At 58.8% G+C, this 56,427-nt stretch carries 52 protein-coding genes and 5 pseudogenes (2 of these 57 only partly in view); 22 read left to right on the plus strand and 35 right to left on the minus strand.

Annotation, left to right across the window (positions count from 1 at the left end):
* Positions 1 to 469 carry the 5' portion of a PTS sugar transporter subunit IIA gene (locus A3AY_RS0109110; RefSeq protein ID WP_018325368.1) on the minus strand. 35 nt of this gene lie to the left of the window's left edge, so only the first 469 of its 504 coding nucleotides appear in the window; it begins with the start codon at positions 467 to 469; its stop codon lies beyond the left edge, outside the window.
* Between the two features lie 475 nt (positions 470 to 944).
* Between A3AY_RS0109110 and A3AY_RS0109115 the strand changes: the two genes are divergently transcribed.
* From A3AY_RS0109115 to A3AY_RS0109125, 3 genes are all read left to right on the plus strand, one after another.
* Positions 945 to 1,358, plus strand: a complete 414-nt coding sequence (locus tag A3AY_RS0109115) for a DUF5602 domain-containing protein (protein ID WP_018325369.1) — start codon at positions 945 to 947, stop codon at positions 1,356 to 1,358.
* A complete protein-coding gene (locus A3AY_RS0109120; protein ID WP_026203260.1) occupies positions 1,355 to 1,882 on the plus strand; it encodes a plastocyanin/azurin family copper-binding protein in 528 nt (175 codons plus the stop codon). Before A3AY_RS0109115 ends, A3AY_RS0109120 begins: the two co-directional genes overlap by 4 nt.
* A gap of 89 nt (positions 1,883 to 1,971) precedes the next feature.
* On the plus strand, positions 1,972 to 2,757 hold the full coding sequence (locus A3AY_RS0109125) for a two-component system sensor histidine kinase NtrB (RefSeq protein WP_245275893.1): 786 nt from the start codon (positions 1,972 to 1,974) through the stop codon (positions 2,755 to 2,757).
* Here the strand turns inward: A3AY_RS0109125 and A3AY_RS0109130 are convergent.
* Entirely contained in the window at positions 2,754 to 3,605 is an 852-nt protein-coding gene (locus A3AY_RS0109130) for a LysR family transcriptional regulator (RefSeq protein WP_018325372.1), read from the minus strand. The two genes, A3AY_RS0109125 and A3AY_RS0109130, sit on opposite strands and share 4 nt — an antisense overlap.
* Positions 3,606 to 3,813: 208 nt before the next feature.
* Positions 3,814 to 4,185 carry a DUF488 domain-containing protein gene (locus A3AY_RS0109135; protein ID WP_018325373.1) on the minus strand — a complete coding sequence of 124 codons (372 nt, stop codon included), beginning with the start codon at positions 4,183 to 4,185 and terminating at the stop codon, positions 3,814 to 3,816.
* 135 nt (positions 4,186 to 4,320) lie between these two features.
* Here A3AY_RS0109135 and fsa point away from each other — a divergent pair, with 135 nt between their 5' ends.
* Together fsa and A3AY_RS0109145 are read left to right on the plus strand one after the other, a co-directional pair.
* Positions 4,321 to 4,977 carry a fructose-6-phosphate aldolase gene (gene fsa, locus A3AY_RS0109140; RefSeq protein ID WP_018325374.1) on the plus strand — a complete coding sequence of 219 codons (657 nt, stop codon included), beginning with the start codon at positions 4,321 to 4,323 and terminating at the stop codon, positions 4,975 to 4,977.
* Positions 4,978 to 5,154: 177 nt separating this feature from the next.
* Entirely contained in the window at positions 5,155 to 6,699 is a 1,545-nt protein-coding gene (locus A3AY_RS0109145) for an FAD-dependent oxidoreductase (protein ID WP_018325375.1), read from the plus strand.
* Between the two features lie 338 nt (positions 6,700 to 7,037).
* Here A3AY_RS0109145 and A3AY_RS0109150 read toward each other — a convergent pair.
* The 3 genes and pseudogenes from A3AY_RS0109150 to A3AY_RS0109170 form a co-directional block, all read right to left on the minus strand.
* Positions 7,038 to 7,754 (minus strand): annotated as a pseudogene (locus A3AY_RS0109150) (SPW repeat domain-containing protein); the annotation flags it as partial.
* Between the two features lie 987 nt (positions 7,755 to 8,741).
* Positions 8,742 to 9,215: an AtaL-like protein gene (locus A3AY_RS0109165; protein ID WP_018325379.1), complete on the minus strand. Its 474-nt coding sequence runs from the start codon at positions 9,213 to 9,215 to the stop codon at positions 8,742 to 8,744.
* 22 nt (positions 9,216 to 9,237) lie between these two features.
* A complete protein-coding gene (locus tag A3AY_RS0109170; RefSeq protein WP_018325380.1) occupies positions 9,238 to 10,098 on the minus strand; it encodes an SDR family oxidoreductase in 861 nt (286 codons plus the stop codon).
* A 110-nt stretch (positions 10,099 to 10,208) separates the two neighbouring features.
* Between A3AY_RS0109170 and A3AY_RS0109175 the strand changes: the two genes are divergently transcribed.
* Both A3AY_RS0109175 and A3AY_RS37620 read left to right on the plus strand, forming a co-directional pair.
* Positions 10,209 to 11,099, plus strand: a complete 891-nt coding sequence (locus A3AY_RS0109175) for a LysR family transcriptional regulator (RefSeq protein WP_018325381.1) — start codon at positions 10,209 to 10,211, stop codon at positions 11,097 to 11,099.
* A 135-nt stretch (positions 11,100 to 11,234) separates the two neighbouring features.
* A pseudogene (locus A3AY_RS37620) lies at positions 11,235 to 11,440 on the plus strand (DDE-type integrase/transposase/recombinase); the annotation flags it as partial.
* Between the two features lie 21 nt (positions 11,441 to 11,461).
* On the opposite strand, the gene A3AY_RS39655 reads toward A3AY_RS37620, so the two are convergent.
* The 3 genes from A3AY_RS39655 to A3AY_RS0109200 form a co-directional block, all read right to left on the minus strand.
* Positions 11,462 to 11,992, minus strand: a complete 531-nt coding sequence (locus A3AY_RS39655) for a hypothetical protein (protein WP_018325382.1) — start codon at positions 11,990 to 11,992, stop codon at positions 11,462 to 11,464.
* 1,311 nt (positions 11,993 to 13,303) lie between these two features.
* Entirely contained in the window at positions 13,304 to 13,504 is a 201-nt protein-coding gene (locus A3AY_RS0109195; protein WP_018325385.1) for a hypothetical protein, read from the minus strand.
* A gap of 771 nt (positions 13,505 to 14,275) precedes the next feature.
* On the minus strand, positions 14,276 to 14,713 hold the full coding sequence (locus tag A3AY_RS0109200; RefSeq protein WP_018325386.1) for a CHRD domain-containing protein: 438 nt from the start codon (positions 14,711 to 14,713) through the stop codon (positions 14,276 to 14,278).
* A 1,540-nt stretch (positions 14,714 to 16,253) separates the two neighbouring features.
* On the opposite strand from A3AY_RS0109200, the gene A3AY_RS0109210 reads away from it, so the two are divergent.
* From A3AY_RS0109210 to A3AY_RS39055, 3 genes are all read left to right on the plus strand, one after another.
* The gene (locus A3AY_RS0109210) at positions 16,254 to 16,445 is read left to right on the plus strand and encodes a hypothetical protein (RefSeq protein ID WP_018325388.1); all 192 of its coding nucleotides are present in this window, start codon (positions 16,254 to 16,256) and stop codon (positions 16,443 to 16,445) included.
* Positions 16,446 to 17,439: 994 nt separating this feature from the next.
* Positions 17,440 to 18,858, plus strand: a complete 1,419-nt coding sequence (locus tag A3AY_RS0109215; protein WP_420830249.1) for a DUF1254 domain-containing protein — start codon at positions 17,440 to 17,442, stop codon at positions 18,856 to 18,858.
* Between the two features lie 262 nt (positions 18,859 to 19,120).
* Positions 19,121 to 19,279 (plus strand): hypothetical protein, encoded by a 159-nt coding sequence (locus tag A3AY_RS39055; protein ID WP_018325390.1) that lies wholly within the window; start codon positions 19,121 to 19,123, stop codon positions 19,277 to 19,279.
* Positions 19,280 to 19,854: 575 nt separating this feature from the next.
* Here the strand turns inward: A3AY_RS39055 and A3AY_RS0109230 are convergent.
* The 5 genes from A3AY_RS0109230 to A3AY_RS0109260 all read right to left on the minus strand — a co-directional run bounded on the left by A3AY_RS0109230 (position 19,855) and on the right by A3AY_RS0109260 (position 24,645).
* Positions 19,855 to 20,718 carry a Hint domain-containing protein gene (locus A3AY_RS0109230; protein WP_234913072.1) on the minus strand — a complete coding sequence of 288 codons (864 nt, stop codon included), beginning with the start codon at positions 20,716 to 20,718 and terminating at the stop codon, positions 19,855 to 19,857.
* A 471-nt stretch (positions 20,719 to 21,189) separates the two neighbouring features.
* Positions 21,190 to 21,381, minus strand: coding sequence for a hypothetical protein (locus tag A3AY_RS0109240; protein ID WP_018325394.1), 192 nt, complete (start codon positions 21,379 to 21,381; stop codon positions 21,190 to 21,192).
* Positions 21,382 to 21,638: 257 nt separating this feature from the next.
* Positions 21,639 to 22,115 carry an NUDIX hydrolase gene (locus A3AY_RS34875; RefSeq protein ID WP_040668411.1) on the minus strand — a complete coding sequence of 159 codons (477 nt, stop codon included), beginning with the start codon at positions 22,113 to 22,115 and terminating at the stop codon, positions 21,639 to 21,641.
* 576 nt (positions 22,116 to 22,691) lie between these two features.
* The gene (locus A3AY_RS0109255) at positions 22,692 to 23,117 is read right to left on the minus strand and encodes a DUF7674 family protein (RefSeq protein ID WP_018325397.1); all 426 of its coding nucleotides are present in this window, start codon (positions 23,115 to 23,117) and stop codon (positions 22,692 to 22,694) included.
* A gap of 229 nt (positions 23,118 to 23,346) precedes the next feature.
* The gene (locus tag A3AY_RS0109260; protein WP_026203261.1) at positions 23,347 to 24,645 is read right to left on the minus strand and encodes a mechanosensitive ion channel family protein; all 1,299 of its coding nucleotides are present in this window, start codon (positions 24,643 to 24,645) and stop codon (positions 23,347 to 23,349) included.
* Here A3AY_RS0109260 and A3AY_RS39060 point away from each other — a divergent pair.
* Positions 24,635 to 25,036: a hypothetical protein gene (locus A3AY_RS39060; protein WP_018325399.1), complete on the plus strand. Its 402-nt coding sequence runs from the start codon at positions 24,635 to 24,637 to the stop codon at positions 25,034 to 25,036. The genes A3AY_RS0109260 and A3AY_RS39060 overlap by 11 nt on opposite strands.
* A 322-nt stretch (positions 25,037 to 25,358) precedes the next feature.
* Here the strand turns inward: A3AY_RS39060 and A3AY_RS34885 are convergent, their stop codons facing one another.
* The 3 genes from A3AY_RS34885 to A3AY_RS0109280 form a co-directional block, all read right to left on the minus strand.
* Positions 25,359 to 25,652 (minus strand): hypothetical protein, encoded by a 294-nt coding sequence (locus tag A3AY_RS34885; protein ID WP_018325400.1) that lies wholly within the window; start codon positions 25,650 to 25,652, stop codon positions 25,359 to 25,361.
* Between the two features lie 340 nt (positions 25,653 to 25,992).
* Positions 25,993 to 26,772 (minus strand): pyrroline-5-carboxylate reductase, encoded by a 780-nt coding sequence (locus tag A3AY_RS0109275; protein ID WP_018325401.1) that lies wholly within the window; start codon positions 26,770 to 26,772, stop codon positions 25,993 to 25,995.
* A 2-nt stretch (positions 26,773 to 26,774) separates the two neighbouring features.
* Positions 26,775 to 27,494, minus strand: a complete 720-nt coding sequence (locus tag A3AY_RS0109280) for a GntR family transcriptional regulator (protein WP_026203262.1) — start codon at positions 27,492 to 27,494, stop codon at positions 26,775 to 26,777.
* Positions 27,495 to 27,692: 198 nt separating this feature from the next.
* Between A3AY_RS0109280 and A3AY_RS0109285 the strand changes: the two genes are divergently transcribed.
* From A3AY_RS0109285 to A3AY_RS39065, 8 genes and pseudogenes are all read left to right on the plus strand, one after another.
* Positions 27,693 to 28,523, plus strand: a complete 831-nt coding sequence (locus A3AY_RS0109285; RefSeq protein WP_018325403.1) for a substrate-binding periplasmic protein — start codon at positions 27,693 to 27,695, stop codon at positions 28,521 to 28,523.
* 70 nt (positions 28,524 to 28,593) lie between these two features.
* Positions 28,594 to 29,364: an amino acid ABC transporter ATP-binding protein gene (locus A3AY_RS0109290; protein ID WP_018325404.1), complete on the plus strand. Its 771-nt coding sequence runs from the start codon at positions 28,594 to 28,596 to the stop codon at positions 29,362 to 29,364.
* Positions 29,365 to 29,374: 10 nt separating this feature from the next.
* Positions 29,375 to 29,992 (plus strand): annotated as a pseudogene (locus A3AY_RS34890) (amino acid ABC transporter permease).
* A gap of 36 nt (positions 29,993 to 30,028) precedes the next feature.
* A complete protein-coding gene (gene dapA, locus A3AY_RS0109300; protein WP_018325406.1) occupies positions 30,029 to 30,907 on the plus strand; it encodes a 4-hydroxy-tetrahydrodipicolinate synthase in 879 nt (292 codons plus the stop codon).
* 60 nt (positions 30,908 to 30,967) lie between these two features.
* Entirely contained in the window at positions 30,968 to 32,200 is a 1,233-nt protein-coding gene (locus tag A3AY_RS0109305) for an NAD(P)/FAD-dependent oxidoreductase (RefSeq protein ID WP_018325407.1), read from the plus strand.
* 22 nt (positions 32,201 to 32,222) lie between these two features.
* Positions 32,223 to 33,740, plus strand: a complete 1,518-nt coding sequence (locus A3AY_RS34895) for an aldehyde dehydrogenase family protein (protein WP_018325408.1) — start codon at positions 32,223 to 32,225, stop codon at positions 33,738 to 33,740.
* Positions 33,686 to 34,657 carry a proline racemase family protein gene (locus tag A3AY_RS0109315; protein ID WP_018325409.1) on the plus strand — a complete coding sequence of 324 codons (972 nt, stop codon included), beginning with the start codon at positions 33,686 to 33,688 and terminating at the stop codon, positions 34,655 to 34,657. Before A3AY_RS34895 ends, A3AY_RS0109315 begins: the two co-directional genes overlap by 55 nt.
* A gap of 167 nt (positions 34,658 to 34,824) precedes the next feature.
* Entirely contained in the window at positions 34,825 to 34,980 is a 156-nt protein-coding gene (locus tag A3AY_RS39065) for an SDR family NAD(P)-dependent oxidoreductase (RefSeq protein WP_112864677.1), read from the plus strand.
* A gap of 406 nt (positions 34,981 to 35,386) precedes the next feature.
* Here the strand turns inward: A3AY_RS39065 and iolB are convergent, their stop codons facing one another.
* The 10 genes from iolB to A3AY_RS0109375 form a co-directional block, all read right to left on the minus strand.
* A complete protein-coding gene (iolB, locus tag A3AY_RS0109330) occupies positions 35,387 to 36,196 on the minus strand; it encodes a 5-deoxy-glucuronate isomerase (RefSeq protein WP_018325411.1) in 810 nt (269 codons plus the stop codon).
* A gap of 26 nt (positions 36,197 to 36,222) precedes the next feature.
* A complete protein-coding gene (gene iolD / locus A3AY_RS0109335; protein ID WP_018325412.1) occupies positions 36,223 to 38,061 on the minus strand; it encodes a 3D-(3,5/4)-trihydroxycyclohexane-1,2-dione acylhydrolase (decyclizing) in 1,839 nt (612 codons plus the stop codon).
* Positions 38,058 to 39,980, minus strand: a complete 1,923-nt coding sequence (locus tag A3AY_RS0109340) for a bifunctional 5-dehydro-2-deoxygluconokinase/5-dehydro-2-deoxyphosphogluconate aldolase (RefSeq protein ID WP_018325413.1) — start codon at positions 39,978 to 39,980, stop codon at positions 38,058 to 38,060. Before A3AY_RS0109340 ends, iolD begins: the two co-directional genes overlap by 4 nt.
* A gap of 21 nt (positions 39,981 to 40,001) precedes the next feature.
* The gene (locus A3AY_RS0109345; protein WP_026203264.1) at positions 40,002 to 40,931 is read right to left on the minus strand and encodes a TIM barrel protein; all 930 of its coding nucleotides are present in this window, start codon (positions 40,929 to 40,931) and stop codon (positions 40,002 to 40,004) included.
* Positions 40,932 to 40,987: 56 nt separating this feature from the next.
* The gene (locus tag A3AY_RS0109350; protein ID WP_018325415.1) at positions 40,988 to 41,929 is read right to left on the minus strand and encodes a sugar phosphate isomerase/epimerase family protein; all 942 of its coding nucleotides are present in this window, start codon (positions 41,927 to 41,929) and stop codon (positions 40,988 to 40,990) included.
* Positions 41,930 to 42,009: 80 nt separating this feature from the next.
* Positions 42,010 to 43,182 carry a Gfo/Idh/MocA family protein gene (locus A3AY_RS0109355; protein ID WP_026203265.1) on the minus strand — a complete coding sequence of 391 codons (1,173 nt, stop codon included), beginning with the start codon at positions 43,180 to 43,182 and terminating at the stop codon, positions 42,010 to 42,012.
* A 159-nt stretch (positions 43,183 to 43,341) separates the two neighbouring features.
* On the minus strand, positions 43,342 to 44,244 hold the full coding sequence (locus tag A3AY_RS0109360; protein WP_018325417.1) for a sugar phosphate isomerase/epimerase family protein: 903 nt from the start codon (positions 44,242 to 44,244) through the stop codon (positions 43,342 to 43,344).
* A 27-nt stretch (positions 44,245 to 44,271) separates the two neighbouring features.
* Positions 44,272 to 45,093 carry an ATP-binding cassette domain-containing protein gene (locus tag A3AY_RS0109365; protein WP_018325418.1) on the minus strand — a complete coding sequence of 274 codons (822 nt, stop codon included), beginning with the start codon at positions 45,091 to 45,093 and terminating at the stop codon, positions 44,272 to 44,274.
* Between the two features lie 9 nt (positions 45,094 to 45,102).
* Entirely contained in the window at positions 45,103 to 46,107 is a 1,005-nt protein-coding gene (locus tag A3AY_RS0109370; RefSeq protein ID WP_245275894.1) for an ABC transporter permease, read from the minus strand.
* A 136-nt stretch (positions 46,108 to 46,243) separates the two neighbouring features.
* Positions 46,244 to 47,218 (minus strand): sugar ABC transporter substrate-binding protein, encoded by a 975-nt coding sequence (locus A3AY_RS0109375; protein WP_018325420.1) that lies wholly within the window; start codon positions 47,216 to 47,218, stop codon positions 46,244 to 46,246.
* A 154-nt stretch (positions 47,219 to 47,372) separates the two neighbouring features.
* On the opposite strand from A3AY_RS0109375, the gene A3AY_RS0109380 reads away from it, so the two are divergent.
* The 3 genes and pseudogenes from A3AY_RS0109380 to A3AY_RS40415 all read left to right on the plus strand — a co-directional run bounded on the left by A3AY_RS0109380 (position 47,373) and on the right by A3AY_RS40415 (position 49,588).
* Positions 47,373 to 48,413: a LacI family DNA-binding transcriptional regulator gene (locus A3AY_RS0109380; protein WP_018325421.1), complete on the plus strand. Its 1,041-nt coding sequence runs from the start codon at positions 47,373 to 47,375 to the stop codon at positions 48,411 to 48,413.
* 47 nt (positions 48,414 to 48,460) lie between these two features.
* Positions 48,461 to 48,786, plus strand: a pseudogene (locus tag A3AY_RS37650) (DUF1348 family protein); the annotation flags it as partial.
* Positions 48,752 to 49,588 (plus strand): GNAT family N-acetyltransferase, encoded by an 837-nt coding sequence (locus tag A3AY_RS40415; protein ID WP_234913073.1) that lies wholly within the window; start codon positions 48,752 to 48,754, stop codon positions 49,586 to 49,588. The pseudogene A3AY_RS37650 and the gene A3AY_RS40415, both read left to right, overlap by 35 nt.
* Before the next feature lie 485 nt (positions 49,589 to 50,073).
* Here A3AY_RS40415 and A3AY_RS0109390 read toward each other — a convergent pair whose 3' ends face one another.
* The 8 genes and pseudogenes from A3AY_RS0109390 to A3AY_RS0109425 form a co-directional block, all read right to left on the minus strand.
* Positions 50,074 to 50,802 (minus strand): SDR family oxidoreductase, encoded by a 729-nt coding sequence (locus A3AY_RS0109390; protein ID WP_018325423.1) that lies wholly within the window; start codon positions 50,800 to 50,802, stop codon positions 50,074 to 50,076.
* 22 nt (positions 50,803 to 50,824) lie between these two features.
* On the minus strand, positions 50,825 to 51,553 hold the full coding sequence (locus A3AY_RS0109395; RefSeq protein ID WP_018325424.1) for an SDR family oxidoreductase: 729 nt from the start codon (positions 51,551 to 51,553) through the stop codon (positions 50,825 to 50,827).
* Positions 51,554 to 51,577: 24 nt separating this feature from the next.
* Positions 51,578 to 52,648 (minus strand): ABC transporter ATP-binding protein, encoded by a 1,071-nt coding sequence (locus tag A3AY_RS0109400; protein ID WP_018325425.1) that lies wholly within the window; start codon positions 52,646 to 52,648, stop codon positions 51,578 to 51,580.
* 66 nt (positions 52,649 to 52,714) lie between these two features.
* A pseudogene (locus tag A3AY_RS34905) lies at positions 52,715 to 53,484 on the minus strand (SDR family NAD(P)-dependent oxidoreductase).
* Position 53,485: 1 nt separating this feature from the next.
* Positions 53,486 to 54,526 carry an NAD(P)-dependent alcohol dehydrogenase gene (locus A3AY_RS0109410; RefSeq protein WP_018325427.1) on the minus strand — a complete coding sequence of 347 codons (1,041 nt, stop codon included), beginning with the start codon at positions 54,524 to 54,526 and terminating at the stop codon, positions 53,486 to 53,488.
* 4 nt (positions 54,527 to 54,530) lie between these two features.
* Positions 54,531 to 54,734 (minus strand): DUF2160 family membrane protein, encoded by a 204-nt coding sequence (locus A3AY_RS0109415; RefSeq protein ID WP_018325428.1) that lies wholly within the window; start codon positions 54,732 to 54,734, stop codon positions 54,531 to 54,533.
* 3 nt (positions 54,735 to 54,737) lie between these two features.
* Entirely contained in the window at positions 54,738 to 55,571 is an 834-nt protein-coding gene (locus tag A3AY_RS0109420; protein ID WP_018325429.1) for a carbohydrate ABC transporter permease, read from the minus strand.
* Positions 55,568 to 56,427: the 3' portion of a carbohydrate ABC transporter permease gene (locus tag A3AY_RS0109425; RefSeq protein ID WP_018325430.1), read on the minus strand. The gene runs 19 nt beyond the window's last position; only the last 860 of its 879 coding nucleotides appear in the window; its start codon lies off the right edge, out of view — the gene reads right to left on this strand; the stop codon is at positions 55,568 to 55,570. The genes A3AY_RS0109420 and A3AY_RS0109425 overlap by 4 nt, the downstream gene beginning before the upstream one ends.

Below are 56,427 nucleotides of genomic sequence, written 5' to 3' on the forward strand. Positions count from 1 at the left end.
GTGATGGGAACGCGTGCATCGCTCTCGGGTCACTGTCGAGGATTGCCATCACCTCGTCAGCGGACCGTGCCAGTCGAAGCCCCTCCCGAATCCGAGGTGTCGCAACCAGCCGGCACAGTTGGGCGAGCGCGGGCAGGAAGGAGACCGCGGCAGAGCGGGGCCACAGCAGGGTGAACACCAGGTCGACGGGATCGCCGTCAGCGCTGTCGAAATCTATGGGAGGGGCCAATTGTGTGAACGACGCAAATGGAACGGAGATGGAGTGGAACGCCGCATGCGGGACGGCGATGCCACGACCAATGCCCGTCGAGCCGAGACTCTCACGCTTCCACAGCCCTCGAAGCACCACCTGAACATCAAAGCCGGATCTGCGCGCAATTTTCGCAGCGATCTTGGACAGTGCCGAGTGCTTTCCCTTTGTCGCAAGGTCAAGGGTAATATCTTCTTCTGATAGGTTCCTGATAATCATTGTAGTCGCCTCTAAGCCGAGCGCGCGCGAGTGCGAACAAAGTGCGCTTGGCACTCCGTCTGCAACGGTGTCGCATTGAATTGAGATGCTGGCAGACCCGGACGCGATGCGAACGGAACTCGCGTCCGGGCTAGAGGCCTGCTTTGAGGCGCCGTCGTTCTCGTGAGTGAACGAAAATATTCATAATAGCTGAAACATGGGGAGAGAATTTTTGAAATCAAGCTTGCAGTCACTAAACGGGGATCGGGCTTGGATTCGCAAGATCTCGTGTTGCACTCCTTGGTGACAAGCAGCGGCGATGAAACCGAGACCTTTAAGAAAATGCAGAAAAACTGCACTGAAATCCCAGTTTATTTCGTTGGACTAATATTATCCCCTCGTTCTTGAATAGCTGTACGCGATTGGTCGTGCGAGCAGCACATTGGCTGCCGGTATCTGCGGCGATCGCGAGTTTGAACGAAAAAGAGATCCTCCGATGAAAAAGTTTGTCCTCGCACCTGTCCTGACACTGGCCAGCTCGTTTTGTGCTATCGCGGCAGATGAAGTCGCAAAAGCTCCGCCGGCCGCCCCCTTTCAGCAGGTTAGCAGGCTGGTGAAGTTGCCCGACTTCCTGCCGGGCATCGGCCAACTCTTCGTCGATCCCGCGACACTGCCGGCGGGTCCATTCCTCGCATATGGTCGCGACGGAAGGCTTGTCAGCACGATCTATATGCTGCCAACCAAGGATCTCAACCCCGACAAGTCATTCGATAACCTTGCAGCGCCGGACGGGAACGTCGACCATGTCGACGTCTACTACAATGCCGGCCATCCAGGCGTGGAAGAGCCGCATGTCCATGTGGTGCTGTGGCATGTCGCAGCGGCCAGCGAAGCGAGCGTCGCCAAATGACGGTCGCGCGGCGTGACGTGCTGAGCTTGGGCGGTGGCCTCGTCGCCGCCGTTTCCCTCTCCCGACGAGATGTGCGGGCGGAAGAGGTGGTGGAGATTAGGATGAAGGGGCGCGCCGATGGCTCGCAAGTCTGGTTTGATCCGATCGGTGTTCTAATCAAGCCGGGTCAGATGGTGCGCTGGATCAACTATAACCCAGGCAATTCGCATACGACGACGGCCTATCATCCAGCAAACTTCGGAAAGCCGCTCCGGATTCCTGAAGCAGCAAAATCCTGGGATTCAGACTACCTCCTGCCGGAGGAGAGCTTTTCGAATACCTTCACCGAGCAAGGGGTGTATGACTATTTGTGCATTCCGCATGAGCACGCCGGAATGGTCGGTCGCATCATCGTCGGAGAACCAGAACCACATGGCGGCTGGATGGAGCTGGTCGCTGCAAGCCGTGGAGTGCCGGATGAGGCCCTCAAGGCTTTCCCAATGGTCGAAGAGATCATGGCGAAGCGGATAGTCCGTCGCGTTTAGCAGACAGTTTTGGCGGCGTCGAGATGAAGGCAATACGGACGGGAACGGAGATCTCCTGACGCCGTCGGTGAACCAGAAGGGTGACAGACGTGGCGTTTCCGAAGGAGATTTTGCTGCAATCGCAGGGAGAGCGTAGCGGTCGCACACATGTATACCAACAGCGCGAACGCGCAATGCATCGGCTTGCGTCCTTGGGCGAGATGACCGGTGGTATTGCGCATGATTTCAGAAACCTCCTGGCGGTCATCGAATCCGGCCTGAGGCTGGCCGAACGAAAAGCTGACCAGCCGGAGAGCGTGCGCACCTATCTCTCGGCGGCGCGGCAAGGCGTCGATCGGGGCGTCGAACTGGCATCCCAGTTGCTCGACTTTGCAAATCATAAGGAACTCGTCGTCCAGACACACGACTTGAATGAGCTCGTCAAATCTTCCGAGCCGTTCCTCAGATATGGTGCGGGACCAAACATCCGTGTCAGGCTTGAGCTTGGTTCCGATGTCCCGAGCTGTCAAATCGATCCATCCTTGTTCGACGCCGCCGTTCTTAATCTTGTCTTTAACGCTAGGGATGCCATGCCAAGTGGTGGGGAGATTTGGATCGCAACGGATCGGCCTGAGACAGATTCTATGCCCGGACAACTCGCGCCGTCCTATGCCCGCCTTCGGGTCAAAGACCAGGGCTGCGGCATGGCGCCGGAAATTTTGGAAAAGGTGCTGGACCCTTTCTTCACCACGAAGGGCGAAAACGGAACTGGAATGGGATTAGCGCAGGTGCACGCGTTTATGCAAATGGTCGGGGGCCATCTGCGCATTGCCAGTGAGCGAGAAATTGGGACAACCGTTGATCTCCTGTTTCCATCGACCGAAGTCGTTGATTAGACCTCGGCGTTTCCTTCAGAGACCGCGCGTAACCCCGCGAGGGCGGGGCCCACGACGCTCTGATCGCCGTTTGCAGACCTCACCGCGTAAACCGGATATGAGTATTGCGGCATTTCGGGTACGAGGTGGAGCTGCCCCGCGGCGATGTGCGGCTCGACCGCACTCATCCTGAAATAGCCGGAGCCTCCGCTCGCAAGAACATAGCTCAGCCCCAGGGGACCGAGATCGAACGAGAGGTCCGGTGTAACATCCGGGAAATTCATGTCGTGGTGCAACTCGAAATCCGGCCCCCAATCCATATAGACGTAGTTGGTCTCCTCCAGGGCGCGCGCTTCAGGATCGGTTGTCACAAGCACCAGCTTTTCTTCCATCAGCAGGTCTATTTTCAGGCCGGGTCGATGCTGGGGCGCATACATGATCGCTACATCAACCATTCCGGAGGCGACCTGATTAATCAAATCCTGGGGCACATCGACATGTACACGAAGCGCGATATCGGGAAGGAAGCGACGTATCCATCTAACCCAAGTCAGGAGAAGAGGTTGTGCCAGGGTGACTTCGCTGCCAACCGTCAGCACCGCGCGACGGCCTACGGGCACCGCGACCTGTTGGCGAGTGCGCTGCCACAATTGGACGAAGGTCGGCGCATGGCGCAGGAACTGCTCACCGGCCGGAGTGAGGGCTGCTCCGCCTTTATTCCGAATGAACAGCGACCGGCCAAGCAGCTGTTCGAGGTTGCGAATTCGCGCGCTGACAGTCGTCTGGGCAACGTTCAAGCGTTCAGCGGCGCGAATAAAACTTCCCGTTGAAACTATTTCCAAGAAGGTGCGGGCGAGCTCAATGTCCATCGAAATATAGCATAAAAGTTGCGCTTAAATGTCAATCAAAATCGTTTGTTGAATAGTGAACCACGCGGTAAGCTTTAATGAATTCCGCGAACAACACGCGCGGGTGCTGCGCGTCGCCAGTTGACCAGAAGCTCGCCCTCAGCTCGTTCTTACAGCTGGCAGGAACCGGGGGTGCCGCCGAGGAGGGCCGGCCTAGTTGCAGGACGTTTTATCGATGCGCAAGCAAGATCTCTCTGAGAACAATCGCATCGTTGTGCGCCTCGTCGTGAGCCGCGTAAACAAGTGTCACCCGCCCTTTGAGGGCCAGGTCGCGCAATCGTTCAAATTCTTCGCGATGCTCCTTGATCTCCGCGGAATATCGCCGCCGAAATTCCGCCCAACGCTCTGGGTCGTGCCCAAACCATTTCCGCAACTCAGTGCTTGGTGCCAGGTCCTTCGCCCAATAGTCAATTGCCGCGTCGGCCTTCTTGACACCGCGCGGCCACAGTCGATCAACCAACACCCGTTTGCCGTCGTCAGCCGTAGGGTTTTCATATGCGCGCTTCAGTTTCACGTTGTCCGCGGAGATTTTGTCGCTCATCGACGTCGCTCCTCTGCTGCCATACTTCAAAAACATAGGGCGCCCGGTCACACCTGCGACATCCAAGTCGTCTCGAGCAAACCAGCGTGAGGGAGCGCGCCGCCCTCACTTGAAACGATTTCTGGGAGAAAGACGATGAAGTTCTTTGTGGACACAGCCGACATTGCCGAAATTCGCGAGCTTGCTGCCGCGGGCGCTCTCGACGGAGTGACCACCAACCCTTCGTTGATTGCAAAGACGGGCCGACCAATCCGCGAGGTGATCAGGGAAATTTGCGAGGCGATCGATGGTCCCGTCTCCGCAGAGGTCACCGCGACCGACTTCGACGGCATGCTTGTCGAGGGCGATCGATTGGCCAGCATTGCAGAGAATGTTGCGGTCAAGGTACCATCCACCTGGGACGGCTTCAGGGCTTGTCGGGCACTCAGTGAGCGCGGGCTGAAGGTCAACGTCACCCTCTGCTTTTCAGCCAACCAAGCATTGCTCGCGGCCAAGGCCGGTGCGGCCTATATCTCACCATTCGTCGGCAGGCTGGATGACCTTGGCCTGGATGGTATGGAAGTCGTTCGAGAAATTCGAGCGATCTATAACAACGATACATCCTTCATCACGCAGATCCTCGCGTCCTCAATTCGAACGCCTCTGCATGTCAAGCAGGCCGCGTTGGCAGGGGCGGATATTGCGACCGTACCACCGGGAGTGCTCAGGAATCTTGCCAAACACCCGCTCACCGAGAAGGGGTTGACGTCTTTCCTTGCCGACTGGGGTAGGACGGGGCAAACGATTCTTTAGACCGCCTGATAATTGGATGACGCAGCAGCAAAATTGCACAGAACAAGTGATTAAATTCGTTTGCTTAACACTCGCAACGGCAACAAACTGCCGGGTGATATCAAAGGCGCGGCGACCCGAATACAGTCGCCTCTACCCGCAGAGGCGGATGCCGTCTCGATAGCCAAGGAGAAGAAAATGGCTCCTGAACACACAGACACAATTGGGCCGGATCTGACGCGAGGTATCGGAATCGCCGATCTTCCCGACGGCAATAAGCTGGTCGGCCATTGCGGCGATGCGCGGGTGCTGCTTGTACGCCGCGGGGTGGAGATATTCGCCGTTGACGCACACTGCACGCACTACAACGGGCCGCTCGTCGACGGTCTGGTGACCGGCGACACTGTCCGCTGTCCGTGGCATCACGCATGTTTCGACTTGAGGACAGGTGAGGCTCTGCGCGCGCCCGCATTCAGGCCACTGGCATGCTGGTCGGTAGAGCAGCGCGACGGAAAGATCTTCGTGGTCGGAAAGCGTAAGCGTGCAGAACCTTCACCTTCATCAAGGAAGGGTTTGGTCGAAGCTATGCCCGAGAAGGTCGTCATCGTCGGTGGCGGTGCGGCCGGCTTTGCCGCGGCGGAGAGACTGCGACGAGAACAATATCCCGGCAGTATTGTCATGCTCAGCGACGATGAAGCGCCCCCAGTTGATCGGCCCAACCTTTCAAAGGACTACCTTTCCGGCAAGGCGCCGGAGGACTGGGTCCCGCTGCGGCGGGAGAGCTACTATTCAAAAAACCAGATTGACCTGCGTCTCGGTGCGCAAGCGATTCGCATCGATCCGCGCGCCCAAGAGATCGCCCTCGCTGACGGAGGCTCGATCCCCTACGACAGGCTGCTGCTGGCAACCGGTGCAGAGCCGGTTCGCCCGAACATTCCAGGTGCCGATCAGCCGCATGTCCATACGCTGCGCTCGCTTGCCGACTGCCGGGCCATAATTGACCAAGCCACGACTGCCCGCCGCGTTGTCGTGCTTGGCGCCAGTTTTATCGGCCTCGAAGTTGCCGCGGCGCTGCGATCCCGCGGTATCGAAGTCCACGTCGTCGCACCCGACAAGCAACCACTGGGGCGGATTCTGGGTCCGCAAATGGGCGACTTCATCCGGACTCTTCACGAGGAGAACGGAGTCGTTTTTCACCTCGGGGAGATCGCGAGCAGCATTGATGGCAACGACGTGAAACTTCGCAGCGGTGGTATGCTAGCCGCAGATTTCGTTGTCGCCGGCATCGGCGTACGGGCCCGGACCATGCTCGCCGAAACCGCGGGGCTGACAACTGACCGCGGCGTGCTCGTGAATGGTTTCTTAGAAACCAGCGCGCCTGGAATCTTCGCCGCCGGTGACATTGCGCGGTGGCCTAATCCCCATAGCGGAGACAACATTCGCGTCGAACATTGGGTGGTCGCCGAGAGGCAGGGGCAAACTGCGGCACTCAATATGCTCGGCCATAGCGAAAAGTTCGCAGCCGTGCCGTTCTTCTGGAGCCAGCACTACGACGTCAGGATCAATTATGTCGGCCATGCCGAACGATGGGACGAGATCACGGTGGAAGGCGACATCGCCGCCAGGGACTGTCAGCTGCGCTTCAAGTACGGCGGACGTGTAGTGGCTGCCGCTTCGATTTCCCGCGACATCGAAAACCTGATGATCGAGGTGGCAATGGAGCATGACATGGCGGCTAGCTGACGAAGCAGGCAGCAACATGGCTCGCAATGTCGGGTAGAGAAACGGACCTGAGCTTATGTCAACTTGCCCGAACACGGCGTCGGAGTGCATACGGTTGCACCCCACGGTTTCAAGGGATCGGTTCCGGCAGAGGGTGAAATGAACCTATGCCTCCGCAACTCCGTGCTCGGCGCAAGATCTTTCAGCCAACGCGCGGCCAAACCCGATCAACCAGCACCCGCGTGCCGCCGGCGGCTGTCGGGCGCTTTGCCCGTTTTCAGCCTTTGCGGTTTCGCTGCATATTTTTCACTCATCGATCGCGCTCTCACACCATCCGGTCTGCAAAACCACTCCATTGTTCAAACGATCGCACGATCCCAGCCGCCATAGTGTTCCTGGCTGCGTTTGCCGCGCGGTAGGCTCAGCCCGATCAAGACGAGACCAGCGGCAACATAGCCTGCGGTTCCGGCGCCATTTGCGCCCTCGAGCAGGAACGGCGACAACGCGATCCAGGCACCGAACGCAACGTTCAGCAAGCGAACGGAGCGGGCGACTTCGGCCATCGCTGTGACGGCGACCAGGATCACGATACAACCGGAGATATGGTCACTGAAATAGAGCGGAGTCTCTGTACCGAGAACGAGCGGAGTGACCATCAGAACGCCGCCGAGCGCCGCGCTGGCGACCAACGTCCATGGAAAATTGACTCCGCCGGTGACGAACTCGCGCAGGATTTCGGCAACAGGGCGATCGAGATCGGTTGTGGGCGTCTGGTTCTCCGAGAGCGCCGGGCCACCGCACCAGAAGGTCCGCCAGAACGGTTCTCCCGCCTTCGTGGCGCGATATAGAAACTGGCAACTCGCGAGTACCTCGTCGATCGAAAAGGGAACCATCACAATCGTGACGGCGGTCTGCACGATGCAGAGCGTGCAAAGCGCTCCTATCATCGGCGGTTGGATGATGATGAAACTGACGCTGACGACGCCGAGCGGGATGATCAACAGGCCAAAAAGCAACACCATCCATGGCATGGTGCGCCAGCGCCGGCGATCACCGATCGCGCCTGCCAAAAAGAAGTGAAAAAAATATCGGCACCGACAGAGCGAATTTCAAGGCTTCCAAAACTTACCGTACCTTACCTTGGGGTTCTCTGACGCTCGTGAAAGCAAGCCAATTTCGACGCCGGGATGCTGGCCGCGCTTTTCCTGGGCGCCCTTGAAAACTGAGAGGCTCATGGTCGGAGAAAGGCGATTCCGAAAGCGCTTTCTCCTGGGATTGCTAGGCCTCGAGAAGGAAAAGCTGGCGGCGGCGATTGCGGCAGAAGCGAACTTGATACCTGCTGCCGCTACCAACCGAGTAGACAGGTTGAGTGGTTTTCGGTCGGTCGACTGGGTCGCGGGCGCTGTTCTCGTACTCGCGACCCTCGTCGTCGGAGATTGGCCAAAGCCTGAGGCAAGGTAAGTCTGGTCCCGATTGCGCGCTGTCCATCTCGGACCGCGCTCCACTTCGATGGGCGCTCGCCGGCTCTCTCCACAGCTACTGTGGGGCCGATCGACGTGTCACTCCGCGCCTTGATGGTGTTCCGCGGCTTCGACATGCACGCCACCCTTCGTCGCGAGGTAGATTCCACTCCGCCTATGGCGGAGCGAAGCAGGCGGAAGCCTGAACGCGCTTTCCCGTTGCGCAGAAGTGAAGGCCGGGGCCATCGCCAGGTACGCCCGCATCCGGTAGTAGGGTGACGCACGGCCTTCGCGGACCGTTCAACGGCTGGAACGTGTTGTCGTAAAGCCTGTTCGCGCTGGCCTTAAATGCTGGACGTTTTCGTCCGCTTTTTAAAGGTTCGATCGCTGTCGTCACTTTCGGCAAAGGGGCGAACAGCTCCGAATAACCCCGGCTTATGGCCTAGCTGACGATTTGGCGGCCGGTCGGCCCGGTGGCGCCGAGGACCAGGATCTTTGGCGCGTCGGAGATGTGTCAGTGATGGTGGTGGTCATGATTTTCAGTCCTCTCGAAAGGCAGGGCGCCTCTCAAGAGGCCGCCCGGCTGGGTTTGGGTCGTGGTGATCAGAGCCTGCCCTCTGCGAGCAGTTCGCGGGTCCGTTTCAGCGTCGACAGCAGGGCCGATTTGTAGCCCTTGTCGCTGTCGAACCGGGTCTGCTCCGCCTGTTCTTCGGGCCCGTTTGGCTCTTTGCCGCGCAGGCCGAGGTAGCAGTAGAATTTCAGCTGCAGTCCGCCGGCTTCGTCCTCGAATAGCTCGTTGATGATGGCGCCCTCGCGGGGACCGGTTGCTTGGAAGAAGGTGAGCTTGCTCTGCGGCTCAAGGGAGACGATTTCACTGATATCAGCACCGGCGATGGTGACTTCGCGCACAAAGTGGGTTGCGCTTTCCTCCACGACATCGCAGCGCGTGCAGAGGCCGGGTGGAAGAAACAGGCGCGCGTCGCGCGCTTTCAGCTCCAGGCCCTTCCAGGCCTGATCCCGGGTGAGCTTCGTTTCGCCTTCCGGATTCACTGAGACGGTAGCTGTCGAATAGATCATGACGATGTTCCTTGCGCGTGGCTCAGGCAGAGGCTGAGGCGAAGTTGCGATAGGAGCGGAGCGGACGGTCCAGAAGCGCAGTCAGGCGCTCGACATCGCCGGCCTCAGGCAGCATGCCCTCGGTGAGGAACCGTTCGCCCATCATGCGCATGTCGTAAGCCATCCAAGGAGGCATGAACTGCTTGAGGTTCCGCTCAAAGGCTGCCGTATCACCGCCGCCATAGTTGATCTGGCGGGCAAGAACGTCCGACCAGATGGCGGCGATAGCCGTTCCGGTGAGGGTGTCGGGGCCGACAAGGTTGATGCGGGTGATCGGGAGCGCGTGTGCAGCCTGTTCGCGGCGCAGCAGCTCAAGGGCAGCGATCTCGGCGATATCGCGCACGTCGATCATGGCGAGGCCGTTGTTGCCGATCGGCATCGGGTAGACACCGTAGCCGGTGATGGCTTCCTTGACCATCAGATCGTTCTGGATGAAGTAGGCGGGGCGCAGGATAGTCGCGTGCATGCCCATCTGCTCGATCATCCGCTCGACGCCGAACTTGCCGGCAAAGTGCGGGACGTTGACGTAGATGTCGGAGTGAATGACCGACAGGTAGACGATGCGTTCGATACCGGCGGCGCGGGCAACATTGAGCGCGATCAGAGCTTGGGTGAATTCGTCGGATACGACGGCGTTCAGCAGGAATAGCGTCGAGACGCCGTCGAAGGCTGTACGGAGGGAGTCGACATCGAGAAAGTCACCTTTTACGACGGCAACGCCTGCCGGGAAATCGGCCTTGGAAGGATCGCGAACAAGAGCGCGGACATCTGCGCCGCGGTTGACGAGGTGCTGAATAACCTGGCCGCCGATATTGCCTGTGGCACCGGTAACGAGAATGGTCATGGGAGTATCTCCTGGTTGTTTAGTTTCGCTTGACACCCGGAATATGGATGGTTCATTGATGGCCCGATAGATCGTCAATCTGGACACACCGTCCCATAGGTGGAACACTCATGGACCTCCTCGCTCTTGCCGATTTCAACCTTGTTGCGCGCCATGGTGGCTTCGGCAAAGCTTCAAGGGCAACCGGTCGACCGAAAGCGACCTTGTCCCGGAGAGTCGCGGAGTTGGAGGCTGCTCTCGACCTGCGGCTTTTCGAACGGGGCGCGCGGAACTTAAAGCTCACCGAAGAGGGAAGAGCGCTCTATGAGCGAACGGGCACTTTGCTCGCCGAACTGGACGAGACGGCTTCCGCGATAGCCTCCGGTGGACAGATCCCCAAAGGAAGATTGCGTATCAGTGCGCCTCTGCTTTTTTCACATACAGCGATGGGCAGAATTGCTGCGGAATTTGCGCTCAGGTATCCGCAGGTGAGGCTGGAAGTCTCGACGGAGGACCGGCCCGTGGACATGATTGAGGAGGGCTACGATCTGGTGATCAGGGTCAATCCGGATCCTGACGAAAGTCTGGTTGGACGTGCATTCCTCCGTGACCGCCTTGTTGTTGTGGCAAGTCCTGAACTTGCGCGTGAACCCGGTGACAGCGCCGCTCCCGGCGTAGTGCGTGATGCGAGTGATCGCCAGACCTGGCAAGTTAGGACATCAGCTGGCCGAAAGGCGATTGCAATCGAGCCAGTCCTCACCCTGTCGACGCTCATCATGGTCCGGGATGCCGTGCGAGCCGGCGTCGGGGCAGCACGTCTGCCCATCTCCTTAGTGGCACACGACCTGGCGGATGGGACACTGGTGAACTGGGGAGACATCGACGGCCCCGAGATCGCGCTGTGGACACTCTACCCATCACGCCGGCTGCTCAGCGCTCGCGTGTCGGCGTTTCTGGATTTTCTAAGACAGGCCTTTCCAAATGGGACGCCAGATGAACTGGCGGCTTATATCGGCAGGTGAAAAATCAGAAACCGCTCTGCCCACGCTTTGGCAGAGTGACCCGTTATCCAGCAGCGGTCGATCGCGTAAAGGCCCAAGGGACGTCTCCGCACGCCAACTCAACACGACGCTGGAACGCACTGGCGCACAGTGTGCGGCTTCGAGGTCGATCATAGCACGATAAACCGCTCGGGCTGAGCTATGCGCCGATGAGCGAGAAGCGCCTTCGCCAGTTTCGCCGGGCGCATTGCGGATCGATACCGATTAACGAGACCTATTTTAAGATCCGCGGCAAATGGCGCTGTCTGTACCGAGCCATCGACAAGCATGGCGATCCGGTGGATTTCCTGCTGACGGCGAAGCTCGCCCGCGACAAGCGGACTTCAGCTTCTGGTGAGGCCCCGGCGAATGGAGGGCGATCGAAACGCTCCATCGCACGCCGCCAAATTTTGCTCAAGCGCAGTCCGCGCCCAAGAAGCCCACAGATCCGTTGGGGGTAACCATATCCACCCGCTTGCTACGTCGCCAACGACCTCCGCCTTTCCAGCCGCGGCGCATGCGGCAGTCAGCAAACATATGTATGCGGCCCTTTTCTCATGATCCCGTTCGGTCTGCATACGTCGCAGCAGCTCCGGTGCATCCCAGCCGACAAGAGCCATTAACCCGGCGAGGCTGCCGGATTCGACAACATGCTCATACAACCAGTCGAATTTCTTGCCTCGCAAGATCTGGACTTTCCCAAAGGTCTCCTCAGGCATGAGGACGCCCAGGAAGGCACTGGGGAACGCTTCCACGATCGCGACATCGCCAAAGACAGCGCTCGCGAACGAAGGTGCCGATGTCAAATGCTTGATCTGCTCCGCGGTTTCGAGCGCAGCTCGCTTCAATTGTAAGCCGGTGCCGAAATGGCTCAAACCTGGCTTGCATCGCTTTGGCCCAACAATTTTTGATTGTTAGCAAGTGCTCATTGAGGAATGATATCGACCGCCTGATTTATGGCTGTTCGGCAGGCGCTGGAAGGATTCGGCCTCTTCCGATTGGAAGGGGCCACTTTCTCGCGGTGCGGCGCTTGATGTCCTTTTTCAAGTTGCCCCACATACAGGAGGTTGGCGTGTCGAGTTCGCTATTCGTGAAACCTGTTTACGTCCGCGATAACCACGTCTTCGAGGAAATCCGCGGCTTAGACGATGCCATTGCTTTCCTTGAATCCTGGTCTGACGAAAAGCAGGATTTAGCTTATGACGTCGTCCTAACGGCATTGTATTCAGCCGCACGCGGGGAGCTCCCGATTAGGACCGTAGAGGTTGATTTTCACCGCCTCATAAAGCGCGCTGGAATGATCGCTGAGGCTGAGGAGGTCTCGGCTCTGATCGCGGCTGTTCGTTCGAACTGCCGCGGGCTTAGTATCGAACGTCGGCGAACCGCGGTGTTCTTGCAGTCGGATTCAGGACTGCCCTTCCTCCGGCCGCACTGCGGCTCCATGGCACAAGGCTCATGCCCATGTGTCATGTCAGTCGCGCAGATGCCGGCAATCCTCCTACAGCGTGCGTACGGCCACGTCGGCGTCGCCATCCTGATGTTGAACTCAACCTCCGCGGAAGATGGAGCGGGTTCATCGGGTAATGATACTTTGAGCGCGCGAAGCAGCTCTCCTCGCCACCGCCCATGGACCAGCGGACGAATGGAACACAATTAGATTGGCGGCTGCAGATGGCGTGCAGGACAGTCATGGCGGTCGGGTTTGACAAAAGCGCTCCTTTACGCCCTTGTCGTTCGGGATGTCGAAGAACCACGGATTTTCGCGGCGCGGACGAGGACTGACGCAGTGGTTGTCGCTGCTGTCGTTCGAGCGATGGTAGCCTTGATCCCGACGTCGGTCTGGTTCGCCGCGAGACTCGTCGCGATCACGACGACGTTGGCTTTGTCGAGAAGGGCTTTATCCCGCCACATCGTTCGAAATCCAGCCGCCGAGCATTCACCAGTAGCGTCCAAAGCGAGAACGATTCGGGCATGTCTGTGAATTTCCCTCAGGCACTCGGGCTTATTCCGGGTGCTGGAAACGATTGTATCTGCCGGCCTAACCGCCACAGCGGAGGCGAGGGATCTTCCTACGAGCCAGGAGTATAGCGATAATCGGTGCCTTCCAGGTTGCGCTGCTTAAATATCACCCAAACGTGCACACCGGCTGTAAAGGAGGTATGGGATCGCAGGTGAGTACGATCTGGTTAGTCGATCAGATTGCGCAGTAAACAGGCCAGTTCGCGTTCATCGGTCATCCCGCCAATAAATGCACACCCGAGAACCCGAGCGAGCTCCTCTCCCTGAATGCTATCAGCTCTGATCTCTCGGCGCGCACATTCCTTGCAAAGCACGCGCTTCATCATCGCGGTCGACGCGTCGCTTATCACGTCGTCATACAGCGACATGGCTAGCCCTTTCTTGAGCCAGCCGATGGTTGCGCACCAAGGAAGTCAATTCGCATTCATCGGTCAAACCTCCAAGGAATGCCTGCAGGATCACGCTCGCAAGCTCCCCTCCCTGATCGCTGTCTGGCTTGATTTCTCGGCGCGAACATTCGTTGGAATACACACGTCTCATCATTGAGAGCGAGACGCTGCCGAAAACCTTTTTCCGTGGGAACATGGCTCCTCCCCATCGGGGCGATTGCGTTCCCAACGTCGGTTGCCCCGTAGATGGCCGGCGAGCGTTTATAGTGCGCTTTCCGCAATAGGAGGCAAGAGATTTTTTGTGCTCTCAGGACGGTTCAAAGGGTATGTGAGAAAGGGTTTTAAAATTGGTGGGAAGTTCAAGAGGAAGGTTCGGCGTGCAATTGCACTCTGCTTTTGACACGGAGAAGTCCCTCTCAGATCGCCGGATCGGTCGCACAAGGAGAACGACCTGTGAGCACACCTGTAAATCCCGGCCCGGATGATCCGGGCTCTTTCCGCCCATGCCGCCGATCGAAGTCCCTGACCCGCCCGTCTACGAGCCTGACCGACCCTTGGAGAAACCCGCTCCGGATCGCCTTCCCGACGAAGAGCCATTGCCGAATCCGGATGAAAATCCCGCCGCAGCGGCTCGGACCCTCCTTTCAGTCCTAGCCGACCCGTCGAAGCCGCAGCATCGGCGGACGATGAAACGCGATGACGCGACCGCCGCCATTCAACGGCGATCGCTGATGCGTAGCAGGGAAGATTCTATTGCGCCTTCATCACCTGGCCGCGGATTTCCCCATCGGGGTTGGCGGCAGTATGCAAGTTCAGATACCAGCGACCTTCGGTCAGGTCTTTAGCTTGGGCGTCGTCCAGAGTGGCGGAACCCTTCGCCAGTGCCGACATGTCGATCGGCACGACCGGTGGTGCGTTCACCCCAACCGCGGCCGGTCCGTGGAAATGGGCCGCGGTGACGTCGCCGCTCAATCCGGTATGCTCGACGGTCCAGGAGAGATTTTTACTTGCAGAATCGTAGGTGATGTCCGCTGTGCCGGTGGCACTGGTCTGCACCGGCGGCACCTCCGTGCTCCCCTTGAGGTCGGCCTTGAACTTCATCTCCTCGGCAAACCCGGGTGCTCCCACTGCGAGAAACCCCACAAGGGCGAGGGCACCGATCCCGACTTTAAAAGCGCTCGATCGCATCTTCCATTCCTCCCGTTCTTTTGCCGCTGGTCCATTTGCTAAATTGTGCTCCGCCAGCAGGAGCCGTGAGACAGAGCGCGCCGTAACCGACGCGTCACACGTCCGCGTCAGTAACTCGCCGACCGCACGAAAGTTCCGAAAATGGTTGTCTAGGTCCTTTTATGCAACCAGATAATCAACTCTTGGTTGTATTCGTACTAGTTACGCGAATTGTCAACGCTGGAGGTCACTTGCCGTGCCGATTGATGACAGGGACTATGTCGCTGCGTGGAGGAGCGGTGGTAGCCGCGCAGTGCAAGCGCTCTTGGAGTCTCGTTGCCCAACTGCAGAGGCGCGGGTTCGTGAACTGGAACTCTTGGAACGCCTCGGCAATTGGGACGTTCAGTGGCAGCGAAGCGCAACCTCTCGCAGACTGGCCGGGGGCGAAATCAAATCCTATCTAAGCGATCGGCAAACGACTATTTGCGGTGATGGCGTGCGCAACGCGTCTGGGACCCGCGGGTAAAGCCGGCGACACGATTGTCTGAGTTCCGATCCGCACGCGGAGTCGGCTTTGTCGCCCCGCTCGCCGGCGGAAGTCCGTTTGGCGGCCTGTCAGCGTCTCAGAACCGTCGGAACTAACCTCCTTTGCACCGCCGGCCGCCCCCCATGTTCTCTCCGACTTCTCCCAAGCGAGCAAACGCAATAACATCTCCGAGTGACCATCGACGCTGCGACCGCTCCGGTGACCAGAGTGTGGTCCACCACCCAGCTGTGTCGAATCTGTCGCCTGCCGCGTCTATCGGCGCGGTCGCCTTACCGTCGCCCGACGTCGCCATGGCGGCTTGCCGGGCGTCTTGGGGGTGCACATTCAGGGGAGGCAGGATGCTCGAATTGCTATGCGCTGCGATCTTCACCGGCTGAACGGTCCAGAGGGACGGCGCGTGATATTCGCGAAGCCGTGGGGCTTCGGCTCCGGCAAGATGGAGAAATCCTCCGAGGCTTCGACAAAAGAGTGTCAGCAACAAAATTCTCACCAGGGGCTCGGCACATATCGCTTGATGTACGATCTGCGCCAAATCAGCGACGCAAGTGCCGTGAGGTGACTGCGACAGTGCCTTGTCTGGCGACCATATCGCCGCCGGCTGACTAGTGTCGCAACGAGCCGCCGGAGCGGACCGTGGCGCCCCCACATTCACACAACGCTGCTCGTAGGTATACTGCGAGACCCGGGCGGCATACGAGGAACGCCCGGGCCTCGGGTCGCCACGTATCCGGGTGTGGCGGCTGCAGAAGCGAGAATTGGCAGCTTGAGGATGGAGCCAACCCCCTAACCCGACCAAAGGAAAGGCGTTTCTTTGGCGGCCACCCGTATTTTATCGCATTCACACTTAGTCGCAAGATAGTACAATTGATGAGTGCGGCCGGATCGCGTCTATCAACGGCGTATCCGATAGCCGACTTATGACCGGGCTTTGCCTTGCGCGTCCCCCTTGAGGGGTGGAAAGTTGAAGGCCATCCTCTAGCTTCTCTGAAACCGTTCTGAACTGCGGGAGGAACCATGGGCTACGACATTCAAGACTTGGAGCCCGACGAGGTGCGTTGGCTTAGACGGCTTAATGCGGGGGAAACAGAAGAAATGCCACCGGCCATGGCAGTGCGCCTCACAGAGCTCGGCTTGGCGAGAGCAACGCTCGAAGGCATAGCCATTACCGAGGATGGCGTGCGCCTTCTTGGGTCGGCCGAAGAGTGAGGCGGCCTTCATCAGCATCACGCTCAAGAGCTGGTGTTTTTAGAGGTAACAGCCGTCTCGGATTTTTCATCGATTGTGATCTGCTGCCATCGGAACCAACGCGTATTTTGGAGTTGGTCGCATGTCGATCGTGTTCGCTGGGGAAATGACGTAAGCCTTTGGGCCCGCTGTTTCGGAAACAGTGGGCCCGTGTTGTTTGAGAGCAGCAGGCGCTACGGATCTAACTTCGTCCAGATCAGGGACCATTCGTCCTTGTCGCCAGAGTTGTGGGTATAACGTCCGTGGCCTGCATCATCGCTAGATCCCGTATTCGTCAAAATCCACACGGGTGGAACTCCGCCCGGCAGCTCCAGTTTCATGAGTGCATCCTGCATCTCGTCAAGCGTCGTGACCGTTGAATGTCCTGCCGGCCGGGCGATCGTAGCGTCCAGACGTACTGCGTCACCCGATACCGTGACCTTGGCTCCGCGGCGCAGTCGCCTGTTCCGGCGGTGGCTTGAGCGCCTTAAGCGTTTCCCACCTGTCCCATCAAGCGGCGGTGAATTCATGGACCAGGGCATCTTGCTGCTCAGAGCGACAGCCAGAATAGCCGATCGAAAGGCGTTTCGAACGGGGTGTTTCCATGAAACGAAGAACATGGAACGACGCGTTTGTTCCAAGGGTCGGTAGGAACAGACGCGTCTTAGCCCCGCCACCCATGCCCCCTTGGGTGGCGGGGCTGGAGGTGCGGCATCGCTGGTGCCGTCCTCCTTGGACGCATTGTGCGCCAAGCTGTGTGTCTTGAATATCAATCCAAAAGTGCAACCGCTGTAACTCAAAGGGAGTATGAAACTGGGCCGGTCGAAGCGTCGGCGGGCTTCTTGACTGCGTTGATGTCCACGAACGCTCCGATCGTGTATGCTGACTGCGCCTACAACTAAATTTTATCAGCGACAATCAGGGGAGCAGGTCCATGAAGCGCATGATTTTGTCGACCTTTGCTGGCGTCGGCCTTATGGCTTTAACTTCAGTCCTTACGGCGCAGGCGCAAACCACACTTACGCCAGACGAGGCACATGCCATTGGCGTTGATGCCTATGTCTATTTTTATCCGCTGGTATCGATGGAAATATCGCGCCAGACGTTCACGAATATTGCGCCGGGCAAGGAACTGGGCAAGGGTCCTATGAACACCTTTACCAATGTGCCCGAATATCCGCCAGCCGACTTCAAGGGCGTGGTGCGGTCGAACTTTGATACTCTGTATTCGAGCGGATGGCTCGACCTGACGAAAGAGCCACTCGTGGTCTCGGTGCCCGATACCGATGGCCGCTACTATCTGCTGCCGATGCTGGATATGTGGACCGACGTCTTTGCGTCGCCAGGCTGGCGAACCACGGGCACCAAGGAGGGTCACTTTTTGATCGCTCCGCTGGGCTGGCGTCCCGATCTGGGCGACAAGTTTGTCGAGGAGTTCAAACTGCCCGAAGGGACGCAGCGCATTGACGCCCCAACTCCTTACGTCTGGGTGATCGGTCGCACTAAGACCGATGGACCGCCCGACTACGCCGCGGTGCATAAAATCCAGGCAGGCTACAAGATCACCCCGCTGAGCGAATGGGGTAAAGAACCCAAGCCTGTCGAAGTCAAGATTGATCCAAGTGTGGATATGAAGACGCCGCCCAAGACCCAAGTCGACACCATGCCAGCAAACACATATTTTGCGCTGGCTGCTGACTTGATGAAGGTCAATCCTCCGCACATCACAGACGAGCCGATGCTGGCACAGCTGAAGAAAATCGGCATTGAAGTCGGCAAGAGCTTCGACATGAGCAAGGTCGATCCGGTCATTGCCAAGGCGCTAGAGAGCGCCCCCACCGATGCCCAGAAGCTGATGGCCTGGAAATTGGCTACTCTAGCGCGCGTCGCCAATGGCTGGTCCATGAACACCGATACAATGGGTGTCTACGGAAACTACTACCTCAAGCGAGCGATCGTCGCACAACAGGGCCTGGGAGCAAACTTAGTAGAGGACGCGATCTACCCCCTCAATCTCGCCGACAGCGAGGGCAAACCGCTCGATGGTACTTCCAAATACACCATGAGGTTCGACAAGAGCAGCTTGCCGGCGGTGAATGCGTTCTGGTCGATTACGCTCTACGACGAAGCCGGTTTCCAAGTCGGCAACGTTCTGGAACGCTTTGCCGTCAGTTCATGGATGCCGTTCGTCTACAATGGCGACGGTTCGCTTGATCTCTATTTCCAAAATGAGAGCCCGGGCAAGGATAAGGAGGCGAACTGGCTACCCGCGCCCAAGGGTCCGTTCAACCTGACGATGCGGCTCTATTCGCCGAAGTCGGACGCCCTCACTGGAAGGTGGAACCCTCCTGCGGTGACCAAGGTCCATGCGCTCCCTGGTGTAGTCGGACAGTGAGGTGAGGGCTGGCAGCGTCTGACCGAGATGTCGCCAGCCGCTTATCAACGATACAAGGCCATCGCTGGTCGTGCGACCTTCGTCGACGCAGTCGTCGAGGCGTTCAGGGCGCCATTTAGGATCAGCGGGATCGCGGTCTTTCTCCGTGCAAGCGTCGGGATCCGCGCCGCGAAAATCAGCGGTTCTTCGATATCCCGAACGACAAGGGCGTGAAGGAGCGCTTCTGGTTTAACCTCAACACGTGACAACGCGAGGATTCCGCATGAACCAGAATGTTCTACTCACGATCGCAGCCAGCGTTGGCGTGGTGGTCGGCGCCCGAGGCACTTGGTTTGCGACGTCAACAGCATCCAAAGAAGTCGAAGTCTTCTCCAAGGAGGTGAAGACCCGCACGGTGGTGGAAATCGTCCAATTAAGGTGAGATGTTAATGCGGGCCGGGTTCCCTGGTGCGCATCCTCGTTACGAATCTAACTTCGTCCAGGTCAGGGACCATTCGTTCTCGCCGCCAGCATTGTGGGTATAACATCCGTTGCCGGCATCATCGCTAGATCCCGTATTCGTCAAAATCCACACGGGTGGAACTCCGCCCGGCAGCTCCAGTTTCATGAGCTCATCCTGCATCTCGTCGAGCGTCGTGACCCGTGGAAGGTCCTGCCGGCCAGGCGCTCGTAGCGTCCAGACATACTGCGTCATCGGATACCGTGACCTTGTCTCAGTGGCGCATTCGCCTGTGCCGGCGGTGGCCTTGAGCGTTTCCCATCTGTCCCATCCAACGGCGGTGAAGCGAGCAGCCCGACGATCAAGTAGTTCAGGACCTTTTGCAGTTCACGGCGGCCAGGATCGCCGATCGGAAGGCGTTTCGACTGTTGGGTTTCCATGGAACGGAAAACATGGAACAGACGCGTTTGTTCCAAGGGTCGGTAAGGAACAAACGCGCCTTATCCCGCCACCCTTTGGGTGGCTGGAAACGAGATACGGTATCACCAGTCCAAGTCTCATACGACCAGTTGCTGGGCGCGAGCGGCGATCCGTCCGTAGATGTCCTGGACCGGCTCGCGCATCTGAAACGCACGGCGGACCCCACGGGGCAGAAGCGCCTTCAGGTGCTCGCGGCCGGACAGCCCCACAATCGGGGCGTATGGCGTCATCGAACGATGTCGATCGCCAGGGTAGAGGAGCCCGAATTCAGCGAAGTTCGCAAAGGCTTCGATGTTGTTGGCCGTGAGAAGGAACGTCTCGGCCGGGACACCCTCGGCCAGGATCACGTCATGGCTGTCGAGCATGATCTGGTAATACTCGATTGTCTCGCGATGCGGAGCCGGCGCAATCGAAGTGCCGTTGACCAGGTCCTTCACCCTGATCAGTACGCCATCAATGTACAGGGCATGGCCAGGGGAGAGATAAAGATCCCAATGAGGCATCTTGTGACCAAGAGCATGCTGGGAAATGCGGATCGGCACCACCGCGTCCTTCCAGGATGAACCGTTCCGCTTGTAGGCATGGCGACCGATCCATTTAACCGCTCTGGCTTTTCCGCTCACCGTTTCGACGAGATCGCCGATTTGAAGATCTTCGATGAAGACCTCGCCTGTCGGGGTCATGATCGAGGTGCCCCGCAGAAAGCACATTGGGCTGCCGCCGGATTGGCCTTGCCCGCCCGACTGGCCATGTCCACCGGGGCCGTGGCCATGGCCAGGGGAACTGCCGCCTGTTTTCCACCACGCCTTTCCCTTGGCGTGAGCAATCGAAGGAGACAAAGCTGCTGCTACGAGAGCGATTCTTGCGGTCGCCGCAGTCGCCAGTCCGAGGAAGTGGCGCCGCGCGCGATTGTGCTGCACATTCGGTTCGTTGCCTGACATGAACTGTCCCTTTCGGAATTGCCCCGATTTCTTGGGTGCACGCGCATGAATTGTGCGCCAAGTTGTGTTTCATGAATATCAATCCAAAAGTGCAACCGCTTTAACTCAAACGGAGTACGCAACATGGACCGGTCGGAAGCGTCGGCGACTTCTTGACTGCGTCGGTAGGTTGAGGGGGCGGTCTAATGGATATGGGCGCGCTTGCTGTCGTCGCGCTCTGCGGGATGCTCGGGGTCAGCATCGCGGCGGCGGCGGCTGCCCGTCCACGCCATGCGGTGCTCAGTCGGCCGCTACTCCATCACGAGCGCTGCGGCGAAGAATGTGGACCCGAGCAAGACCACTGTTCCGATCGCAATGCTCTGCATTCTCTTCAGACGCCTCGTTCGCTTCCCATCCCAGTCGTAAGCCATCCAATAACCCTCATGTCACCAGAGTTTGACGTGCCTCTGTGCGGCTGCATAGGCAGTATTCTCAGTCCGGCAGCAAGCCGATATAGGCGTCGACTGCTACTACCAGCTGCGCGGACGCGATTGCGAGAATTGAGGCGAAGAGTACCGTATCTCGCGCTTGTTTTGGAGATTGTCGCATGAGGTTTTCTAGCATACCGCGGAATGCCCCGAACTCCCACAATCTTGCCTCAAAGACATCCTTAATGAAAACCATTCTGGACATCCAGAAACGGCATTTGAGCTTGACTATTCGGTCGCTGAGGGCGTCCGAGGGGCGTCAACCGAGAAAACCACCATGGCTGAACAGCTATCGACACTTTTCATGCCTAGTCTGCGCGATAACTCGCGCTCGATTAAGATATTTTATTGTCACGGATCGCCTGTCAGCAGAAAATATGAGGGCATTCTGTATCTGTTGGCCTCTTTCCGATCGCCGGGGAGAGGCCCTTTTTGCATGCGCTGGAAACCGTTCTACTTACCGGCCAAACTCGCTTCAAGTAGGCGAAAAAGGCCCTTCAGTTCGGGCTCATTTACGCGCGCTGCGGCCTCCGAACAGGTAACCCAATCGAGTTCCCTTTGGCCCCTCTCTGGATATTTCCCAATCAGTTCATCGACCTCGATCGCGTGGACCTGAACCAAGCACGGGACTTTGCCATCTTTCAGGTAGTGGAAATAGCCCAGAGGTTTTTTCTTTGCCTTTCCACGCACGCCGGCCTCCTCGAAGGCCTCCCTGGCGGCCACTTCGTGAGGCTTCTTCCCATTCATAGGCCATCCCTTGGGAATTACCCACCGAAGGGTATCTCGGCTCGTGATAAGCAAAACCTCGATCTGACCCAGTGCCTTGTTCCTGCGATAGCACAGCGCGCCATACTGCTCTAAGGGTGGTTTCCTGAACAGCGAACTTGCGTTCGACGCCAGGCGGGAAAGGAATGTCGGCCGTGTTCCCATTTTCGCATCCTGTGAGTCGTCGAAGCTTACTATAAAGTCGATGGCTCGCATCGGGAAACGCGTGAAGAACGAAAGCGTTCAGGTAGGCTGATTCTGACCGCGGTTTTCATAGCCGTGCGTAGGCGCGCAAATCTCTTTCGTCGGCAATTATTGCCTTAGAGCTGAGAGCGGCTATGCTAAGGCCTTTGGCTATAACGCTCCATGGAAAATCTTAGATGAAAACGGTCGAGTTTGCCTGCATTGGAAAGCTTATGTGCCCCAATTGCGCGGTAGAAATACCAGCATGGAGATCATCTGGAATGAGCCAGATGTGCCCGCATTGCGTGCCTTCCCCGGTGCATAAGCCGGTGGATAACCTGTGGACAGAGTTTCAGGTTTGGCGACCGCATTGCTGCGGATGTTCTAGTTTTGTTCCGGAGTCCTTAGCTTTGGAACTTGTTCGGCAACAACGGCTGTATGATGCTCCATTCGAAATCAGTTAGGTCGAACCGCCGACGGGACATGAGAGGCCTCCAAATCAAAGCCCCATGAATCAAAAACATGCCGTTTTCGGAACCCAACTTCTGAGGAACGAGCTCAAATTATCGGCTTTCCTGTAGCCCAGAATTCATGGACCTTATTCCACCATCCGAGAGTTTCCGGCTGCAGCCATGGAAGAAAATCGTCAGGGCGAGTTTTGCGATGCAAATGTCCATTCTGCAAATCTTCGAGGAGACCTACTGTAGCCGCCTCTTTAACATACGGGTCGCCGTTGATGTGCCAGCGTTCGACAACATCAAAGACCGCATCAAATCGATGCGTGTCACCTGTCTCCAAATCCTGAATCAGATGAAGAGCAAGCTCTGACATTGCCAAGTAAAGTGGCAACTCCTCGTCAGATCGATACTCCTCTTGGAATGTCTCCCACTTTTCACGAAACGATGGGTCAGCCTGCAAAAGCGGCACAAACATATTCGAGCGATCGAACTCGAACGAAAGCGCGTTCACGTTGTTCTCGGACATTACTCTTTTTGCCCTTCTGATGCCCGTGTTGCAAGGCTTGATCTGACAAGCGCATTAATGAGTTCACGCTCTAGTCTTCGTGCGCAGGCACATGAAGAGCATGATTTCGCTCGTTACGCGCTGCCGCATGAGGGTGTCAGCTAAGCCGTCAAACCGTTATCTCAACAGCAAGCGTCACGGCCTTTTCGTTGAGCCCGGTGAAGAAGACAGAGAATGAAGCGTTCCGGTTTCAGCCTCGCGGTGGCCGTTGAATCTCCACGGGCGTCTTCATGATTATTTCTCGATGCGGGAAGGGAATGGATATCCCAGCCTCCTTGAACGCATCCCATAACGCCATCAGAACTTGGCCGCGCACATTCGTCAGACCGTTTGCCGGATCGGATATCCAGAAGCGGAGGCGAAAATCCAGCGAGGAAGCACCAAAGGCTGTCATCCAGCAGACCGGGGTCTTATAGTCGTTAGCGACGCGGGGAACGGCAGAGGCAGTTTCGATGGCAATCCGCACCACCTCATGCGGATCACTAGCGTACGACGTGCCGAAATCGACATCGATACGGACGTAGTCGCTGGAAAACGACCAATTCACCACCTGCTGCGAGATGAAGTCCTCATTGGGGATAAGATATTCTTTCCCGTCGCGGGTAATGACCGACACGAAACGTGCACGGAGATCACGAATGGAACCGAACGTGTCGCCAAGGGTGATCGTGTCACCGGGCTTGATCGACTTGTCGAGCAGGATGATGATCCCTGAAATAAAATTGGACACGACCTTCTGCAGCCCGAAGCCAATTCCAACGCCCACAGCTCCAGAGAAAACCGTTAGCGCCGTGAGATCGATACCCGTCGCCGACAATGCGATGGCACCGGCGATCAGGATCAAAACGATCTTGATGACCTTGCTGATCAGCACCTTGAAAGACGGCGACAGGTCGCCGGAACGTTGGACCCAATGGGAAAGCACATTGCCGACCAGGACTGCGACCCAGATAAGTGCGATCGTTAGGACAACCACCTTTACGATGATCAGCAGCGACAAACGCATCGCACCCAGGTTGACAGCGGCACCATCAAGCGTCGACAGGACAGGACCGTCAAGCCCGGTGGCGTAGAGGGCGAGATACCCCCAGCTAACGATGGCGACCACGCGCGACAAGGTCGGATTGCGAATAATCTTGGTCAGCACGGAAATTACAAACCACGTGGCCGCCAAGGTGAGCGCCGTCGAGACCAGCCAGCGTTGCGAAGGCCAGGTGTTCTGAGTGAGAATTATATTCGCAAGCCACAGCCAAACGATCAGAGAAAGCCATTTCAGACGGCGCATGAACGCGATGACGACGCGAAGCAGATCTGGATTACCCTTAATGCGCCGGGCCCTCGTTTCCATCGCCGGCTCAATTTTGGATGCGACGAAGGATGCGAAAACATAGCCGACTGCGATAATTCCGAGTTGGTAAAACGTCCATTCGCTGAACACGAATGTCCTGAACCAGATTTCAAGCGGCCGAACGATCTGCATGAAATCCACGGCGGTGCCTCTTGCTCTACTCTGCAGTCAACCCGCGGAACTCAAAAATGTTCACGATTTCGCCGAGAATCTGGCCGTTTCGGACCCGCATCACGTCCATGGCATTGAAGCGGGTGGCGCGTCTCAGCATGGTTTGCTTCACACCTTCGGCGGCGGATATCGCGACAAGGGCGGCGCCGCTGAAAGCTTCAACTGCGTGAATCTTCAACTGACGTCCGACGATATCGACCGCCTCGAGGTCGATATCCGTGCCACGTCGCTCTCCCGTACCGACGGCTTCTTCTTCGGCGTCAGCGACGGATCCGAGATCGAGGACGACCTGCAGTTCGTCGCCAAGGCACGGGAGGCCCTCGTTTCCGAGCTCACGGTCTTCTACACATCGTGGTGGTAACACCCTCCGCCAGTATCAGTCCGGTCGGTGACAGCACCGGCCGGCCGGAATGCCGGACGTCTCCCACTCAAGGTCGTGGGTTTCGCATGACTTCCAACGCTACCAGATCAACTCCGGAGGCGCCCCGCCAAGGGGCGACTGAAAGAAAGTTCAGCAGCAGCCGGCGAATATCGAACTGACCTTCGAGGCGCTGCGGGACTGGGATTGCCGTGGGCCTGCAATTCTGCATTGTCAGAGATACCGCGTCCTCGGACACCGTGGCTGTCGCTTGTGCGGCAACCGGGATCGCTTGCGCCTCTTAGGTACCGACTGTTGCCGTCGGCTAAAAGATATTCACGCTGTGCGGTCCTACATATTCAATCCGATAGGACAGACCACGCGCTTTCCTCATGAAACGGTTCGCGCCAGCAAGGTCGGTCCGGATTTCGTTGTGGCCAAAAGCAGCACCGTCAAAATTGGATCTCAACCAGGTTGCCGCCTCCTGAGACAAGGCCTTGATCTCCCAGAGATGTCGGGCGGCCTTTTTGATGCGAAAATCCGGTGCTTCGATGCACTTAGGGTCGTTTTGGCGCAGAGGACTGCCGGTCCTCTCATCGGATATGAGCGAATGAAACATGATTTCTCCTCCCGCGCGTCCGTCGGATTTTCTTTGGCTTCTGGATGAGCATCCCTGTGATTGCGCGGTCTCTAAATTACCGAGGATTGGAGTGCTGTCCAGAGCCAAACGCCTTCGGTACGATACCGAACAACCAGCCAAAAAGGCTGTAGCTGATGACGCAGTGCTTTAGCGATTTGTTCGGCGGGTTGAAAAAGTCGACAAGACGAAATCAATACCAGGACTTTGGTTCGAATCCTTTCAAGGCGAAGGCTCTAAACGGCTGCCTAAAACGGAGAACATTCCGTCTTTGCGCAATCCGCTATGCCGGTCAATCTCTTCAAAATCTTGGACGGCAAGCCTATTTTTCGATCCGGCTAAGCACGCGGCCTAAGGCCCGTCTCAGCGCGTCTGTTCCACCATTGAGGTCAAAATCTTGGAACACCTGCTCGTTCAATCCGCCCTTTGTCGCAAACTCGCGACTGAGATCGATGAAGTGGCCCTTGCCGGCAAGGAGCGCGGTCTCGGACAGGCTGGCGAAGAGAGGCGCAATATAGGTGCGGCCTTTGTCTTCCGGCAGACCATTTTTCGCGAGCCATTCCGTGGTACGGTGCATGATGCCAAAATACGTGGCCATCAAGGCGCTGGCAGCCGCAAGCAGATCGTATTCCTTCCTGGTCTCGCATTCGACGGCGTTGCCAAGCACGTTGAAGAAGGCGGCCGTATCCGCGTCGCGCGGAAAGATTGCGGTGACGCCCTTGCGGCGCGCGACGAAGGGTAGGGGGATCGCCTGCGAAAGGCGAACATCCGCGCCGATCCAGTCGAAGAGCGCGTCGCGGCTTGTCGCGGCGACGACACTGATCACCTTCTGCATATCGCTGAATTGCAGTGGGCTGATAACCTCTTGCGCGATCTGCGGGCGGATCGCCAGCACGACCGTATCGCAGCCGTCGACGATCGCCTGATTGTCGCCGGAAACACGGACCTGTGGGAAATCAGTGGCGAGCCTCGCCGAAACATCAACGCTGCGTTGGGACACCATAACATGCGACACGGCGGTAGGTTCGGCGAGCAGGCCGCGCACCATGGCGTCGGTGATGGCACCGGTCCCGATGAATCCGATCTTCCGTGGTAGGGGCATGGCTATTCGGCCGCCACGCGCGCGCCGAGCGAAACGTCGGTCGTATAGTTTTCGCGCATGAACCGGAGGAAATTGTCCTGGAACTGCCGTGTATGGGCATGCGCCAGCTCGTCGGCGCGCTCGACATCCTTGGCGCGGATCGCTTCCAGCATGAGGTTGTGCTCATCCGTCAGGAGATAACCGTCGCCGGTGCGTTCCAGATATTCGAAATGCAGGTGCAGCATGCGCTGGCCCTGGTTCAGAAGCCGCTCATAGAAGGAGGCGAGATAGGCGTTCTTGCCGGCGTGAGCGATCGCCATGTGAAACTGCTTGTTGGCCTCAGACATCTTCAGGTGCACGTTGGTCTTCACTGCAGCCTCAAAGTCCTTCTGGCGTTTGGCGATGATCTTCAGGTCGGCCTCGGTGCGCAGTGCGGCGGCAAGCCGCGTGTTCATGCGCTGGGCGACGTCGAGCGCCTCGACATATTTGGGAAAGCTCGCCACTTCGATCGGCGCGACGATGGTGCTGCGATTGGAAAGCGTAACCACAAGGTCCTCGCCCGCCAGCCGGATTAGTGCTTCGCGCACCGGTGAGCGCGACATGTCGAAGCGCTCGGCCAGCGTCGTCTCGTCGAGCAACTGTCCTGGGGGCAGCGTCAGCGCGAGAATCTCCGCCCGAAGCGTATCGTAGACATTTTTCCAGCCGGTGCCCCGCACCCGCTTCATTTCAATTTCGTCAGACACTTGCGTCCCCTTTCAGAGTTCGCGGTCATTGGGCCAGAAAAACAACGTGTCGGCAATTTACAATTTCCGCTTGACTTTGTCGACTACAAGACGACATATTTTTGTCAGTCGACACGAAGCCGACAGAAAAGGACTTGAAGAACGGCCGAAGCCGACGGGTGGAACCGCGCTTCTCAGCGCTCAAGATGGGGAATGCATATGCTCTCGAAGATGATGACGTCCGCACTGCGGGCGACGGCCGCGCTCGTCCTGGTGGCGGGTCTTTCGACCGCGACTGCCTCAGCTCAGGCGGAAGGCTATTGGCAGGGTGTTCAGAAATCCGGTACGCTGCGCTGCGGCGCCGCTGTCGCGCCCCCCTATGTGATGCGCGATCCGGCCAGCGGCGAATATTCCGGCTTCTTCGCCGATCTCTGCCGGGAATTCGCCGACGTCCTGCAGGTGAAGCCCGAATTCGTCGATACGACCTGGGATAACATTGTCGCGGGCCTTCAGGCCGGAAAGTGGGACCTGTCGCTCGCTCTGAACCGCACGTCGGCGCGTGCCATGGCAGTGCAGTTCTCCATTCCCGCGATGGAGTATCAGATCTCGCTGGCCTACAACAAAGATAACCCGAAGATTCCGGCGGGCGCCGCCTCGGTCGCCAATATCGACAAGGAAGGCGTGACGCTTGCCGTCATGTCGGGTACCGCCCAGGACAAGGCAATTTCCGCCGCAGTCAAGACGGCGACGATCCTGCGTCTGCCGACAAACGATGAGACACGGCTTGCGGTCGTGTCGCGCCGCGCCGACATCCTCGTCGATGCTTCCGACACGAACCAGCTCTTCACCCAGTCGAACCTGGACTGGGCGGTGGCGATGAACCCGACGCCGGCGCTCGCCAAGCAAGGTGTGGCCTTCGGCCTGCCGCATCAGCTTTCAGCTGCGGACGTCGAAGTGGTCAACATCTTCCTCGAAGAACGCGTCGCGACCGGCCACGTGGATGAACTGATCCGCAAGGCGGTTGATGAAGTCCTCAAGGCCGGCAACTGAGCCCGGTAAGTGGACCATGTCGGGCCGTGCGGCGGCTCCGCTTCTTTGTTCTGAGGAGGAGAATTGGACGATGCCGGATACCGCTCCACTGGTTAAGATCGAAGGCCTTCACAAAAGCTATGGCGGCGTAGTGAAGGTTTTGCAGGGCCTCGACATCGAAATGAAGCCCGGCGATCGCGTCGTGGTCATCGGTCCTTCCGGCGGCGGCAAGTCCACGCTGCTCAGGGTGTTGATGGGGCTCGAACAGATCGACAGCGGCTCGATTATGTTTGGCGGCAAGCCTTACATTTCTGCCAATGGCAGCGGCAAGACCGCGATCGATACCAAAGTACGGCGCTCGATCGGCATGGTCTTTCAGCATTACACGCTGTTTCCGCATCTCGACGTGATCGGCAATCTGATCCTCGCGCCGGTGAAAGTCAGGGGCGAAAGCAAGGCTGCCGCGCGTGAACGGGCGATGGCGCTGCTCACCCGCTTCGGGCTGGCGGCGAAGGCCAACGCCTATCCGGCCCAGCTCTCCGGCGGGCAAAAGCAGCGTGTGGCCATCGCCCGCGCGCTGATGCTCGATCCAAAACTCATGCTGTTTGATGAGGTGACCTCGGCGCTCGATCCCGAACTGGTGGCAGAAGTCGAGCAGGTCATCCTGCAACTTGCCCAGCAGCAGATGCCGATGGTCATCGTCACTCACGACATGTGGTTCGCAAAGCATATCGCCTCTCGCGTGATCTTCTGCGCCGGCGGTGTTGTCGTCGAAGACGGTCCCCCCGAACAGGTGCTCGGTTCGCCGAAGGAAGAGAGCACCCGCGACTTCATCGAGCGGGTCTTCCACATCAAGCACTGAGGGGTGGACGATGAACTACAGTTTCGACTTCGCGTCCGTCTTCCGCAATTTCGGACCGCTCTGGGACGGCCTCTGGATCACGGTTCAGCTCACGATCGCGGCTAACGCCATCGGGCTGACGCTCGGATTTCTGCTGGCGTCGCTGCTCGTCATGAGCCACTGGGCGCTGATCCGGCTCCCGATCATGCTTTTTGTACGCCGGCGATCATCCAGATCGTCTGGTTCTTCTATTGCGTGCCCATGCTGTTCAACGTCTTCCTCGGTTCGGTCACGATGGGCATCGTGGCGCTAGGTCTCAATCTGGCGGCCTTCAATGCCGAGGCCTATCGAGCTTCGATTCAGGCGGTTCCACGGGAGCAGCTCGATGCCGGAATAGCGCTCGGTGTAAACCCGTTCCAGCGCATTCTCTACATCGTCCTGCCGACGGCGGTCCGCAACTCGATCCCGGTTCTGCTGACAAACGGGATCGGTATCTTCCAGCAGAGTGCATTGGTTGCCATCGTAGCCGTCCAGGATCTTCGTCGAGGTGCTGACGATTGTCGCCCTCAGCTACTTCGTCATTGCCTTCCCGCTGACGCGCGCTGTCACGGTTATTGAACAACGCATCCTCAAGCGGCTGGCCCTCTGACCTGTCCCCTAACCGAACCCTCGAATTGGAGAAACCATGAAACTCTCTGGCGTCATGCCCGCCCTCGTCACGCCCTTCGACAAGGAAGGCAAGATCGACTTCAAGGCATTCGAAAAGCTGCTTGTCCACCTGCGCGAAGCAGGGGTCAGCGGCTGGGTGCCGAACGGTTCGACCGGCGAATATTTCAGCCAGTCGACTGAAGAGCGACGCGAGGTGCTGCAGTTCGTCACGGACTTTGCCAAGCCGGGCGAAATCCTGATTGCCGGGACGAATGCGCCGGCAACGCGCGAAGTCATCGAGCAGACGGCGATGGCCAAGGAGATCGGTTACGATACCGTTCTTCTGGCGCCGCCCTTCTACACCCGTCCGACGCAAGAAGAGCTGATCAAGCACTATGAAACCGTGCTGGCCGCGGTGGATGTGAACATCGTCCTCTATTCCTATCCGGCAAAGGACGGATCGGACATTTCCTTCGAACTGATGGACCATTTTGCCGACAATCCGCGCGTCATCGGCATCAAGGAGAGCTCCGGCGTCCTGCAGCGCGCGATCGACATTGCCAGCCGCTATGAAGGCAAGATCCAGCTCGTCAGCGGCTCGGACGACATCGCGCTCGACTTCATGTTCTGGGGGGCGGAAAGCTGGATCTGCGGCCCGTCCAACTGCATGGCCAAGGCCTGCTGCGATCTCGACCGGAACTACAAGGCCGGCGACCTCGGCAAAGCTCGTGAGATGATGAAGACGCTCTACCGGGCGATGAACATCCTCGAATCCGGCAAGTTCGTCCAGAAGATCAAGTATGGCTGCGAATTGCAGGGCCTGCCGGTTGGTGAATGCCGCGCGCCGCTTGGCCCCCTGACGGATGACGAAAAAGCCGAATTCCGCGCTGCCATGGAGCCGATCCTCAATTGGTAAGTCTCGCGGCGGGCGGTGAAACGCCGTCCGGCCATGACCAGGATTATGGAGAGAACCAGCATGACCACTTTGGTCGTCGGCGCAGGCATTATCGGCACCACCATCGCCTACGAACTGCAAAAGCGGGGGCGGCGGGTGATCCTGCTCGACAAGGGCGAGGTCGGGCGCGGCGCGTCCTATGGCAACATGGCGTCGATCGCCGTTACCGAGTTCATGCCGGCCTCACGCCCGTCGATCTGGAAACAGATTCCCGGCTGGATGCTCGACCCGGAAGGGCCGGTACGCGTCCGTCCGGGCTATATGCCCAGATTGCTTCCCTGGTTCGCCCGATTTGTCGCAGCGTCCCGGCCGGCCAAGCTGCGCCAGCTGGAGGCCGAGGGTGCGGTTCTCTGCAACCGAGTGTACGACGATCTGTTACCTTTGCTGCACGAAACGGGCCTGGAAGCCGAACTGACAGACGAGGGCTGCCTTTCGCTTTATAGCAACGAGGCAGAGTTCCAGGCCGACCGCGAACACATCGAAATACTCGAGCGGTTCAACTTCCCGCATCAGCGCTTGACGGGCACGCAGGCGCGGGAACTTGAGCCGGAACTGTCCGATCGGATCGGCATCGCTGTGCTCTTTCCCCAGAACCGCAGCCTGCGCGACCCCTTTCGCCTCGTGCAGCGCCTTGCCGAGCGCTTCACAGCACTCGGCGGCGAAATCCGCCGCGGCGCGGTGGCCGGTTTCGACCGCTCCCAGCGCATCACCGCAGTGCGGCTCGCGGAAAGCGAGCGCGTCGTTGCCGAGGAGGTGGTGATTGCAGCCGGAGCCTACAGCGGTCTGCTCTCCAAAATGCTGGGAGAATCGATGCCGCTCGAGACGGAGCGCGGTTACCACACCCAGATCATGTCGCCGGGCATTTCCATGCGCCATTCGATCATCTGGCCAGCCCGCGCCTTTATGGTCACGCCGACGGCGGGAGGTATCCGCGTCGGCGGAACGGTCGAGATGGCCGGTCTCGACGCCGCACCCGACTACCGCCGTTCGAAGATAACCGTGCGCCGGGCGCAGACGGCCTTGGCGAACCTGCGTTGCGAGGACTTTTCCGAGTGGATGGGCCATCGCCCGGCTTTCCCGGATACAGTGCCGGTCATGTCCGCTTCGGCCAAAATACCCGGCGTCTTCTATGCGACCGGTCACGGCCATCTCGGCGTCACCTATGCCGCAACGACCGCGCGTCTGATGGGCGATCTGATCACCGGCGTGACGCCGCCCATCGACATGCACCCCTATCGCGTCGACCGCTTCTAGACACATCCCGTGTGAGGACACCATGCAGAACAAGTTTTTCATCGATGGCCAGTGGGTCGCGCCTGCAGACGGAACCATGCTGCCGGTGATCGATCCGGCAACAGAAGAGGTGTTTCACCATATTCCCGCCGCCGGAGCGGCAGAGGCCGAGGCGGCTGTGAAGGCGGCCCGCGAAGCCTTCGACAACGGTCCTTGGCCGCGCCTTTCGGGCAAGGAGCGCGCAAAATACTTGCGCGCGATGGCGCAAGGGATCCGTGACCGTCTGGCAGAACTGGCGCACATGGAAAACCGCGACAACGGCAAGCCGCTTCCCGAATCCGAATGGGATCTGACGGACGCCGCGGGCTGCTTCGATTTTTATGCCGACCTTGCCGAGGAACTGGATGGCGAGGTTGAAGAGGTGAAGCTTGCCGATGCGCGCTTCGTCTCGAAAGCCGTCCGCGAACCGCTCGGCGTCGCCGTCGCCATCGTCCCCTGGAACTATCCGCTACTCATGGCCTCGTGGAAGGTCGCACCTGCGCTTGCGGCCGGCTGCACCATGATCCTCAAGCCCGCCGAGACAACCTCGCTGACGGCACTGGAGCTTGGCGCGATCGCGGAAAACGCGGGCCTTCCGAAGGGCGTGCTGAACATCCTCTCCGGAAAGGGCTCGGTTGTCGGACAAGCGCTGATCGAGCACTGCCAAGTGGATAAGGTCGCCTTCACCGGTTCTGGCCCGGTCGGCTCTCGCATCATGGCTGCGGGTGCGAAGGACATCAAACGGATAAGTCTGGAACTCGGCGGCAAGTCGCCCTTCATCGTCTTCGCCGACAGCGATATCGAAAAGGCGGTCGAATGGATCATGTTCGGCATCTTCTGGAACCAGGGCCAGGTCTGCTCGGCAACTTCGCGGGTTCTCGTCGAGGCGCCGCTCTATCCGAAGCTTTTGGAACGATTGATCGAGGAGGCGAAAAGGATCACGATCGGGAACGGCCTCGACGAAGGCACGTTGCTCGGCCCGCTCGTCAACAAGGGGCAGTATGAGGATGTGCTGCGCCATATTGAGCGCGCCGTCGAACAGGGCGCGACGGTCGCCTGCGGCGGCACGCGGCCGGAAGGGTTCGAAAAGGGCTACTACCTGGAGCCGACGATCCTTACCGACATGGCGCTCGATAGCGACGCATGGGTCGAAGAAATTTTCGGGCCTGTGGTCTGCATCCGCCCCTTTGAGAGCGAGCAGGAGGCGATCCGCCTTGCCAATGACAGCCGTTTTGGCCTTGCCGCCGCGGTCATGTCGGCCGACGATCAACGTTGCGAACGGGTAGCAAGCGCCTTCCGCGCTGGCATCGTCTGGATCAACTGCTCGCAGCCGACTTTCACCGAGGCGCCTTGGGGCGGCTACAAGCAGTCCGGCATCGGCCGGGAACTCGGCCGGTGGGGCCTCGATAACTATCTGGAGACCAGCTCGATATCCTGCTCGTCCATTGCCAGGGCGAAAGCGGCAATGTGCTGGTCGGTGGCGCGCCCGATATTCCGGGTGCGACCATTCTCGACAAGATGAACCACCTGAACCATGTCGACCCGTCGCTGCGCCTCTTCCTGACGCGCGAGCCGCGAGCGCAGGTGGTTCATACGGCGAACCTGCTCCTGCCGCCGAGCCGGCCGGACGCTGATGCGTCCTTCATCGTGCTGCAGCCGGATCGCGCCCATCCGATGTCGGGGTCCAACTGCATCTGCGTGGTCACCGCGCTTCTGGAGACTGGCCGTGTCCAGATGACCGAGCCGGAAACCGTTGTCCGGCTTGATACCGCGGCCGGGCTGATCGTCGCCCGCGCGCGCTGCGAGAAGGGCCGCTGCATGTCGGTCAGTCTCGACAATGTCCCCGCTTTCGTCCACGCCCTCGACGTCGCGCTCGACACGCCGAATTGGGGCCGGATCATCGGCGATATCGCGTTTGGCGGCGTCTTCTATGCGCAGATCGACGTCGATCAGGTAGGCCTTCGCATCGTGCCGGAAGAGGCCCGCGCGCTTGCTGAGGCAGGCACCGAAATCAAGTCACTGCTGGCTGATCAGATCAGGGTAGAACATCCGGAAATTCCGAGTTTAAATGAGATCGCGTACGTGATGTTCCGCGACTATCAGCCGGATGGTTCGGTCACCACCTGCACGACGCTCAAGCCCGGCCGGGTCGATCGCTCGCCTTGCGGGACGGGTTCGTCGGCCAATCTTGCGATCCTGCATGCGCGGGGGCAGGCAAAGACCGGCGACAAGCGCATTTCGCGCAGCATCATCGGCGGCGAGTTCACAGCCGAAATTCTGGGTGAGACCACGGTTGCAGGTCGCCCAGCCGTCCTGCCGCGCATCACCGGCCAGGGCTATGTCTTCGGTCGCCAGCAATTGCGACTGGACCGCGACGATCCCTTCGCGCAAGGCTTTGCCTTGTCGGACACCTGGGGACCTCAGGTGAGTGAGCTATGAAACTTTCCGGCCGGCGAGGCTGCGGCATTGGCCGGTATTCCCATCGCCCGGATGGCTGAGCCACAGGAAATTGGCGAGATCACCGCGTTCGCCTTCCGTCCCTCGCAGGCGTCCTTGAACGGCGCCGTACTGGACGTGAACGGCGGCAGCTACATGAGGTAACGATCATGCGTTTCACGGATAGAGTTGTCATCGTCACCGGCGGGGCAGGCGGCATTGGCAGCGCGATCAGCGCCCGTTTTGCGGCGGAGGGCGCGCGGGTCGTCGTCCACCGACATGAATGGCGAAGGTGCGGAAGCGACCGTTTCGCAGATCGCGGCTGAGGGCGGCAAGCCCGTGCTTTCGCCAGCGACATCTCGACCGCCGAAGGATGCCGGGCCATCGTCGACAATGTCATGGCGGCGGAAGGGCGCATCGATGTGCTCTGCAACATGGGATGAGGCTGATGGTTTCGGCCCCGCTTTTCGACGGCTGCGGCTATCAACGTCTCAACGGCGTTGGCGCGCTCCTCCGACCAGTCGTTGAAGGGATAGACCTCGCTAAGCCCCAATAGTCGCAGTCCCCTTTGTCGCGCCATGGCACCGGCGTGGCTCGGAGAAATGCCGTCGAACAGCGGGCGGCCGAGATCGTTCCGGGGCTCGACCCCCACGCAATCGAGATTCCGTGCCAGATCCAGAAAAGCTTCATACGCCAGGTGGCGAGCTGTTTTCTGGTTGATTGCCCGGCTGATCATTTCGCGTCCCGCTCCATGATCCATTCCACCTCGGGCGCGGGTATGAAGCGCCACTTGCGCAGCGGACCAGCCATGATGTTGAGGTAATACATCTCGAAGCCATAAGGTGCACCGCAGGGATGATGCCCGCGCGGCACCAGGACGACGTCATGGTCTTTCACCGCCATCGTTTCGTCGAGCAGTCCGTCATCGGTGTAAACGCGCTGGACGCCGAAGCCAGCTGCCGGGTTCAGCCGGTGGTAATATGACTCCTCGAGGTAGGTGATACGCGGGAAGTCGTCCTCGTCGTGGCGGTGGCTTGGATAAGACGACCAATGGCCGGCGGGCGTGAAGACCTCCGTGACCAGAAGACTGTCGCAATAGTCTTCTTTCTCCATCGCGATATTGTTGATATGGCGCGTATTGGTTCCCTTGCCGCGCGCCGTCAGCGAAATCCCGTCGGGACCGATCCGCCGTGCAGCGTGTCCGCCTTTTCCGGGCGCTGAGCAAACCGCAATCGTGCACTCCGTGTCCGCTACGGCGAGCCAATCCTTGCCGTTGGGTACATAGAGGCAGTGCGGTGGCGTCTTCTCGAAGACGTTCATCCGCTCGCCCAGCATACCCCAATCCTGCCCGGCGGCATGCAAGACCGCCTTGCCCTCAACAATAACGAGCATGACCTCGCGATCGCCCGTTGCCTCCTCGGCAATCTCACCTGGTCTGAGTCGATAGAGCGAGAAGCCGACATAGCGCCAGCCCGCCGCCTGGGGCAGGATCTCGTGAACTTTGCCATGCGTGCCGAAAGGCTTGCGTAACAAATCGGGCATCCCTTGTCCTCCGGTTGGCACACTGATCAATCAAAGGTACGCTGATTTGCAGCATTTCGGTTGTATCGCTCACGCGCATGCTCAAGACGTTCAGGTCCCCCCGCCTGCGGCACGGCGACATCCCACCAATGCCCGCCCACATCCAGTCCTGAGACAGCGTCGGTGTCGATCACAATGACCGTGGGGATGTTCCTCGGGCGCGCTTCAACAATTTTCTTCTCGAGATCGGCGATATCGACTGCCTTTTCCGCATGGGCACCCATGGAGCGGGCATGGCCCACAAAGTCGATCTCCGGCATGACCTCAATGTTGGAGTCCTTGTACATATTGTTGAACTCCGCCCCGCCGCATTCGATCTGCAAGCGGTTGATGCAGCCGTAGCCGCGATTGTCGGTCAGCACGACGGTAAAAGGAATGCGCCGGACGACCGCAGTCGCTAATTCCGAGTTGGCCATCATGTAAGAGCCGTCGCCAACGAAGCAGATGACTTCCTTTTCCGGCGCCGCAAGCTTGATGCCCATGGCGCCTGCTACCTCGTATCCCATACAGGAATAACCGTATTCCATGTGGTAGCCGCCTTTCGCAGACTGCCACAGCACCTGAAGCGCGCCCGGCATCGTGCCCGCCGCGCACATTGCGACGGTTTTTTCCGTGGCTACCCGCTGCACGGCGCCGATTACCTGGGCGTCGGTGGGAAGATAGTTGGTCAAATCGACTTCCGGCGTGGCGGTAACCTTACTCACCGTCTGGTGCCAATTGTTCCGGGATTCGGCGTCGAAAGATGGCGCCCTATGATCCTTCAGCAGAGCGGAAAGCCTCTCCAGCGTCACCCTGGCATCGCCGACGAGGGGCATTGCGCCATGCTTTGTCGCATCATAGCCATGCAGGTTGATGGAGACGAGCTTCCGCTCCTGGTTCGTGAACAAGGTCCAGGATCCCGTCGTGAAATCCTGAAAGCGCGTGCCGACGCCAATCACCAGGTCGGCTTTCGCGCAAAGGCGGTTGGCGCATTCCGAGCCGGTAACGCCGGGGGAGCCGAAATTGTAGGCGTTTTCCCACGGGGTCGCGCCCTTGCCGGCTTGTGTCTCGACGAAGGGGATATTGTGCTGTTCCACGAACGCAGCGAGAACGTCCTCGGCGCCGGAATAAAGAACACCGCCCCCGGAAATGACGACCGGGCTCTTCGCCGCCCTGATCATCGCAACCACGTCATCGAGCTCTCGGCGATCAGGTTCCGGGCGGCGAACACGCCAGACCTTAGGCTCAAAAAACTTTTCCGGATAGTCGTAGGCGTCGGCCTGCACATCCTGGCAAAAAGCGAGGCACACCGGCCCGCAATTCGCCGGATCCGTCATGATGGACAGCGCACGTGGCAGCGCAGTCAGCAGATGCTCGGGCCGGGCGATGCGGTCAAAATAGCGAACCACAGGCCGGAAGGCGTCATTGGCACTCACTGTGCCGTCGTCGAAATCTTCGATCTGCTGTAGCACCGGATCGGGGCGGCGGTTGGCGAAGATATCGCCGGGAATGAACAGGACCGGCAGACGATTGACATGCGCCAGAGCTGCTGCTGTCACCATATTGGTCGCACCGGGTCCAATGGAGCTGGTTACCGCATGCGCGCGCATACGCCGCTTCGTTTTGGCATAGGCGATAGCAGCGTGGGCCATGGTCTGCTCATTCTGGCCACGCCAGGTCGGCAGCTTGTCGCCGATCCCGTGTAGCGCTTCTCCAATGCCCGCCACATTGCCGTGCCCGAAGATGGCCCAGACGCCCTCGATGAAGCGCTCTCCTTCTTCGGTCATCTGCACCGAAAGCCATTTGACCAGCGCCTGCGCGGCCGTGAGCATGATTGTCTTGGTCATGCTATCTTCTCCCGTGCGGCTGCCCTCGCCTTGTCCCAGATCGAGCACAGGCCTCGATAGCGCTTTGCCATCTCGCCGACGGCGTCGTCGTCCTGCATTTCATTTTTCATCCAGCTGCGTGCGACATCGCCAAAAATCGTCCGACCAACGGCAAAGCCTTTGACAAGATCGAAACCGGCGGCGACCTCGAAACTTGCCGCCAGTTCGGCCTCCGGCGCATCGAGACCCAGAACGACGATCCCACGCGTATAGCGGTCGTTCTTCTCGATTGCGGCAATGGTGTTCGCCCAGGCAGCGGTCGTTTTCATCGGCTCAAGCTTCCACCAGTCGGGAAAGATGCCAATGTCATAAAACTGTTGGATCAGCGTCGCCGTCGTTTCGTCATCGACCGGTCCCACCTTCGAGGGAATGATCTCCAGCAGGAATTCCAGGTTGTCGCGCCGCGATGCCTCGAAAAGGCGTTTCACCGTCGCCTCCTGATCGGAACGCGTTCCAGCGTCATCATCGGGATGGCAGAAACAAAGGACCTTGACGACGTTTTCCCGTGCCCACTCGCCCAGGCCGCCGTAGTCACTGCCCAGTTCGGGCTCCAGCGTCAGCGGGCGTGCACCCGGCCATTCGCAAGGCCGTCCGATCCAGAGGCCGGTACCCGAGGCTTCATGCAACGCCCTCCGCCCGATGCGATTATCACACAAGATCCCGTAGCCAGATCGTCCCTCTTGGACGTCCAATGCCGCTTTGAGGCACAGCTTCTTGAAGGCGCCGCCCCGTTCAAGGGTGTAGCCCTCCATCTGCTCAAGTTGCATGCGGTGGTCAAACGCAAATATCCGGTATTCAGGCCAGTCTTCCCCGTGATTGCGATGACGGTTCGTGGACCAGTGGATCTGTTCGAGCTCGCAGTCATTTCGCAGGTCGGGTTGCTTGACCCCGCGTCCAAGGAAGAACTTCAGCTCCTCGAGCGACGGGTAGGCCGGCGTGCATCCGTGGCGAGAAACGGCAAAAGCGCCGCAGGCATTCGCGTATTTAAGAGCCGTCGGCCAGTCCGCATCTTCGAGCCACCCCTTCAGGAGTCCGGCGAAGAAGCCGTCGCCCGCGCCCAGAACGTTGAACACTTCGATCGGGAAGCCGGGACCGGTCTCTCCATCTTCCAGCCTGCCTGGTATTGAGCCCACGTAGGCCGCCGCCCCGGCAGCGCCGCGTTTGCATACGAGCGTAGCGTTGGAAACTTTGCGAACTGCGCGTAACGCCTCAATCGTCTCGGTCGAGTCACCCGCAATGTGGAACTCTTCCTCCGTGCCCACGATCAAATCAAACAGATGCAGCGTCGTTTGCAGTTTTGCCGTCACCTTGCCGCTCTTCACAAAACGGCTCTCACCTGCACCGTGGCCGGCGACACCCCATAAATTTGGGCGATAGTCGATGTCGAGCGCGGTACGCACCCCATGCTGGCGGGCAAGCTCCAAAGCCTTTAGAATAGCTGCCTCGGTCCGTGCGTGGCTCAGATGCGTACCGGTCACGACGAGCGCACGCCCGGAGGCGATGTAGTCCGCATGAATGTCGTCCTCGCTGAGCGCCATGTCGGCACAATTCTCGCGATAGAAAATCAGCGGGAACTGCTCTTCGTTACGAATGCCCAGCAGGACGAGCGCCGTTAGACGCTCCGGGTCGGTAGCGACTCCGTTGGTATCCACACCTTCGCGCTTGAGCTGCTCGCGAATGAACCGGCCCATATGCTCGTCGCCAACGCGGGTGATTAAACCGGATTTCAGACCGAGTCTGGCCGCACCGCAGGCGATGTTCGTGGGCGAACCGCCAATGTACTTATTGAACGAGCGCATGTTCTCCAGCCTGCCGCCGATCTGGGCTCCGTAAAGGTCGACGGAGGACCGGCCGATGGTGATGACGTCGAGTGATTTCATGTCAAGTCTCCTCGCAGGCCCTCAAAAGCCGGTACACGCCAGGAAGGTCCGGCTGGCTGCCAGGTCTTCAAGAATGCCGCCGGCGTTTCGGGGGTCGCGCTCTTGTTCGATGGTGATGTATCCGCCATAGCCCAGCTCGGTAAGCAGGGCCCGGACACCAGGGTAATCAATTGATCCGCGCCCGATCGGGCACATGACCCCCTTCGCGCAGGCATCGAAGAAACGAATGCGCTCGCCCATGACGTCCTTGAAAACTTTGGCATCTATGTCTTTGAAATGAATGTAATCGACACGATCCCAGTAACGGCGAAGGGTGGCAACAGGATCCATGCCTGAATAGGCCATATGCCCGGTATCGAGGCACAGACCTGCCAGATCGGTAGGAATATCGTTGACGATACGCTCCAGCTCGTCGGCGAATTCGATGTAGCCGCCGGCATGGGGATGGATGGTGACGCGTACACCATATTTGTCGCGCGCAAGCGTTGCGATGCTGCGGATGTTTTCCACCATCCCATTCCACGCCGTTCCATCAAGGCGGGGGGCTTGGTCTGAATGTCCCGCAGCATAGTCGCGCTCGTCGTGACCCCAGTCCATGACGGTCAGATAGGGCGCTGCATAGCGCTGACCGGCATGGGTTTCCGGCTTCGGCAACCGTGTAATCAACGCGCAGATCTCATCGGTCTGACGCAGGAGGTTGTCGCGGTTTGAAGGCGAAACCAGATCGTCAAAGATTGTGCCCGCGACGATCTTCAGCCCACGCTTGTTCAGCGCTTCCGAAACAACGCCGAGGTCAAGCGGCAGATAGCCATAGGGTCCAAGCTCCAGCCCCCCGAAGCCGGCGGCCTGCGCCTCGTCCAGCACTTTCTCCCAACGGGGGAGATGAGGGTTTTTCACGTCATCGACACCCCAGCAGCAGGGGGCAGTGGTGATGGTGATCGGGTTGGTCATGTCGTCCTCACGCAGGCGTGGTGCGCGGGCTCCAATCGCGGCCCGCGCCAAACCGGTCATCGGCTGATCGTTGCTTGAAGTGCGTCAATGGAAGACTGGATGCCCGCCTCGGTGGACATCGTGAAATCTTCCATTTCGAGGCTAACCCAGTCATTGTAGCCGACCATGCAAACCACCGAGAAGAATTCCTTCCACCATTGCAGATCGTGACCTGCTCCTACTGCGACGTAGTTCCAGGTCCGGTTGGCAACGTCAGTGACCTCCTTGAGTTCGAGCAGCCCGTTGACGTCGGCCAGTCCACGTTCGATGCGGGTATCCTTGCCGTGGCAGTGATGAATCGCATCTCCGAGCGCGCGTGCCGATGCGATGGGATCGGCCCCCATCCACATTAAGTGGGACGGATCGAGGTTCATGCCGACTGTCGGGCCAACCTCGTTGCGGAGGCGGAACAGGGTTTCGGGATTCCACACGAGCATCGCCGAGAAGTTTTCGAGCGCGTATTTCTCGACGCCAACTTCCTTGGCAAGCTTCACCAGATCGTGCCAGAGCGGAAACGCGCGGTCTTCCCACTGAAAGCGATCACGCTCCGGCATCTCGTTCGGCCAACTCTTGGTGTAGACGAGCCAGTTCGGCACCGTGTCACCGGGCGCCGCCTCCGGCAAACCGGACATGGTCACGATCTTCTTCACACCGATCTCGCCTGCAAGCCGGATGGTTTCCTCCATCTCCTTGCGGTGGCGCTTGCCCATATCGCCGGGATCGAGCGGGTTCGCGGAGCAATTGAGGGCGGCGATTTCCAGACCGCGGGCCTCGATTTCCTTGAGCTTGGACCGGAGCAGGCCCTTGTCGGCTAAAAGTTCGTCGGCACGAAAATGCGGGCCGCTCGACCATCCGCCGCCGGTCATTTCTATACCCTCGACGCCGAGCTTAACGCATTTATCGAGCATGTCGGTGAAAGAGAGGTTCGCCATCACATCAGTGCAAATCGCAAGTTTCATTGTGTCATCTTTCCAAAGAATGTGTGGGGGACGCGTTTCGGGAGGAGGACGGGAGGTGGTCCAACGCGCCCCCGGTCCTGTTACATAAAGTCGACCCAGGCCGAGCCCGTATCCGCCGAACGGACGCAGTTTTCCAACCAGCGCACGCCTTCCGTGCCGGCCTTGATGCCTGGGTAGTGATGGGTCTTCAGGAAAGCTTCATCTCCGCGCGTCTTCGCGTCGATGGCCTGGGCGATCCAGAGATAGATGTTCGCCCAGCTATCGCCGAGCCCCTCAGTATGCAATGCGCCCATGCGATCGACAGCAAGGCTCTCCTCTTCGAGATAGGGCATGCCATGATGAAGCGTGCGGTTCGGCTCGCCCTGAACCTCGTAGATCAGCTGGTCGGGATGGGAATCGGACCACTCGATCGACGCCTTGGAACCAACGAAGCGGTAACGCTGTGAACCCATGTTGCCGGCATTGACCGACGAGACCCAGAGCCGCCCGCGCGCACCGTTGTCGTAGTGCATAAGGACGGTGGCATGATCCTCGAGTGGCGCGCGGGTCGGGATAAAAGCCTTGCGGTCGCAAAGTAGTTTTTCGATCTTCATGTGCGGCAGCACCACTTCCGAAAGATAGTAGAGATGCGTGCCGATATCACCGAGAACGAAGGTCGGCCCGGCAGTCTTCGGATTGGTGCGCCATTTCACGGCTTCGCCAGCGCCAACGTCGTCACCGGAATTAAAGCCGTGGGTGTATTGCATGTCGACGATGCGAATGTCGCCGAGCATTCCCTTCTTGACCATCGCCGCCATCTGGTGAACCAGCGGATGACCCGTAAAGCCGTAGGTGACGCCGACAATTAGACCCTTTTCCTCGGCCAATTTGGCGACTTCATCGCATTCAGCGACAGTGAAAAAGAGCGGCTTTTCGCAGATCACATGCAACCCGGCCTCAAGGCAAGCCTTGGTGATCTCGTAATGGGTAAAGTTCGGTGTTGCGATCGACACCACGTCGACACCGTCCTCGCGGGAGGATTCGCCTGCGATCAGCGCCTTGTAGTCGGGATAGCAGCGATCGAGGGCCACGCCCAGATTGACGCCGAAATCCTGGCCTCGTTCAACATCCAGATCGAAGGCACCAGCCACCAGTTGATAATTGCCGTCGCGCAACGCTCCTGTGCGGTGCTTGTACCCCACCTGGCCGGTGCGCCCGCCACCGACCATTCCCCAGCGCAGTGGGCGCGAAATCAGTCGTTCTCCGTTGATCATCTCGGTAACCTCTTCAATTGAAGCCTCGGGCGCCCATTCGTTTGCTGACCACCTTGTCGAGGCAATAACTACCCTGCCGGAGACCGCCCATTGGGCGGCATCTCCGTTACATTTCTCGATTTCTGTCGTGTGCTCTGGTTCTCGCCGCTAGAGCATGCATTACTTCTTGAAGTAGCGGTCGATGTATTCCTGCATTTTGTTGCGCATGAACTTGCTTGACTCATCCGCTCGATCTTCCCAGGCGAAGACGCAAGAGGTCATGATGCCGTCGAAGCCGATCTCGGCGAGCGTGCCGAAGAAGTCGTCCCACGGCACTTCGCCCTGGCCGATATTCAGATGTTGGTGCACGCGAGCATTGGTACCAGGCGGGTTCAGGATGTAGCGAAGCCCAGAACTTGCCTTGTGATTGAACGTGTCGCCGACATGCACATGTGCCAGCACATCCTTTGCCTCGCGCAGCATGGCCTTGGTATCGTCTCCGAAATAGAAGGTATGCGGCGCGCAATAGAGGAACTTCACATTCTTCGAATTGACCGTCCGGATGATGTCGAGCGCCGGCTGCAACGTCTCGCACCAGTCCTCCGGGTGCGGCTCCACGTGCAGGTTGATGCCTTCTCGCTCAAAGATCGGGACGAGTTCCTCCATGGAGCGCCACCAGGCGTCCTCACAGGCCTCGATCATCGAACCCGTGTGGCAGCAATAGCAGGAGCCCTTGTCGGGATGCGGACCGCGGCCGAACTCCGAATTCATCGTGTCGACTTCAAGCTCGATCGCAATCTCGATGGCACGCTTCCAGTGCTTGACCGCGGCCTGTCGCTCTGCTTCGTCGTTCGACGCCCAGCGATACATCGGCAGAAGTGAGGCGATCTTCACGTTCTCGGCAGCGAGTGCCTTCTTGAAAGATCGGATTCGTTCAGGGAACACACGCGGCGCCTTGAACCATTCCAGAAAATCCGCACGCGGCGACAGTTCGATCCACTCATAGCCGAGCTCGGCAACCTTCGCCGGCAATTCCTCTAGGCTGGTGAACCGGTGCATGTGAGGGTCGAGGGCAATCTTCATCGGTCTTACTCCGTTATCTTTCTTTTTTCACTTTGCCGGGATCGGCGGCGGATGGCCGTCATGGCTCGCCATGTAGCTCTCCACCTCGGCACCCAGATCCGCCAAAGCTTCGCCGCCCGCCATCAAATCGGTGATCTCCTCGCGCGACCTTTCGCCCTTGCGGAAATTGGCGGCGACCGCACCCCGGATCAGGACGGCGAAGTGGTCGCCAACCGCGATGGCATGGGTGACCTGGTGGGTAATGAAGATGACGGCGATCCCTCGCCTCTTTGCCTCCAACACGATTCTAAGGACGTGAGATGCCTGCTTGACGCCCAATGCTGCCGTCGGCTCGTCAAGGATCAGGACGCGGGCACCGAAATGCACGGCGCGGGCTATCGCCAGAGACTGTCGCTCACCGCCCGAAAGACCGCCAATCAGTCGGTCTCCGTCAACGATACGGGTGATGCCGAAGCCCTGCACCGCCTTTACCGCAATTTCGTTGGCTTTCTTGCGGTCGTAGATCTTGAAAGGCCAGAGGCCCTTGGTGGGCTCCGCACCGATGAAGAACGAGCGGCCGATGCTCATCAGCGGGAATGTTCCGCCAAACTGATGCACGGTGGAGATGCCCATGCGCTGCGCATCTCGCGGGCCACTGAAATCGACGGGATTTCCGTCCATCAGCACTTCGCCCGAATTTGGCTTGTAAACGCCTGCCAGCGTCTTGATGAGTGTGGATTTGCCTGCCCCGTTGTCCCCCAGGAGGCACAGCACCTCCCCCGCATGCACCTTCATCGAGATATCGTGAAGGACATCGATCGGGCCAAAAGACTTGTTGACGTTTCTCAGTTCAAGGATTGGCGTGGTCATCGTCTGTCCTCACTTCTTCTTCGGGGAATAGGTCAGGGCCATAATGCGGAACGTGTTGTTCATCAGCACTGCGAGCAGCAACATGACACCGATGATGAGGCTCGACCAATTGCGGTCGAAGGACGTGAAATAGATGCCTTGGTTAACGATGGCGAAAGTAATCGTGCCCAGAAAGATGCCGATAACCGAGCCGAAACCGCCCGTCAGCAACACGCCGCCCACCACGACCGCGATGATCGAGTTGAAGATGAACGTCATGCCGGCCGAGACCTGGGCGACGTTGAACAGGATCGCCTGGCACATTCCGAGAAAGGCAGCACTCACAGACGATAGTACGAATAGCGTCACCGTCAGCTTGTCTGTCGGGATGCCCGCATTGCGTGCGCTCACCTTGTCGCCGCCCAGGGCGAAAAGCCAGCTTCCGAAAGGCGAATAGTGGACGTAGAAGACATAGATCACTGTCAGAACCATCCACCAGATGATGGTTACCTGAAAACTTCCGCCGATGAATTGGCCGAACAGCGCCTTTGCGACAGCGCCGGATTGGGCCGGGCTCAAGGCCACGCTGGTCGTCCCCGTGAGAAACACGGAGCAGCCCAGAATGAGCCCTTGCACGGCAAAAAGCGTCCCGAGCGTGACGATCAGCGATGGCACTGCTGTGCGTATAACCAAGAAGCCGTTGATGAGGCCGACAACCAAGCCGAGCGTAAGCGAGCCGACCACACCAAGCCAAATCGGCAAGCCGTAGTAGCCGGAGATGATCGCGACGGTCAAAGCTCCCGCAGGGATCATCGCACCAATTGAAATGTCCAGTTCGCCGGAGATCATGAGAAGTCCGACCGGGATTGCGACAATACCGAGATTGGCGGCAACGTTCAGCCAGCTTGCCGCGCCGGCAGGCTTCAGGAATTCGACGCTACCAAAGACAACGAAGAAGACAAGTACGAATACAAGACCAAGAAAAGCGCCAGATTCCGGGCGACGAAGAAGATCGCCCACAGGGAAATTTTTCACGTGTTTCACTCCAGTGTTGTCCGCAAGCTGAGAATGGCCGGCATCGATCAGCGCCCTTGCAGCTTTCGCGAGTTCGCGAGCACATCTCTCGATCCGCGGCAAAGGCGCGGATCGAGGCGAAGCGTGGAAGAGCTCCTTATCGAGCGCCCTTCGAGACACCAGTCAACGTGGCTTCGATGTTGGACTTGTCGACAATACCGGGACCGGTCAGAACCGGTGCCGTTGGCAGATCGGTTCCGAAGTCGATCGCGGAGGCCAGAAGGGTGACCGCCAGAAGAGACTGAAGATAGGGCTGCTGGTCAATTGCAAAGCCTTGCGTCCCGTCCTTGATGCGGTCGAGACCCGACTGGTTAAGGTCGAAAGTTCCGAGAAGAACTGTTTCCGTCTTGCCGGCCTGCAGAACGCCGATAGCGGCTGAGTCCGCATCTCCGGCGGAGATGGTAATCACACCATCAATGCTGGCGTCTTGGAGCAATGTCGCCTTGATGGCTTCGGCGACCGCGGTAGCATCGCCAAAACTCGTCGCCGGCAGTGGCAATTGCTTGGCGGCGCCGCCGGCCTTCGTAATTCCGTCGATCACACCCTTGCAGCGAGCTTCCAGATTGGCGGCGCCGGGAACAGTGTTGACGCAGAGCACGTTTTTCTTGCCGTTCTTCGAGAAGTACTCGCCACCTGCGACGCCCGCAATGTATTCATCCGAGCCGACATAGTTGATGGCGCCGAGTTCCTGTGCCTTTTCATATCCACCGGCATTCATCAGGATGACCTTGATGCCCGCGCTGATCGCTTCCTTGATGGCCGGATCCTCCCCTTCCGGCACCCAGTTCGGAATGACGAGCCCATCGACCTTCTGGCTGATCGCAGTCTGAATGAGCTGCACGACGTCGGGAGCAAAGTTATCATAGGTCTGAAGACGAAGGTAATTCACCGTGCCGCCATTCGCCTCGACGATCACGCGAGCGTCATCGACACCCTTCTTGATAATGTTCCAGAAAGCGTCGTCGTTCTTCCCGCCGACGACTGCGATGTTCGCTGCATAGACCGCCGGAGCAGCAAAAGATACAACCGTAGTCGCCAACAATGCTGCACAGAAGTGCTTCAAAATTCCCATTTCTTCCTCCCATTTCCCATCATCAGATGGCTCCACAAAATGCGTATTGATGTGTAACGCGAGAAGTGTCAGAATGAAACCTGCTTCGTTTTCAATGCGCTTTTTTATTCCAAAACATGTCATTCATGAATGACATTTCCAGGGATGTTGACAGATGAACAGACCGACGATGGCTGATCTGGCGAAGACTGCGAATGTCAGTCTTTCCACCCTCAACCGACTTTTGCACGGAACAGGAACAGTGCGGGCGGAAACGATAGACCGAATTCTGGATGCAGCGGACGAAATCGGATTCTATGGGCTTGGTGCGTTACGCCAACGCAAGCGCGAGAACCTGCCGCATCGTCGGCTTGCCTTCCTGATGCAGCAGTCGCATCGGCCGTTGTACCAGTTGTGGGCAGAAGGGATCACGTCAGCATCCATGCTCCGCAGCGACGCCGTCATCAAGCCCGAAGTCGTCTTCGAGGACGACCTTTCCCCCGAAGCAGTCTCCACGAATTTGCTGAAAATGGGTGAATCGGCTGATGCCATTGCGGTAATAACGGCTGATCATCCGCTGGTTAGTCAGGCAATAGATGAATTGCGCGCCATGGGTATTCCCGTTGTTGCCTATGTCACCGATCTTTCGGCCGCTAGCCGGGCGGGCTTTGTGGGCACCGACAATTGGAAGAGGGGCCGAACCGCCGCCTGGTTCATCAGCCAGACGACCGAGGGCCCCGCCACCGTCGTTCCCCTTGTCGGAAGCAATCGCTATCAGTGCCAGGACATAGCGGATGCAAGCTTCCGGTCGTACATGCGTGAGCATGCGCCCGAAATTCATGTCAGCGAAACACTTCTTACCCACGAGGTTCCAGAAAACGCTTATGCTATTGTTCGCAGGTTGATAGACGAAGAACCGGACCTCAGAGGCATCTTTGTCAATGGCGGCGGCATTTCGGGGGTTTTGAGAGCCTTGCGCGAGCTGTCGCCGGAGCAGCAACGCAAGATCCGGATCGTTTGTAGCGATATCGGGCCGGAGACGCGTAAAGGGCTGAGCGAGGGTTTGATCACCGCATCGCTGTGCCATCCCCTGGAAAGAATGCCCCGGGAGCTCATCGACGTCATGTTGCGGCTGATCGAGCGAAGAGACGCAGCGTCGATCGAACAGCGGATTGTTCCTTTTGACATCCTTACCCCCGAAAGCATGTGGACGTGAGCGTCGCTTGTTTCGTTGGCTGAACGGAGTTTTACTTGTCTCGTCCTGCTGAATTTGTGACCGGGCGGGAAGCAATCCTGACGTTTCTTTCTGCAAAATGGCGGCGAGAGCTGGATTACCGGTTGATCAAGGAACTCTGGGCCATTGGCGGCAATCGGATCGCCGTCGGATTTGCCTACGAGTGGCATGACGACGGTAGCAACTGTTCCGATCGTCCGGGAACGAGAACTGGGAGTTCGACGACAGTGGCCTGATGCGAAGGCGCTATGCCTGCATTAACGACCTGCCTTTTCCGGCCGACGGCCGCAGCTTCCGCTGGCCGCTTGGCCGCAGGCCAGTTGATCATCCCGGTCTCAGCGACCTGGGTTTTTAGTACAGCCAGTCTCTCTTTGTATTTTGCCGTCAACGGCAGCGGCTCAGGAGCATGTCTTGAATCCTCGGTTTCAGAACGCATTTTCCCAACGCACGAAGACGCCATTGAGGCCGATGCCTTCGTCAGCCTGCACAAGCTCTCACCCGAACATCTCCGGGCTGAGGAGGATTTCGGATGCCTTGTCATCAACTGCGGATGCGCGATCTCGTTGCCAAGCGTACCAGCGATCGGCCTAAATCGTGTTCTGGGGCTGGGCTCTGTCGAAGATCTGGACAAAGCATATAAATGGATCCGAGCAAGGGCGGGGAACCGCTTCCTGCAATTGAATGTGGACGCTGTCTCGGACGAGGTGAGAAACTGGATCCAGACCAAGGGTCTGCCTGAGCACGGTCCCGGATGGGCAAAGCTTACCCGCAGCGCGCCTTTTAGCAACCTCGATGCGCCGGTGAGTGTGCTTACCCGAAGAGTTCAAGGCGACGAATGCCTGCTCTTCGGATCGGTGATGTGCAGGGGATTCAACTTCCCGCCAAGCTTGGCCGCCCTTTGGTCAGCCATTGTGGGCAAAGAGGGCTGGTCGTGTTTTTTCGCTCTTGACGATGAAACGCCTATCGGCACCGGCGCCATGTACGTCTCGGGTTCATATGCTTGGCTGGGTGGCGGTACCACAGTCCCCGAGTTTCGGAACCGGGGCGTTCAAAAGGCGCTCATCCAGGCTCGCACCGACTACGGTATCGCACAAGGCGTTTCGACGTTCGCCGTCGAAACAGAAGTACCTTCAACTGACAACCCAATATCTCTATGACAACCTCAGGAAAATGGGCTTGCAGCACGCGTACGACCGGAAGAACTTCAAGCTGTAGCACATCTGGCGATCTTCCTTCCGGCCAGCGTGTGAGTTTCTGGATCGTCACATAGAAGCCTGCTCCTGTACGGTTTCAGGGCAGCTGCATTGCGTCCTGATCATCGCAGATGCTAAATGCCGGGAGGTCCTCCCTGATCGACACAGTGAATCGCCATCTTTCTTATATTGCGCCCTATCCGGCACTCCCCTGGCCTCCCGCTTCGGGCCGGAGAGCGGAATTAATTACCGCTTCGCGCCGTCATGTTTGGACGTTTGGGCGGTTAACTTCGCGTCGTAAAAGCGGCCGGTCAGCCTTCCGGCACACTGGATGCGACGACAAAAATTCCTAGTCGATAATGATGCAGCCGGTGCGATAGTTGTTTGTTATCGCAGACCTTTCGCGTGTAATCCGAAATGAGCTTCCGCAAAGACTCGGTGTTCCTTATCTACACGTCGAAATTTGTCGGCAACACAATCATGTCCCGGATCGTGACGTTTCGCCGTCGGGTCAGCATGAAGATGATGGCGTCGGAGACCTCCGAGGGCTCGATCAGGCTGCCATTGGCTTTTGCCTTCTCAAGGTTTTCCTCAGGCCAATCGGCAAGCAGCGCGGAAACGACCGGGCCGGGCGAAACCTGGCTGACCCTGATGCCGTGGCTTTTCAACTGCCGGCGCATGATCTGGACGAAACTGGTAATCGCCCATTTGGAGCTGGAATAGACTGGCTCCCACTGGATCGGCGCATGCCCGGCCACGGAGCAAGTAACCAAAATGTCCCCGGTCCCGCGCTCGATCATGTGCGGAGCGATGTCGCGAACGTTCTTCATGACGGCGTTTATGTTGAGATTCAGCATCCGATCCATTGTCGCGGTATCAGTATCGATAAGTTCCCCGCCAATGTAGGACCCTGCATTGCAGTGCAGGATGTCGAGATGGTCGACCTTTGCCAAGATCTCCGGCACCATGGCCGCACAACTTGCGGCGTCCAGAAGGTCGGTAACCTGTATGACTACAGCGCCGCCGAACTCGACAGCGTACGTTTCGAGCGCCTGTTTGTTATAATCGACCATCACGACCGTGGCACCGGCATCGATCAGGGCGCGGGTCGTGGCCAGCCCAATACCGGAAGCTGCGCCGGTCACCGCAGCAATCTTTCCTTTGAGTGGTTTTGTCATCTTCTTGTCTCGCTCTTGGTTTTCAGACGGCAAGGAAGCCGCCGTCGACTGGCAGGACTGCGCCACTGATCATGGCCGCGTCCTCTGAAATAAGTAGGGCGATCGATCGTGCGACGTCGTCAACCTCTGCAAAACGCGCCATCGGGTGGCGAACGATCATTGGGTCACGTTTGAAAGGTTCGGACCACGCCTTCGCGGCAAGCTCGGTCATGGTAACGGTCGGCGCCACTGCGTTGACGCGGATTCCATAGGCGCCGAGTTCCTTGGCCATGACGCGTGTCGCGCCTTCCAGTCCCGCCTTCGAAGCGGCGTAAGCCACGTGATCCACGAAACCACGATGTCCGGCGATCGAAGTCACATTCACGATCGTACCGCCGCCGCCGTTTGCTATGCGGGCCCGGGCAAACTCCTGCGCACAAATCAGAGCGGCTCGCAGGTTGATGCCGAGGACCTGCTCATAGCCCTCCTCCGTCATACCCAGGACGCTTTCAAGCACGTTGGTTCCCGCGCAGTTGATCAGGGCGTCGGCCAATCCCGCCGTCTTCATGGCCGCGCGTGCCGCGGCATTGTCGGCGAGATCGACGGATAGTACGGTCGCGCCGAACTTCGCGGCCAGATCATCCAGATCGGCCTGTGAACGTGACAGGGCGACGACCCGCGCGCCACGCTGCGTAAGCAGTTCAACGCAGGCGCGACCGATGCCCTTACCAGCGCCCGTGATGATGATTATTTTTCCTGTAAAATCCGACACGGTTTACCTCCCGATGCCTGTTTCTTAGAACCCGAGCCTTTGGTCGGTTTGTTTGTCGAACACATGAGCGGCGGCAGGATCGACGTCGAGCCGTATCCTGTCGCCCGGCTTCAGCGCGTGGCGCTCGCGGAAGGCGCACAAGACCCGCTGGCCTGCCAATCGGGCTGCCAGAAGAATTTCGGCCCCCGTTGGCTCGATCAACTCGACAATCGCCGGTACCCCCGTATCGCCATTCGACAGTATCCATTGATCAGGACGGACCCCATATATCACCTCCTGGCCGTTGCTTGCCCGCGTGCCTTGCGGAAGGGGAAGGGCCCATCCATCGGCGAGCCAAGCGGAGTTCAGAGGGAGATCGATCGTGGCCGGTAGCATGTTCATCGCCGGCGATCCGATGAAGCCGGCGACGAAGGTATTTGCCGGCCTGTCGTAAAGCTCCAGTGGCGCACCGATCTGCTCCACCTTGCCGTCGCGAAGCACGACGATGCGATCTGCCATGGTCATGGCTTCGATCTGGTCATGCGTGACGTACACGGACGTAGCGCCGAGGCGCTGGTGAAGAGCTTTGATCTCCGAACGCATATCCACCCGCAACGCGGCGTCCAGGTTTGACAAAGGCTCGTCGAAAAAGAATGCCTTTGGACTGCGAACCATCGCGCGCCCCATGGCGACACGCTGCCGCTGGCCTCCGGAAAGTGCCTTCGGATATCGGTCGAGATAGGGCGTAAGCCGCAACATCTCGGCAGCCTTGTCGACCTTGACGTTGCGATCGGCAAGATTTTCGCCGCGCAACTTCAGTGCGAAAGCCATGTTCTCCCGGACGGTCATGTGCGGATAGAGCGCGTAGTTCTGAAACACCATCGCCACGTCACGGTCCTTGGCGGGAATGTTGTCGACGCGATGTCCGCCAAGCTTGATCGTGCCGCCGGTGATCTCCTCAAGGCCGGCAAGCGATCGCAGCAGCGTGGATTTGCCGCAACCGGAGGGTCCGACCAGGACGACGAACTCACCATCGACTATATCGAACGAGATATTTCGGAGTGCGTGATAGGAACCGTAATGCTTGTCGACTTGGTCAAGGTCGATCGTTGCCATGTGTCAATCCTTAGTCAGTTGTGGCGGCATGGCCGTTGATCATTCGGAACGGGTGCGCGGGTAGCTTCACCATGAGGTGTATCCTGCATCCGCGACGACGATGCTGCCGGTCATCAGGCTGGCGGCATCGGAAGCCAGGAACAGGACGACAGACGCAATTTCCTCGACTTCGCCCATGCGCTTCATCGGCGTCATGTCCATCCAGTCCTTGTCCCAGCCGGTCCCCTCAATGGCGGCCTTCGTCATGTCGGTCGCGATATAGGTTGGCGCGACGGCGTTGACGCGGACGCCCCGCTCGGCCCATTCGGCTGCAAGCGATTTTGTCAGCATGTGAACGGCACCCTTCGAGGCGTTGTAACCGGCTTGCGGCTGCGGCCGGTTGGCGATGATACCGGACATCGAACCGATATTGACGATCGAGCCCTTGCCCGCCTTCAGCATCAGGTTTCCGAAGGCGCGATTGCTCCAGAACACGCCGTTGAGGTTGACGTTTGCGACCCTCAGCCAGTCCGCATCGGCCATCTCCTCCGCCGGGCTGTGCGCAGCGATGCCGGCATTGGCCACCAGAATGTCCACGCGTCCATGCTTGGAAGCGATCGCCGCCGCGACGCGCTCCGTTTCGCCGGAATCGGTCACGTCGAGACGTACGAATTCGGCCTTTCGTCCCATCGCCGCGAGCTTCGAGACGGCGGACTGACCGAGCTCTTCGTCAAGATCGGTCAGCACGACATACGCGCCCGCCTCAGACAGAGCATCGGCGCAGGCATAGCCGATGTTGCGCCCCGCACCGGTGACCACCGCAATCTTCCGCTCAGATCCAACTTCCGCAGGTACATGCTACTTCCCAAGCTCGATCTGGATCTTCACGGAAGACGGCTTCGGTCGTACGGCGTAATCGAACGCTTCGATCGAATCCTCGAAGGCGTAGGTATCGGTGATCAGCGCATCTACATTGATCTGGTTCGATCCCAAGAGCGCAACGATGCGCGGATAGACATGCGCGTAGCGGAATACGTGCTCGATGCGCAGTTCCTTTGTCTGGGCGATGACGATATCGAGCGGAACCGGCTTCAGAGGCATTCCGACAAAGACGATGGCGCCGCCTGGGCAACCATGGTGCAACGTGTCTGCGATTACTTCGGCCGCGCCGGAACACTCGAACACGACATCGACGCCCCAGCCGTCGGTTTCGCGGGCTATGACGCTCTTCAGGTCTTGCGAGCGGACGTTGACGGTCATGATGGCAGGCCCGAGTTTGCGCGCCATAGCAAGCTTCTCATCGACAACGTCGGTCACGATAACTTTGGCGCAGCCGGCCGACAGTGCCGCGATCGCTGTCACCATGCCGATCGGCCCGGCACCCGTAACCAGCGCGCTCGCGCCAGGTGTCAGCTTCGCCTTCGAGACTGCCTGAAATCCGACGGCCAGTGGTTCGACCATGGCGCCAGCGGCGTAGGAAACATTGTCCGGAAGCTTGAAGGTGAAGGCCGCCGGGTGGACCACGCTCGGCCTTAGCACGCCATGCACCGGGGGCGTCGCCCAAAAGCGCACCGCGGGATCGAGATTGTAGAGACCCAGCCGCGACGCGCGACTCTGAGGATCGGGAATGCCGGGTTCCATGCAAACGCGGTCGCCCACTTTCAGGTTCTCGACCGCGCTGCCGACCTCCTCGATGATGCCGGCGGCTTCATGGCCGAGGATCATCGGCTCGCGCACCACGAAAGGGCCGATCGCGCCGTGCGTGTAATAGTGAACGTCTGATCCGCAGACGCCCACAGTCTTGATGGCAATGCGCACGTCGGTGGGACCGAGCACCTCTTTCGGGTCCAAATCGCGAATGCGCAGTTCGTCTTTTCGTTCGAGAACGAGCGATCTCATGTCTTCAGCCCTTTCGGATTATGAATACGGCCAGCGCCAGGCAGAGCACCGTCGCGACCCATAGGGGCAGCACGCCCTCTAGGAAGCGCATCCAGAGAAGATGCACCAGGATCAGGATCACGACCGAGATGAAGCCTCTGTCGAAGCCGTTCGTTCGGATCGGCAAGAACCCGTCGCGTTCGGATCTTTGGGGTTGAATGCCAGCCATGTCTTACCCTTTCAATGCGCCGAACGTCAGACCCGTCACGATATGCTTCTGGACGAAGCCGAGCACGACCAAGGCCGGAAGCGTTGTCAGGAACGCCATCGCCGCCATCTCGCCCCAGTTCGTTCCGGTGACCGAGACATATTCGGCGAGCGCCGTCGTCACGGTCCGGGCGCCAGCCGAAGACGTGAGTGTCGCTGCGAACAGGTACTCGTTCCAGGCGAAAATCCAGGTCAGGATGAAGGTGACGGCCAATCCCGGCCGCGCCAGCGGCAGGATGACGTGCGACAGCACTTGGCCGGTCGTCGCTCCATCGACCCGTGCCGCTTCGTCCAGCTCCAGTGGAATTCCGTCCAACATGCCCTTCAAGAGCCAGATGGCGAAGGGCAGGTTGAAGACGCAATAGAGCAGGATCAGGCCGATCTTGGTGTCGAACAGCATGAAATCGCCGAATACGAACCACTTGGTGAACAGCAGGAAAAGCGGCAGCAGAAATACGGCCGGCGGTGCCATGCGGTTGGTGATCAGCCAGAAAAACACATTGTCGCCCCCGCTGATCTTGTAACGCGAGAGCCCAAACGCCGCGAGCAGGCCGAGCGCGCACACCAGCGCTGCATTCGATGTCGCCACGATCAGCGAATTCCAGAGATACTGCAGGAAGGTCGAGCTGTTCAGCACCGCCAGGAAATTGTCCCAGTAGAGATCATCGATGAGGAACGACTTCGAATAAAGCTTCACGCGGGGGCGCATCGAAACGACCAGCATCCACCACACCGGAAGCAGTGTAAGGATGGTCAGACATACCCACAGGACGAACGAGGTTATACCGGAGCGTCTCATTGTGCGCCTCCTTTCCGGCCGGTCATGGCGACGAAGAGCAGCCAGCTCAAAACGATCGTGACGTAAAGCGTGAGAAGGGACATGGCCGCGCCGTAGCCGTAGTCCGTCTTCGGGAAGACATTGATCCAGATATGAAGGCCGATGAACCGGGTCGCCTCGGCCGGGCCGCCTTTGGTCAGCATCCAGATTTCATCGACCGAGCGCAGCGCGTCCATCAGCCGGATGAAGACGGTCGTCAGCAAGACTGGCTTCAACATCGGCACGATCACGTACCAGAATATCTGCAGCTTGTTGCCGCCGTCGATCTGCGCCTGTTCGAGCGGTTCTTTCGGCAAGGCGGTCAGTCCTGCCATGAGCGACAGGGTGACGAAAGGTGTCCAGTGCCACAGGTCCATGATGATCGCCGTGGAGAAGGCGTGATAGGCATTGGTCGATATGTTGTAGTCGATGCCGAACCACAGTTTCAGATAATAGGGCACGATGCCGAAGCCCGGAACGCATAGCAGCCGCCAGGTAGCGCCGACTGCGATGGGCGCGACAACGATCGGCAAGGTGTGGATTGTGCGAAAGAACTGCCGGCCCCATAGACGATCTGCCATCAAGGCGCGGGCCAGGACATAGCCTAGCAACAGCTCGCTTACGACGACGAAAAAGGCAAAGACCAGCGTGCGCGCAAGCGAGTTCAGGAACGTCGTGTCAAAAACGAGGCTGCGATAATTCTGCAGGCCCGCCCAGCGCAGGGTGGGATCAACTGCGTTGGTGTTCCAGTCGAAGAAGCCGACATAGAGAATGTAGATGAAGGGAACGAACCCCACGACGAACAGGATTAGCGTGGCTGGTGCCAGAAACAGCCATC

The sequence above is a fragment of the Rhizobium giardinii bv. giardinii H152 genome, assembly GCF_000379605.1.
GTDB lineage: Bacteria > Pseudomonadota > Alphaproteobacteria > Rhizobiales > Rhizobiaceae > Pararhizobium > Pararhizobium giardinii.

What these genes read in the sequence shown, in the direction of transcription:
- A3AY_RS0109115 (WP_018325369.1), top strand. Translation starts at nt 945, where the DNA reads ATGAAAAAGTTTGTCCTCGCACCTGTCCTGACACTGGCCAGCTCGTTT.
- A3AY_RS0109120 (WP_026203260.1), top strand. Translation starts at nt 1,355, where the DNA reads ATGACGGTCGCGCGGCGTGACGTGCTGAGCTTGGGCGGTGGCCTCGTC.
- A3AY_RS0109130 (WP_018325372.1), bottom strand. Translation starts at nt 3,605, where the DNA reads ATGGACATTGAGCTCGCCCGCACCTTCTTGGAAATAGTTTCAACGGGA.
- A3AY_RS0109135 (WP_018325373.1), bottom strand. Translation starts at nt 4,185, where the DNA reads ATGAGCGACAAAATCTCCGCGGACAACGTGAAACTGAAGCGCGCATAT.
- fsa (WP_018325374.1), top strand. Translation starts at nt 4,321, where the DNA reads ATGAAGTTCTTTGTGGACACAGCCGACATTGCCGAAATTCGCGAGCTT.
- A3AY_RS0109145 (WP_018325375.1), top strand. Translation starts at nt 5,155, where the DNA reads ATGGCTCCTGAACACACAGACACAATTGGGCCGGATCTGACGCGAGGT.
- A3AY_RS0109165 (WP_018325379.1), bottom strand. Translation starts at nt 9,215, where the DNA reads ATGATCTATTCGACAGCTACCGTCTCAGTGAATCCGGAAGGCGAAACG.
- A3AY_RS0109170 (WP_018325380.1), bottom strand. Translation starts at nt 10,098, where the DNA reads ATGACCATTCTCGTTACCGGTGCCACAGGCAATATCGGCGGCCAGGTT.
- A3AY_RS0109175 (WP_018325381.1), top strand. Translation starts at nt 10,209, where the DNA reads ATGGACCTCCTCGCTCTTGCCGATTTCAACCTTGTTGCGCGCCATGGT.
- A3AY_RS0109195 (WP_018325385.1), bottom strand. Translation starts at nt 13,504, where the DNA reads ATGTCGCTGTATGACGACGTGATAAGCGACGCGTCGACCGCGATGATG.
- A3AY_RS0109200 (WP_018325386.1), bottom strand. Translation starts at nt 14,713, where the DNA reads ATGCGATCGAGCGCTTTTAAAGTCGGGATCGGTGCCCTCGCCCTTGTG.
- A3AY_RS0109210 (WP_018325388.1), top strand. Translation starts at nt 16,254, where the DNA reads ATGGGCTACGACATTCAAGACTTGGAGCCCGACGAGGTGCGTTGGCTT.
- A3AY_RS0109215 (WP_420830249.1), top strand. Translation starts at nt 17,440, where the DNA reads ATGGCTTTAACTTCAGTCCTTACGGCGCAGGCGCAAACCACACTTACG.
- A3AY_RS39055 (WP_018325390.1), top strand. Translation starts at nt 19,121, where the DNA reads ATGAACCAGAATGTTCTACTCACGATCGCAGCCAGCGTTGGCGTGGTG.
- A3AY_RS0109230 (WP_234913072.1), bottom strand. Translation starts at nt 20,718, where the DNA reads ATGTCAGGCAACGAACCGAATGTGCAGCACAATCGCGCGCGGCGCCAC.
- A3AY_RS0109240 (WP_018325394.1), bottom strand. Translation starts at nt 21,381, where the DNA reads ATGGTTTTCATTAAGGATGTCTTTGAGGCAAGATTGTGGGAGTTCGGG.
- A3AY_RS34875 (WP_040668411.1), bottom strand. Translation starts at nt 22,115, where the DNA reads ATGGGAACACGGCCGACATTCCTTTCCCGCCTGGCGTCGAACGCAAGT.
- A3AY_RS0109255 (WP_018325397.1), bottom strand. Translation starts at nt 23,117, where the DNA reads ATGTCCGAGAACAACGTGAACGCGCTTTCGTTCGAGTTCGATCGCTCG.
- A3AY_RS39060 (WP_018325399.1), top strand. Translation starts at nt 24,635, where the DNA reads ATGAAATCCACGGCGGTGCCTCTTGCTCTACTCTGCAGTCAACCCGCG.
- A3AY_RS34885 (WP_018325400.1), bottom strand. Translation starts at nt 25,652, where the DNA reads ATGTTTCATTCGCTCATATCCGATGAGAGGACCGGCAGTCCTCTGCGC.
- A3AY_RS0109275 (WP_018325401.1), bottom strand. Translation starts at nt 26,772, where the DNA reads ATGCCCCTACCACGGAAGATCGGATTCATCGGGACCGGTGCCATCACC.
- A3AY_RS0109285 (WP_018325403.1), top strand. Translation starts at nt 27,693, where the DNA reads ATGCTCTCGAAGATGATGACGTCCGCACTGCGGGCGACGGCCGCGCTC.
- A3AY_RS0109290 (WP_018325404.1), top strand. Translation starts at nt 28,594, where the DNA reads ATGCCGGATACCGCTCCACTGGTTAAGATCGAAGGCCTTCACAAAAGC.
- dapA (WP_018325406.1), top strand. Translation starts at nt 30,029, where the DNA reads ATGAAACTCTCTGGCGTCATGCCCGCCCTCGTCACGCCCTTCGACAAG.
- A3AY_RS0109305 (WP_018325407.1), top strand. Translation starts at nt 30,968, where the DNA reads ATGACCACTTTGGTCGTCGGCGCAGGCATTATCGGCACCACCATCGCC.
- A3AY_RS34895 (WP_018325408.1), top strand. Translation starts at nt 32,223, where the DNA reads ATGCAGAACAAGTTTTTCATCGATGGCCAGTGGGTCGCGCCTGCAGAC.
- A3AY_RS39065 (WP_112864677.1), top strand. Translation starts at nt 34,825, where the DNA reads ATGCGTTTCACGGATAGAGTTGTCATCGTCACCGGCGGGGCAGGCGGC.
- iolB (WP_018325411.1), bottom strand. Translation starts at nt 36,196, where the DNA reads ATGCCCGATTTGTTACGCAAGCCTTTCGGCACGCATGGCAAAGTTCAC.
- iolD (WP_018325412.1), bottom strand. Translation starts at nt 38,061, where the DNA reads ATGACCAAGACAATCATGCTCACGGCCGCGCAGGCGCTGGTCAAATGG.
- A3AY_RS0109340 (WP_018325413.1), bottom strand. Translation starts at nt 39,980, where the DNA reads ATGAAATCACTCGACGTCATCACCATCGGCCGGTCCTCCGTCGACCTT.
- A3AY_RS0109345 (WP_026203264.1), bottom strand. Translation starts at nt 40,931, where the DNA reads ATGACCAACCCGATCACCATCACCACTGCCCCCTGCTGCTGGGGTGTC.
- A3AY_RS0109350 (WP_018325415.1), bottom strand. Translation starts at nt 41,929, where the DNA reads ATGAAACTTGCGATTTGCACTGATGTGATGGCGAACCTCTCTTTCACC.
- A3AY_RS0109355 (WP_026203265.1), bottom strand. Translation starts at nt 43,182, where the DNA reads ATGATCAACGGAGAACGACTGATTTCGCGCCCACTGCGCTGGGGAATG.
- A3AY_RS0109360 (WP_018325417.1), bottom strand. Translation starts at nt 44,244, where the DNA reads ATGAAGATTGCCCTCGACCCTCACATGCACCGGTTCACCAGCCTAGAG.
- A3AY_RS0109365 (WP_018325418.1), bottom strand. Translation starts at nt 45,093, where the DNA reads ATGACCACGCCAATCCTTGAACTGAGAAACGTCAACAAGTCTTTTGGC.
- A3AY_RS0109375 (WP_018325420.1), bottom strand. Translation starts at nt 47,218, where the DNA reads ATGGGAATTTTGAAGCACTTCTGTGCAGCATTGTTGGCGACTACGGTT.
- A3AY_RS0109380 (WP_018325421.1), top strand. Translation starts at nt 47,373, where the DNA reads ATGAACAGACCGACGATGGCTGATCTGGCGAAGACTGCGAATGTCAGT.
- A3AY_RS0109390 (WP_018325423.1), bottom strand. Translation starts at nt 50,802, where the DNA reads ATGACAAAACCACTCAAAGGAAAGATTGCTGCGGTGACCGGCGCAGCT.
- A3AY_RS0109400 (WP_018325425.1), bottom strand. Translation starts at nt 52,648, where the DNA reads ATGGCAACGATCGACCTTGACCAAGTCGACAAGCATTACGGTTCCTAT.
- A3AY_RS0109410 (WP_018325427.1), bottom strand. Translation starts at nt 54,526, where the DNA reads ATGAGATCGCTCGTTCTCGAACGAAAAGACGAACTGCGCATTCGCGAT.
- A3AY_RS0109415 (WP_018325428.1), bottom strand. Translation starts at nt 54,734, where the DNA reads ATGGCTGGCATTCAACCCCAAAGATCCGAACGCGACGGGTTCTTGCCG.
- A3AY_RS0109420 (WP_018325429.1), bottom strand. Translation starts at nt 55,571, where the DNA reads ATGAGACGCTCCGGTATAACCTCGTTCGTCCTGTGGGTATGTCTGACC.